Consider the following 57,671-nt stretch of genomic DNA (forward strand, 5'->3'; position numbering starts at 1 on the left):
ATTTTATGACTTTTTTTATAATATCTATTTAATAAGTTTATTACAGTTCTAAATGAATTATATTTGAATGTAATTATATCATCCGATTTAAAATATTTTTCTTGATCTATATATTTTATAATATTAGTTGTTGCATGAACGTAGTCATTTATTAATTTTATATTTATACTATTTGATATAGAACTTTCTCTTTGCCTATAGTTGTATAATATTTGATTTACAAAGGTCACTTTTTCACAATTATATATGTGTTTAAATACTGGATAAAAGTCTTCTATATATCTATCTTTTTCAAATTGTAATGGGTTATATTCTAGATTTTCTCTTTTGATAAGTTTGTCACATACATATCCTCCTATTTTTAAATTTATCATAAGATTTGCAATTTCTTTTCCTTTATATATTTTATCTTTATATTGTTCATATTTTTTCTCTTCATTTAGTTTTGCTGAGTCTTTGTCATATACTTTTTTATGTCCCATTATGACTACGTCTGAATTAGTTTTTATTGCTTGGTTGTAAAGTATTTCTGTGCAATTTTTTTCTATGTAATCATCACTATCTAAAAACATTATATATTGTCCTTTAGCTTTTTTTATTCCTATGTTTCTTGAGGCTGATAAACCTTGGTTTTCTTGATTTATATATACTATATTTTTATATTTATTCTTATATTCATTTATTATATTTTCTGAATTATCACTAGATCCATCATTTATTATTATTGCTTCTATGTTTTTATGTGTTTGATTAAATACACTGTCTAGACATTGATTTATGTAGTTTTCCATATTATACACAGGTATTATTATACTTATATCTATATTCATGACTACCCCCAATCTTAATATGTTTTATTTATATTAATATTTTAAGTGCCTCTATGTAATTTATAATTACTCTTTCTTCATTTGGATTTAATTTTAAATTTATTGCATATTCATATATAATTTCATATAAGTATATGATTAGCATATCTTTTCTTATGTTTTTATCAATTTTATTTCTTATTTCAAATTCATCTATATAGTTATTATTTATAAGTACATTTTTTAGTAACCTTTCTTTATTTTTTCTTTTGTTTATTAAATTTTCATTTAATATATAATGAAATAAATCATGATAAATTGGATACTGCTTTGAGCTTTCAAAGTCATAAATAAATAGTGTATCTTTATGATTTTTTATATTTGGATCATAAAAATCTCCATGGGCATAGCTATATTGAATTGTTTTTAGGTTTATTACTTTTAATAATTGTTTTGCTAGCGATATTATTTCTTCATTATTGATTTTTTCCTCTATGTTAACTATGTGCTCATAAATTTCACTTTCTTCTAGATTATGGCTTTTATTAGTTTTTTTATATAATTCACTTAAAAACTCAATATGCTTCATACTTATATTACCATTGTCCTCTTTCAAGTCTTTTTCAGTGCTTTGTATAAACATTTTATTATTTTCATCAAATAAGATTAACTTAGGTATTTTTGCAGACTCTAACTGCAAGCTATTTAAATAGTTTAAGTTGTCAACTTCTTTACATATTTGCTTAGCGTATATATTTGACTTCGCAACTTTTGCATAGCCAATGGTGTTGCCAACTTTATCAAATAGCTGTAGTGTAAATCTTTTACTTATATTTTCCATTCCAATATAAATACTACTATAAGCATAATTCTCTAGCTTCTTTAACTGATTCAATATTTTTTTATCTAAAGTTACTTTTATAATTTCTTTGTAAAAAATTTTAGTGTTGATAGATTTTACTAAAGTAATTACCATCTTTTTATATAAATTCATCATTAAGTTTTTATCATTATCTAGATATAGTGAATTACATATTATATTTTTATTTATTAATGGTATGTAAGTGTTTCTAAATCTAGCATAAGTTATTTTATCTATACCATCTTTATCAAAAATATTTATATTTTCCATAAGCATTCCTCCTTAAAACTAAGTCAAACATAGAATAGAGCTTAAATATAAGTTTGCACTCTATCCTACATTTTACTTTTTTATTTAAATTATATTCGCGAAACTTCTCCATATACTGTCACTACAGAATATCCATCCTACAGGTTTGTTTGAGCCTAGATTATCACTTAAGCATATTTCTCCGATCATTACGTTATTTTTTATGGTTGGTCTAACTTTACTTGCATGGCTATTACAGCTGTATATAGGTCTTACGTATCCTAAATTTAGGTATGGTTTTCTTATTTTTATTGATCCATTTTGATTTAATATTATTGAATATTTTATTGATTTTATATAGCTTGGTACTTTAAAGACTATATGATTACTAATCCATTGATTATTCACTAAAGGTGTTATATATGTTGAGTATATATATTCCTTACTTCCATCTGATTTATATCCTGATATGTCTAATACTACATCGTTTCCTTTTAAAGTATCTTTGTTGTCTGTCATTATATCTATGCCACATTGCATAAATTCACTAGTTCCTGGGTTTATAATTTTTTGGCTTAACGTTGACCATACTTCTGTTGTTAGGTTTGCTTGATTGATTGACATATTTATTATATTCTCGCTTACATTTTCAACATTCCACATCCAAGTTTTAGCTACATCCCAAAATCCAGTTCCAAATCTAAAGTTTGAGTTTCTAATTAAATTTTCACAAGATGTACTTATGTCTATTGTGTTTGATAAATCATTCCCTGCTATTGTGTAGGCACCCTTTTTTATAAGTTCTATACCATCTGTCATATGAACTGATTTTGTAGTTATTGGGTATGTTGTTTCACTATATATGCCACATTTGAAGTTTCTTATAGCTGCCTTATAGTATGAAATATCTATATTAGATAAACTTACGGAAGCTTCTCCTCCTATATAAATATTGCATGATTGTTCTGTGACAAAATTTCCACCTTGTGCAATTGTTATGTTATCTATATTAACTTGTGATGCCCATTTATTATTTACTATTTTTATTTCTGTAGGTGTTTGCCATGTTAATGTATCTTTTGTATCAAGGTAGTTATTTTCAAAATAACAATCTCTTATCGATGTATTTCCCATGTGCTCTATAATTATTGCTGTTTTTTTTGTGTTTTCAAATGTTGATTTTGATATATATAGTCCTCTTCCAATTACTCCATCTGCTGAGTGGGCATATATTGCAGTATTACCTCCATCTTGTTGTATATTTGTAAGAGGTAGTGCATTTACTTGTTCACTCATTGATTTTTGATATATTTCTATTCCATATTCTTTTACATTCATTATTGATATGTCTTTTATTTGTGCATACCATGAATTGGTCATGTATATTCCTTTGTTTACATCTGCAATTCTTACATTTTCTACTGTACATAAATAATGATAGTTTTCTAAATATATTGCTGTTTGATTTATACTTGGATTACTAAAATCTCCTAGTATTTGTAAGTTTTTTATACTAATACCTTTAGTTACATCGCTATTTAGCTGACATTTTATACCCACATCTACACTATTTTTTAATTTTATTATACTTAAAAAAGGTCCATCTCCTATTATTTGGGTTTTATCTTTTAATGTTAGTGTTTTGGAAATTATATATATTCCACTTGGTATATATATTGGCTTTTTATCTGTGGATTCTTTATTTATTGCATTTTGTATTGCTGCATAGTCATCTGTAACTCCATCACCTTTTGCACCAAAATCTTTTACATTTATATATATCATTTTATGTCGGCTCCTTTTGATATCTATTTTTGACTGCTATATTTATCTTGCACCATGAATATATAGTAAATATTTATTGCTCACTTCTAAGGAATTTACTATATACTGTTTTTCTTAATTTATTAGGTATAATCCTTACGCCTATTCTTAAAAATAGATTGGTTATAAATTCATATAAGTTGATATATTTTAATTTTAAAAATCTATTTTGAAGGCTATATTCTGATTTTATATATTTAAATCCTCCTCTTCTTTGGTATGTGTTGTCGTCACATCTTACTTTTACAAGTACTTCTGGTATGTTGATTGCTTTATATCCTTTTATGAACATTCTCACCCACAAGTCGTAGTCTTCTGTGTATAGTGAATGTTGGTAGTTTCCAGCTTCTAATACTGCTTGTTTTTTATACATTATGCTTACATGATTTAATGGGTTTCTTCGTTTTGAGTATTTTCTTATTTCACTATATTCTGTAGGAGCTTTTCTTATCTTTTCTATTTGGTCTAATGATGCTGAGAATTCACCTATATATGAACCTACAATATCTATATTTTTATTCTTTTTTAATACTTTTAATTGTTTTTCAAATCTTTGTGGTGTTGAAATATCATCTGAATCCATTCTTGCTACTATATTATATTTGCAGTTTTTTATACCTATGTTTAGAGCTTTACCTAGGCCTACATTTTCATCAAGTTGTATTATGTTAAATAAATCTTTATTATTTGTATTGTGTTTTTCTATAATATCATCTAGTTCTTTAGTTAATGGTCCATCTTTTACTAGCACTACTTCTGATGGTTTATTTGTTTGATTTAATATACTATTTAATGCTTCATCTAAAAATGCTGGTGTTTCATTTTTGTATATAGATATTAGTACTGAAAATTTCATTAACTCTCACAACCTTCTTTTAATAGTTGATATTGTGATGAATAGTTTTTTGCCATGGTTTTTGCATCTAGTTTTTTATCTATCGTTAATATGGATTCTTGTCTTAACTCTTTATAGTCTTGTTTTGTTGTATATTCAATTATATTTAGTAGATCTTTTTTATCATTTGGATTAAATATTTGATTTGTATTGTTTAAAATTTCTTCATGAGGTGGTATTTTAGATAATATACAAGGTATGCCTGTTGCTAAGGCCTCAAGTACTGAGTTTGGTAAGCCTTCTGCTAATGATGCTGAAATGTAGTAATCACTACATGTTAGATAATCTTCTACATTTTTAACTCTACCTTTAAATATTATATTTAGATTTTCTTTTGCTATTGATTTTGATGTTTCTAAAAGTTTTCCATCTCCTAGAAATAATAATATCTCATTATTATTTTTTCTAAGATTAAAGGATTCAATTATTATAGAGGTATTTTTTCTAAAATTAAATTCTCCTGTTACTATAAATATGATTTTATCCTTTGGGAGGTTTAACTTTTCTCTTATTTTATTTTTTTCATTTTCATTAGTAGGTTTAAATATTTCATCGTCTACTCCGTTTTGTATATAATCAATATCTATTCTTTTATATTGGTATAGCATATCTTTTATGCATTTTGAACATCCACATACAATATCTATCTTTTTTAATACGTTTAAATGTATTTTAGTTATTACTAATCCTATTTGATTTCCATATGCCATGGTGTAATCATAATATGGATAATTATGAAGTGTTGATATAGTCTTATATTTTTTAAATTTACTGTTTATTATATCTGCTCTAAATCCATGTGAATGTATTATTTCTATATTGTTTTCTTTTATTATTTTTAGTATATATTTCTTGGCTAATATTGTTTTCACTCTATTTAATTGTAGGTTATATATTTTACAATTTAATGCTTCAAACTCTTTTATCCTAGTATTTTCTACTTCAGGTGATAAAGATACTATATATATTTTGTATTTCTCTTTATCTATATATTTTATTAAGTTATACAATATATTAATTGGACCACATCTTTTTAAATTCGATACAATATAAAGTATTCTTATTTTATTCATTGTTTTTGTCTCCATTCTAATAAAGTATGCCATATTGCGATAAGCTTTGTATAAAAAATATGTTATATGTGATTAAAAACCAGCAGGTTAAGGTGTGAAATGTTAAATTAAGATATTTATTTTTTGTTATATTTTTGAAGTAAGATATTGTAATTATTAAGGACGTTATATATAGTTCTGATAATCTTATTGATATGACTTCACTTCTATTGAATATACAGGCTACAAATATTCCAAATACAAAAATATACAAATTTAATTCATATCTTTCAGATTTTATACTTTCAAAATCTTTTATATATACACTTATAAGTGCTATCATTAGATATAATAAAAATTTTGCATCTATACCTCTTGCCCCATAGTAAGTTGTATATATAGTAAAGCTTCTCATATATTTATTACTATAAAAATTACTTATTAAACTTAAAAATGGTTCCATCCAGTTAATAGTTGTCATTAATAATGAAATAAATAGGATTATATATAAATATTTTCTTTTTAATTTTAACTTAGATAGTGGATATATAAATATTACAACTATTGAGCTAAAGTGTATGGTTGTTGCTATAATTGAGAAAAGCATAAATTTCATAATTTTCTTTTCTACTATATAAATAGTAGAATATATGACTATTGCATAGGCCATGGCTGCTCTCATTTGACTCAAATCTCGTATATAATAAAATATACATATATATGCTAATATTGCTATAAATTCATTTTCTGTGTAGTAGGTTATATATTTATAAAAAAAATACATTGTAAGTAATGACATTATTAAAAATAAGTATATAGGATTGTTAGTAAATGCGTGTATTATTAAGTTTAATGTCCTATATCCTAATTCAAAATCTTTATTGTTATTATAATAAGAACTATTGTAAAATTTTATATATTCATTGGTATCATTACCATAAAATGAATCTATTGATGTATTTCTAAATGTCGAAAATATTACTAAGCCTATTAGTACTATTGATAATATTAATTTTCTTACTTGCCTGTTTTGTATATAATCACAAAATGAGATGATTACTACTACTATTGGTAATATGTAAAATATCAATTTATTTTCCTCGAACTTTTTACTTTATTAAATATTATTCCTATGATATTTTTTTCTTGTATATTTAGTTTATTTTTTATTTTTAATAGTTGTGATATTTTCACTTTTTTGTCTGTACATATAACTATTACGCTGTCTATATATGAGGATATTATAGCAGCATCTTCATATTCATCTATAGCAGGACTATCTATTAATATATAATCATAGCTCTCTTTTAATTGATTGATTATGGTTTTTATTGCACATGAATTTAATATTTCTGAGGTTTTAGATGAAGTATCTCCTGCTAATAATACATCCATATTGTCTATATATGTTTTAACTATGCACTTTTCTATTGGTTCATGGTTTACTAAACAGTTTAATAGATTTTTGATATTTTCTATATTTAGTTGTTTATCTATATTAGGATTAATTAAATTTAAATCTATTAATAATATTTTTTTATTAAGTTTGGATAATGATATGGCTAGATTTGATACTATTAAGGTTTTTCCTTCTTTTTTGTTAAAACTTGTTAGTAATATGGTTTTTATTTTTTTATCTATATTTGAAAATTCTATATTTTTTATTATTTCTTTATATATTTCTTCAAAATTAGAGTTTATATTTGAGTTACTTGGATTGATTTTTTCTTTAGATTGGTTTTTATATTTTATCTTTGTAATTTTTCCTATTATATCTATTCCTTCTATTGATCTTATATCATTTTTGTATCTTATTTTTTTATCTAGGTATTCATAATAAAATATTGAAGTTAAACCTATAAATCCACCCATTACACAACTTACAAAAATTATAAGAGCCTTGTTTGGTGAAATAGGCTTTTTAGCTATATCTGGATTTTCAATTATTGATATACTTTGTATACTAAATATTTCATCTATTTCTTTATTAAGTGCTTTTGGTATTTCATTAGCTATTTTGTGAACTGTATTTGCTTCTTTTCCTTTTACTGATATTTTTATTATTCCTGTTTGATTAATATTTTCTATTTGAATATTATTATATAAATCATTATATGAAATATTTAATTTTAATTCTTTTATTATATTTTCTAATACATTTTTAGATTTCACTATTTCACTATAGGTTTCTCCTAGTTTACTGTTGAGTTCTATATCTGATATACTTATTAGTCTATCTTGTTGTTGTTTGTTACTATATACTATTAGTTTTACATCACTTTTATAGGTTGGAGGTATTATAAATGTAGATATTGTAACTCCTAATATGAAAAATAGCATAATACTGATTAATAATACCCATACTCTTTTTTTCAATAGGATTAAAATTTGTTTAAATTCTAAATCCATTATTAAAATTCTCCCCTCTATCCATTTGACATTTATTTTTATCTCCTTCCATAGTTTTGACTTTCGTTTATTTTTTAATAATTGCATATTAATTTAGCTATATCTAAGATATATTAAATATTATGGGTAGTTTATTCCTTTTATTTTACTTTTTTGAAGCACATATACGAAAATTATATTTATTGACAGTTTTAAAATGAATATAATTTCCTATGTACTATAAAAAAAGGCCCTTCGAAATCTAGATTTTTCAAAGTGACCCAGCGAAGAGATAAAATATAAGAATCATATTTTATCTTAATCTGTAGATCACTAAAAAATCTATCTCGAAAAAGCCTCTATTTTATAAAAAACATTATTGCATAATATACAAACGGTGCTACTAATATAACACTGTCAAATCTATCTAATATACCACCATGTCCTGGTATTAATTTTCCATAGTCTTTTATTCCAACATATCTTTTTATTGATGATGCAAATAGATCTCCAAATTGGGCTACTATACTTCCTAAACTACCTATAACTACTAGTGGTAACATTTGTAGTTTAAATATGTATGCAAATAGTATACAAGAAATTGTACTTCCTAATATACCTCCAATGCTTCCTTCTATTGTTTTTTTAGGACTTATTTTTGGGATTAGCTTATGCTTACCAAATAAATATCCACTAAAATATGCAAATGTATCTGTAGCAAAAGATATTACAAATATAAGCCATACATATGTACTTCCATAATTGAAATTATTTAATGTTAGTATTATATGGTCTAATAACGTTGCTACATAAAATATACCAAAAAAAGTTACAGCTATATCTATTATATCATTGCTAGATTTTAATAAGTATATTATTGATATTACAAATAATATAAATATTACTGCACAGGTATATCCTATATCTAGTCCATAAATATTTTTTATTAGTAAATAGCCTGTAAATATATATCCTATATTAAATATTGGACTTATACCTTTTACTTTAAACGCTTTATAAAATTCATATAAGGCAATCAAAACTACTACTGTTTGCGCTATGTATAATGGCAGTCCGCCTATTGCTATGACTATAAATAGCGGTACTAATGCTAAACCTGCAATACTTCTTGTAAGCATAAATTATTCTCCTTACTTAACTCCGCCAAACCGTCTATCTCTAGTTTGATATACATATATAGCCTTTTGAAGCTCAGCTTCATTAAAGTCTGGCCAATGTATATCTGTGAAGTAAAATTCAGAGTATGCCGCTTCCCATAGTAGGAAGTTACTTAATCTTTGTTCTCCACTTGTTCTTATTATTAAATCTGGGTCTGGAACGGACTTTGTGCTTAAATAGTTTTTTATAGTATCTTCGTTTATATGTTCTATATCTAGTTTACCACATTTTGTATCTTTTACTATATCTATTACAGCATTTTTTATATCATATCTTCCACCGTAGTTTAGTGCTAGGTTTAAATTAACACCACTATTGAATTTAGTAAGCTCATATGCTCTTTTTAATTCTTCTACACAAGCCTTTGGAAGTTTTTCGGTATCACCTATTGTTGTTATCTTTACGTTATTTTTGTGAAGTTCTCTTATTTCATTTTTAAGATATGTAGCTAATAAGTTCATTAGTGTGTCTACTTCAAGTTTAGGTCTTTTCCAGTTTTCTGTTGAAAATGCATATAAAGTTAATGTTCCTACACCTAATCTTTGACACTCTTTTAGAACTCTTCTTATATTTTCAGCTCCTGCTTTATGCCCTGCTGTTCTTGGTAGGAATTTAGATTTTGCCCATCTACCATTTCCATCCATTATTACGGCTATATGAGTAGGTACTTTATTTAAATCTATGTCATATGTATTGGTATTATTCATGCATACCCTCCAAAAACTACTCTGACCCCTATTTTAAGGAGTCAGAAAAGTATGTTATTAATAAATTTACACTATCTTCTATTTGTGATATTTTTATGACTTTAGGAACTGTTAGTTTTTCTTGGTCTTTTCTACCCTTTATAGGTGTTATAGTGTAATTTATATTTTCTTTTTTAAAAAAACTTTCTACATCATCTAAATGAAGGCCCAAAAGGTTATAATATTTTTCCAATATTATACCTCCATTATATCCTTTTCTTTAGCGATTGCTGCTGCATCTACATCTTTGATGAATTTATCAGTTATCTTTTGAACTTCGTCTTGAGCTTTCTTTAATTCATCTGCACTTATTTCGCCGTCTTTTTCCATTTTCTTTAATGCGTCGTTAGCGTCTCTTCTTTCATTTCTTAATCTTACTTTATATTCTTCAGCTACTTTATGAGCTTTTTTACCTAATTCTTTTCTTCTTTCTTCTGTTAAAGCTGGAACTGATAATCTTATAACATTTCCATCGTTAGTTGGGTTAAGTCCTAAGTCAGAGTTTCTTATAGCTTTTTCTATTTCACTCATAGCAGTTTTATCCCAAGGACTTATCATTATTGTTCTTGGTTCTGGAACTGATATTGCTCCTACTTGGCTTATTGGAGTTGGACTTCCATAGTAGTCTACTCTTATTTTGTCTAGCATTTGAGCATTTGCTCTACCAGCTCTTATAGTAGTGTATTCGTGCTTAAGTGCATCCATAGTTTTGTTCATTTTAACTTCTAATTGCTTGTGTATTTCTAATTTCATGATTTTATCCTCCTATGTTTTGTATCTTAAATTTTTAATTTTTTTGTATACTATCTAACTGTCGTTCCTATGTTTTCACCCATTACTGCTTTTATTATATTCTCTGTAGAAAGTTCAAATACCTTTATTGGGATTTGATTATCCATACATAAAGATGTAGCAGTTGAGTCCATTACTTTTAGCTCTTTTTGAAGAACTTCTATATATGTTAATTCATCAAATTTAACTGCATCTGCATGCACTTTTGGATCTTTGTCATATACTGCATCAACATTTTTAGCAAGTAATATAACTTCAGCTTCCATTTCAGCAGCACGTAGAGCTGCAGCTGTATCTGTTGAGAAGTATGGATTTCCTGTTCCTGCACCAAATATAACTACTCGTTCTTTTTCTAAATGTCTTACTGCTTTTCTTCTTATATATGGTTCTGCTATTTGTCTCATTTCTATAGCTGTTTGAACTCTAGTTTGTACATCTATGTTTTCTAGCGCATCTTGTAGAGCCAAAGAGTTCATTACTGTTGCAAGCATTCCTATGTAATCTGCTGTAGTTCTGTCCATTCCTTCTGATGTTCTTCCTCTCCAGAAGTTACCACCACCTACAACTACAGATACTTCAACGCCTACTGCTTGTATTTTTTGTATAGCTATAGCGATTTCGTTAACAACATCGTTATTTATACCGAAACCTTTATCACCAGATAATGCTTCACCACTAATTTTTAGCAGTACTCTTTTGTACATTGGGTTACTCATATTGGAAAATCCTCCTCTTTTTGAACTAAAATTTATTTGCATATATCTATATCTTTAACAATCTTTATAGATTTTAGCCTATATAGTTGTTATCTATTGTAATTAACATGCAAATTTGCATACTTTCTTCTTCGATTTAAGCTTTTTTTATAATAAAATATGGTTTTCTTAAAAAAAGAGAACACTTAAGTGTTCTCTTTTAATAATTACTTAAGTTGCTTAGCAACTTCTTCTGCAAAGTTTTCTTCTTTCTTTTCTATACCTTCTCCAACTTCGAATCTTACGACTCTAACAACTTCGATTTCTGCTCCTACTTTTTTAGCAGTTTCAGCAACTAATTGCTTTATAGTTAAATCTGGGTTCTTAACGAAAGGTTGTTCTAATAAACAAACTTCTTTTAATTGTTTTTCTAATCTTCCTTTGATCATCTTCTCAACTATGTTAGCAGGCTTTCCTTCGTTTAACGCTTGTTGAGTTAATATATCAGTTTCATGAGCTATGTAATCTTGGTCTACATCATTTCTTGAAACGTACTTAGGGTTCATAGCTGCAACTTGCATTGCTATATCTTTACCCATAGTTACAACTTGTGCATCTCTTGCAGTTGTTACCATTTCAACTAGTACACCTATTTTTCCGCCACCATGTATGTATCCAGCAACTTGTCCTTCAGTGCTTACTTTAACGAATCTTCTAACATCTAACTTTTCCCCGATTGTTGCTATTCTGTTGTTTAATACTTCAGATAAAGCTATTCCTTCAGAGTGAGTTTCTGCTAATAAGTCAGCTAAGTTTTCTTTATCAGTAGCTAAAGCCATCTTTGCAGCGTCTTTAACGAAAGTTTTGAAGTCTTCGTTTTTAGCAACGAAATCTGTTTCTGAGTTTACTTCTACTATAGAAGCAACCGTATTATCTTCATTAACTTCTATAGATACTAATCCTTCTGCAGCTATTCTGTCAGCTTTCTTAGCAGCTTTAGATAATCCCTTTTCTCTTAATACATCTATAGCTCTTTCCATGTTTCCTTCTGCTTCTACTAAAGCATTTTTACAGTCCATCATTCCAGCGCCAGTACTTTCTCTTAAATCCTTAACCATTTGTGCAGTTATAGCCATTTTGGTTACCTCCTACATATTATTAATGGTAAGGGCTTAGACCCTTACCATTCAGTTGTTATTTTTAGATTATGCTTGGTCTTCAGTTGCTTCTTCTTCATTCTTTTGTCTAGCTTCTATTACAGCAGTTGCCATAGCAGCAGTTATTAACTTAACAGCTCTTATAGCATCATCGTTACCAGGTATAGCATAGTCTAATTCTTCTGGATCACAGTTAGTATCTACTATTCCGAATACAGGGATTCCTAATCTGTGAGCTTCTTGTATAGCTATGTTTTCTTTTCTTGGGTCAACTACGAACATTGCTCCTGGTAATTCAGGCATATCTTTCATACCGTTTAAGTATTTTTCTAATTTTTCTTTTTCAGCTGTTAACTTTATAACTTCTTTTTTAGGAAGAACGTTGAATACACCTTCAGCTTCCATTTTTTCTAATTTTCTTAATTTATTTATTCTTGTTTGTATAGTTTTGTGGTTTGTTAACATTCCACCTAACCATCTTTCATTTACGTAGAACATTCCACATCTTTCAGCTTCTTCTTTTATAGCTTCTTGAGCTTGTTTCTTAGTTCCTACGAATAAAACTGGCTTTCCAGTTTCTGCTACTTCTTTCATAGCTCTGTAAGCTTCTTCAGCTTTCTTTACAGTCTTTTGTAAGTCTATTATATATATTCCGTTTCTTTCTGTGAATATATACTTAGCCATCTTAGGGTTCCATCTTCTTGTTTGGTGTCCGAAATGAACTCCAGCTTCTAATAATTGTTTCATTGATATTACTGCCATTGTATTTCCTCCTTGGTTTTATACCTCCGACATGATCATCTCCCAGAAAAACCTCCAGGGCACCTTCCTAGGATCCCAGTGTCGTGTGTGATTTATATTTTATTTTTTCACCTCTAGTAGTATATCATATTGATTTTAAAATTACAATATTTTTTATATGTTTTAGTTTTATGCTCTTTTATCTAATTTATATACAATATTCTATCTATCTAATCAGTGAATATCATTTTTATTTTTGTTTTAAAAGATGCACTATCTACATCATTAGCACTAACTATGTTTACTATTCCTAATATTTCTCCATTATTTGTGTAGTATTTTATTGCTCCAACTATATCACCTTTTTTAATTGGATAGCTTATTTCTCTAAAGGTAATTTGTGAATTTAAGTTTTCTTCTTTTCCAAGTATTGTGTAAAGTTCTTTATCTGCTATAAGCTTAACTTCTAATTCTTCTATACCTTTTATATACTTCTTACCTATTAATCTATCTTTGTCCATTACTTTACTTGTAGAGAAATTTTCTTTTCCATATCTAAGCATACCTAAAGCTGCTGATAATCTTTTTTCTTTGTGATTAGCACCTAGTGTTACTCCTATGAGTCTATGTTGCTTTTCATTTTTTTCATCTTTTTCAACTATCATAGAAAAAGATAAACAGTATCCAGCATTTCCTGTGTACCCTGTTTTTATACCATCTACATTAGGCAACATACTAAGTAGTCTAGCATTTGTGTTGTTTTTTTGAAAGTTTCTAGCAGGATTACAGTATATTTCCATATTAGTTATGCTTACTACTTCCTTTTCATAATTGTCAAACATATACTTTCCTAACTTTGCTATATCTCTTGCTGTTGATATATTTTCCTTTGGCGGTTTAGAAGGATTAGCTAAATCATATATAGGAAGTCCGTTTGGATTTACAAAATGAGTGTTTACCATTCCTATTTCTTGACATCTTTTATTCATTGCCTTCACAAATTTTTCTTCATCTCCACCTATATGTTTTGCTATTGCTAGGGCAGCATCATTTCCTGATACTATCATAAGTCCTTTCATAAGCTCTATTAATGGTACTTTTTCGCCTTCCTTTAAATGATAGCTTGATCCTCTTACCTTTGCGCTAGATTTGTCTATAGTTATTATATCGTCTTTTTTAACAACTCCACTTTCTATAGCTTCTATTGCAAGTAAAAAGGTCATCATTTTACTTAAGCTTGCTAATGGTCTTTTGGCATCTGGGTCTTTTTCATATAATACTCTGCCTGTGTCTTGATCTATAAGTATTGATGATTTTGAAAATTTATCTACATTCTTATTGTCCTTAGCATACGTAAGGTTTGGAGTTAAAAATGCAAGGATGATACTTAATATTATTAGTCTTTTTACTCCATTTCTCATTTGCTTCACCTTCCTAGATTAGTAAGTTAGTTTAAATTTTGGATTAATAAGTCTATATTAGTTTTTTCCCTTTTGACTTTATAATATATGTGTAATTATTTACTAACTAATATTGGTCGTTTTATTTTAAATTTAGATTTGATTTAAATTAAATCTAAAATAATTTAATTTAATAATGATAGCTAATTGGTTTGATGTTATATTATCTAATATTTTACCAATAATATTATTAAGTCTTATAATTTTAATAGAATGTATATAATGTAGGAAAAATTTAATTTAGCAAATTATTAGTATTAATTTTCCCACTATGATATTATATATAAAGTAAAAAAGTCTTTAATTGAAGTTTTATCAAGGAAGACTTTTATGAAGCACATTTTACATAGTTTTAATTAAATTTAGATTTGAAATGAAAGGTAAAATATTATGAATTTTAAAGATTTAGGAATTAATGCAGATATTATAAATGTTTTAAATAAAAATGGTATAAGTAATCCTACTCCTGTCCAAGTTGAAAGTATTCCTCTTGTAAAAAGCGGTAATGATGTTATAGCACAAGCTCAAACTGGTACTGGTAAGACTTTAGCTTTCTTACTTCCTATATTTGAAAATATAGATCCATCTAAGGATTGTGTACAAGCTTTAATAGTATCTCCTACTAGAGAGTTAGCTATCCAAATTACAGAGGAAGCTAATAAGCTTAAAGAAGGTAAAAATATTGGAGTACTTGCAGCTTATGGTGGTAAGGATATTGGCTCTCAACTTAAGAAGCTTAAAAAAGATATCCATTTAATAATAGCTACTCCTGGTAGACTTATAGACCATCTTATGAGAAAGACAATAGATCTTAGTAAATTAAGTACAATAGTTTTAGATGAAGCTGATGAGATGCTTTTTATGGGATTCAAAAATGATATAGAATCTATCATGACTTTTATGCCAAAGAAACGTCAAATGTTATGTTTCTCTGCTACTATGGATTCTGCTGTAAAAAAATTAGCTTATAGATATATGAATGATCCTTCTATTGTTAGTATACAAAAGAAAGAAATCACTTTAGAAAATATAGTTCAAGAGGTTGTTGAAACTACAGATAGAAATAAGCAAGACTCTTTATGTTCTATTTTAAATGAAGATAATCCATTTATGTCAATAATCTTCTGTAGAACTAAGGTAAGAGCTGATAAGCTTGAAGAGGACCTTTATAAGAGAGGATTTAACTGTGCAAAGCTTCATAGTGATATAACTCAGTCTAAGCGTGAGAGAATAATGAAGTCATTTAGAAATGCTGAGATTCAATATTTAATTGCTACTGATGTTGCTGCTCGTGGTTTAGATGTTAGTGGAGTTAGCCATATATATAACTATGATATACCTGAAAGCGTGGAGTCTTATGTTCATCGTATAGGTAGATGTGGTAGAGCTGGAGAAAAGGGTTATACTTGTTTATTTATAGATCCTAAGAATGAAAAAATGTTAGAAGAAATAGAAAAAACTATAAAGTTAAAGATAAAAAGAAGAAATTTAGATATATAATTTAAATATATCTTGATACACAAAAGGAGGGTATATACCCTCCTTATCATTTATCAAATTATTTACCAAGGATTTGAATTTCTATAGTTCTTCTTCCCCAGTTAGAACACTCTTTGTTTGTGTTCATAAATATATCTATTTTATTACCCTTTATAGCTCCACCACAGTTATTAGCTATAAATACTTTATTAAATTGTGGTATATATACCTTTGTTCCATATGGTATTACCCTAGGATCAACTGCTATGGTTCCCCATACTGGTTTTTGTCCTGTTGATGTTGTGCTGTATCCGGTATATGCAGTGGCTACTGCATTTATAGTTTTTTTGCCTTGACTTGAAGAGTTATTATTACTACTATTATTATTATCTGAGTTGTAATTTGAATTTTGACCTAATCTTATGTATTTACTACTTGCCCAACCTTCTTTATTATTAGATAACCTTACTTTGCTCCATCCTTGGCTACTACTTAATATTGTTACTGATTTATTTTTACTTAAAGACCCTACAACACTATATTTAGTTGATGGTCCGCTTCTCACGTTTAAATTAGTTGTTGGTACTCCTGTGTTATCGGCAAATGTTTCAGTAGCTCCTAGTGTAAATATAACTGCGCTAAGTAATATACCTAGAATTGTAGTTTTCTTTATCATAAAAGCATCCCCCCATTTTCTTATTTTTCATTATTTGTTACTTGTTTGTAACTTTCTATAGTTATATAGTATCAATTTGTTTCCAGTTTGTAAACATTTTTTTGTAATTTTATTACAAAAAAGTAACATTTTAAGAAAATTGATTGAAAAAATAGCATTTTATATTTTAGTTCAATCCTAGTCATAAGCAGGGGTTAAAGGGGATAATCTATTATTTTTAAGACATCCCCTTTATTTTTAATATTTTTTATTATAATTTTATATATTGTGCTGATATGTATCCATATCCTGTTTTATATTTTATTTTATACCATCCATTTTTACTTTCAACGACCTCTACTTTAGCTCCTTTTGTTAACATTCCTATCTTTGAATAAGATGTTGCATATCCACTTCTTATATTTAAGCTTGATACATTTACTACTCCTGTTTTTATAACACTAACTATTGGTGGTTTTGCTTGTGTATTATTTATAGTTATATAACTTGCTGATATGTATCCATATCCTGTTTTATATTTTATTTTATACCATCCATTTTTACTTTCAACTACCTCTACTTTAGTTCCTTTTGTTAACGTTCCTATCTTTGAATAAGATGTTGCATTTCCACTTCTTATATTTAAGCTTGTTGCATTTACTATACCTGTTTTTATTGTTTCGCTCACTGGTGGTTTTGATTCTGGTGTTGTTGGTGGCTTTGATTCTGTACTATCTAAATTTACATAACCTGCTGATATATATCCATATCCACTATTATATTTTATCTTATGCCATCCCTCTTTACTTTCTACTATTTCTACCTTCGTTCCTTTTGATACTGATCCTATAACTGAATTAGATGTTCCATATCCACTTCTTACATTTAAACTTAAAGATGTAACTACACCTGTGTTTATTACTTTATCTATTGGTGGTTTTTCTTGTGGATCAGTTGGCTTCCCACTTAATTCAATATTCTCTTTTAAATATGTTTCTACTCCATTTGCTATAGCAGATGCTAGTTTGTCTTGGTATACTGGATCTGCTAATTTTTTACTTTCTTCTTGATTAGTTATGAATCCACTTTCAAATAATGAAGAGGGCATATTAGTCTCCCTTATAACTGCAAAGTTAGCTGATCTTACATATCTGTCTTTTGCGCCGGTTTCTTGTATTGCATTAGTGTGTATTTCATTACTATATGGCTTATACCCTATTTTATCAGTATGATAATATGTTTCTATTCCACTTGCAGATTGGTTATCTGAAGAATTTTGATGTATAGATATAAATGCATCTGCTCCATATGAATTTGCCATTTGTGCTCTTTCTGCTAAAGATATGTATACATCAGATGTCCTACTCATCTTTACTTCTATTCCTTTTTGTTTTAACTTGCTTTCAACGATCTTAGCTACTTGTAAGTTCAATTCCTCTTCTAAATGTCCATACCCACTTGCTCCATTATCAATTCCTCCATGACCTGGATCCACAAATACTTTGTAGTAGTCTCTATCTGCTGCTGTTGCTGCCATCCTAGTACTAGCAATAAGTTTAGTTTCACTACTTGATACATGAACTTCTATTATATGTACTTTTTCATTTATTTCTTTACTTAAAAATACAGTTCCTTCATTTATTGGGTGCACTACTCCATTTTCATCGATCTTAACAGTGTTATAATTTGACATTTCCCACCCTGAATCTTTTGACAAATCTAGCGTTTCACCTTTTTTTATAGATATTCCATTTTCAACTACTATATTTTCTGAATCATATTGATTAGCTATAGATAAAAATTCCGATTCTAAGTTACCTTGTGCATTGGCTATACTTACATTTGATAGTATCGGTAATGTAGATAATATACTACCTACTACTATATTTTTCACAGCTTTATTAATTTTCATTTTCAATACTTTTCCCTTCCCTATTTTTAATAAATATACAAAATACTACTTTGTATGTATATATTATACATAATTGTAGTTGATTTTCAATTTCACTACTATATTATATCGTATTATATTGTTTTAAGTCAACTAAGGTAAGTTAATGTATTTTCCTAATTTATATATAAGCTTCCTGTATATTTTAAAATTTATTTTTAGTTACATGTTCAAATTAAAAATAGCATCACCTTAATTTGGCGATGCTATCTTTTTCTATGTTATATTTTAGAAATTATTTATTTTGTTATTAATTGTAATTCTACTGGTATAAACTTTTCAACTTTTTCTTTATTTATTACTTTTATAGCAGTTTCTATTCCTAAAGATCCTATTAAGTCTGGTTGTTGAGCTACAGTTGCAGCCATTTTTCCTTCTTTAACAGCTTTTACAGCGTCATCAGTAGCGTCAAACCCTACTATTAATACATCAGTCATTCCTGCATCTGCTAAAGCTTTTTGAGCTCCTAAAGCCATTTCATCATTTTGTGCAAATACAGCTTTTATATCTTTATTACCTTGTAATATATTTTCCATTACAGATAATCCTTTTGTTCTATCAAAATCAGCAGCTTGTTTAGATACTACTTTTAATCCACTTCCCTTTATACCTTCTTCAAATCCTTGCCCTCTATCTCTAGCTGCAGAAGATCCTGCTATTCCTTCAAGTTCTACTATATTACCTTTTCCACCTAATTGCTCAACTAAATATTGTCCTGCCATTTTTCCACCAGCTATGTTGTCTGATGCTATGTGTGTTTCAACTTTACCACCATTAGCAGCTCTATCTAAAGTAACTACAGGTATAGATGCACCATTTGCTATTTGAACTGATGCAGCTGCTGCATCTGAATCAACTGGGTTTAGTAATATTAAAGAAACACCTTTAGTAGTTATATCTTCCATATTAGATACTTCTTTTGCTGGGTCATTTTGAGAATCTAATACTATTAATTCATATCCTAATTCTTTTGCTTTTTTCTCTGCACCGTCTTTTAATGTAACAAAGAATGGATTGTTTAAAGTCGATACTATTAATCCAATTTTTTTACTTCCAGCACTATCTTTTCCTGCACCATCTTTTGATGCACATCCTGTCAGTATTCCTAATGATAAAGTTAATGCCATTAACATTGAAATTATTTTTTTCATTTTTTAATTTCTCCTTTTGATATTATAATTTTAATTAATCATTTTTTCTATCTAATAGTACAGCTATTAATATAACTACACCCTTAGCTATCATTTGGAAATAAGATGACACATTCAATAAGTTAAGAGCATTACTTAATATACCTATTATAAGTGCACCTATTATTGTACCGCTTATCTTACCTTTACCACCTGCAAGTCTAGTTCCTCCAAGAACAACTGCTGCTATAGCATCTAATTCATATCCACTACCTGCATTTGGTTGTGCCGAAAATAATCTCGCTGTTATTATAATTCCTGCTATTGCTGATAATATACCACTTATTGTGTATACAAATATTTTTATTTTATCAGTATTAAGTCCTGATAACTTAGTTGCTTCTTCATTTCCACCAAGAGCATAAGTATGTCTACCTATTTTAGTTTGATGTAATATATAGTAACATATTAAAAATACTACTATCATTATTATAACTGGAGTAGGTATACCAAGCATTGTTCCTCCACCTATCTTACCAAAAGCCATTGCTCCTTCACTAACCCCTACAGATATTGGCTTACCATCAGTAAATACTAATGTAGCACCTCTAAGGACTGTCATTGTTGCTAGTGTAGCTATGAATGGTTGTAACTTTCCTTTACTTATTATAATACCGTTTAATAAACCTACACCTGCACCAATTGTTAAAGTTAAAATTACCGTAACTATCATACTTTGACCAGATGCTAAACAACTTGCTGCTACAGCTCCACTAAATGCAAGTATTGATCCAACAGATAAATCTATTCCTCCAGTTAATATAACAAATGTCATACCTGCTGCTATAACTGCATTTATAGAAGTTTGTCTAAATACATTTAAAAGGTTTGTTACTGTGAAAAATGAAGGGCTAAGTATTGCTACTACAATTACTAATCCTAAAAGTCCTACAAGTGATTTATATTCTATAAGTAAATCCTTGATATTTATATTTTTATTTCCAGCTGATACCTTACTCATTTTATACCTCCTCAGTGTTAACTGCGCTTTTTAATATTTTTTCTTGGCTTGCTTCTTCTCTATCAAATTCTCCTGTTAATTTACCTTCACTAAGTACTAATATTCTATCACTCATACCTAGTATCTCAGGCATTTCAGAAGATATCATAATTATTGCTTTACCTTCTTTTTTCAATTCATTTATAAGGTCATATATTTCCTTTTTAGCACCTACATCTACTCCTCTAGTAGGTTCATCAAGTATTAACACATCAGGGTTTGTCATAAGCGCTTTTGCTATAGCAACTTTTTGCTGATTACCACCACTTAAATTCTTTATTATTTGATTCTCACTAGGAGTTTTTATATTCATCTTTTTTATATAATTTTTAACTTGATCTAATTCTTTTTGCTTATTAACTTTAAATGTAGATGAAACTTTATCAAGAGAAGATATACTCATATTTTCCTTTACAGATAAACCAAGTATTAACCCATCTCCTTTTCTATCTTCAGATACATATGCAATACCATTTTTAAGTCCATCTTTAGCAGATTTATTTTCAACTTTCTTTCCTTTTACATAAATCTCTCCACTTTGCTTCTTTAAGTATCCATATATAGTTTTACCAAGTTCTGTTCTACCCGCACCCATAAGTCCTGCTATACCTACTATTTCTCCACCAGCTACATTAAAAGATATATCATTTACATATTGATTTTTTAGGTTTTTAACTTCTAGAGCTATATCTTTTTTATTTGCTTCTATTTTTGGAAATTGATCAGTTAACTTTCTTCCAACCATCATTTCTATCATTTTATCTTCATTTATGTTTTCTATTTTTTCATAGCCAACATATTTACCATCTCTTATTACTGTTATAGCCTCACATATTTCAAATATTTCTTTTAATCTATGTGATATATAAACTATAGACTTTCCTTCATTTTTAAGTTCATTTATAACCTTAAATAAACTTTTAGTTTCTTTGTCTGTTAAAGCATCCGTCGGTTCATCCATTATTATTATTTGAGCATTTAAAGACAATGCTTTAGCTATTTCAACCATCTGTTGTTGGCCTATACTTAAACTTCCTAATAATTCTTTTGAACTACTTTTTACGTTTAATTTTTTTAAAAGCTTGTCTGAATCTTCATGTAATTTAGTCCAATTTATTTTACCAAAAGATCCTTTTGGTTCTCTTCCTAAGAATATATTTTCACCTATAGTAAGATCATGTATTAAGTTTAACTCTTGATGTATTATAGCTATTCCTTTTTCTTGAGCATCTTTTGGACCTTTTATATCTTCTAATTTACCTTTATAATAAATTTCTCCACCATCTTTTTTATAAACTCCACTTAGTACTTTCATAAGTGTAGATTTTCCAGCTCCATTTTCCCCCATTATAGCCATTACTGACCCTTCATATAAATCTAAATTTACTCCATCTAAAGCTTTAACCCCTGGAAATTCTTTTACTATATTTGTCATTTTTAGAATAGGTTTGTTCATCTAAAATACCACTCCTGACTTTAGGATTATATTTGCGTATGGGCTACATTCGCCACTTCTTACCACTGCTTTGCTCTCTTTTGTTAAGTTTTTAAATTCTTCGTGAGATACTTCGCTTATTTTTATGTTTTCAAATCTTTTTAATATTTCTTTATACATGATTTTGTTTTTTTCTTTTATTTCACTTGCTATTATGATTTCTTCTACACATAGTTCTTCTAGTATTGTGTCTAGTGTTTCTAAAAATGTTGGTACTCCATATTTTAATGCTAAATCTATTCTAGATACATTTTCTGGTATAGGTAGTCCGCAGTCTCCTATTGTTAAGCTATCTGTATGTCCCATTTTTGATATTGTATATGATATTTCACTATTTATTAATTTTGTCTTTTTCATGTATTTACCCCCTGAAGTTTTCTACATCTTTTAATGTTGGTAGCGAACTTTGTGCTCCTTCTTTCATAACAGAAAGTGCTCCTACTTTTGATGCAAAGTCCATTGCGAATTCTACATCTTTATCCTGTGCAAATGCTACGGCTAATGCTCCTGTGTAGCTATCTCCTGCTGCTGTTGTATCTACTGCTTGTACTTTGTATACACTTTGGAATATACTTTTTTCTTTATTTATATATAAGCTTCCTTTTGAACCTAATGTTACTATAAGTTCTTTTACACCTTTTTCTATCATCTTTTGTGCTGCTTTTTGTATATCTTCTTCACACTTTATTTCTACACCACTTATTATTTCAAGTTCTGTTTCATTTGGTGTTAATAAATCAACATTTTCTATTAACTCATCTTGTAGTGCTACTGCCGGTGCTGGGTTTAATATTGTGTATTTTCCTAATTCTTTTGCTTTTTTTAGTGCATACTTTATAGTATCAATTGGTGTTTCAAGTTGTACTACTACTATGTCACTATTTATTATTGCTTCTATATTATTATCTATATCATCAGATGTTAATTTGAAGTTCGCTCCCGGTGCTACCACTATACAGTTTTCCGCATTTTTATCTACTGTTATAAGTGCTACTCCACTTGGTCCTTCTTCTACTTTTATATAATCTGTATTTACATTGTCATTTTTAAGTGCATTTATTAAAGTTTGTCCAAATCCATCATTTCCAACTTTACCTATCATAGATACATTTCCATTTAGTCTTGCCATTGCAACTGCTTGATTAGCACCTTTTCCGCCTGGTACTTCTTTGAAGTTTTCTCCTATTAAAGTTTGTCCACCTTTAGGCATTGTGTGTACTTTTACTACTAAATCCATATTTAAACTACCTATAACACATATATTTTTCAAAGTAATACCTCCTATATAAGTATAATCTATATTAATTGTTTTATTTTATTATCAATTTTACTTTTTATAGAATATCACATTCATTTATTCAGTGCAACACATTTATTAATTAAAACTTATATTTTTACACAAAAACTTATATTTTTACACAAAATACCCATTATAAAAATTTAATTTTATAATGGGTATTTTTTTATATACTCTGAATTTATACTTTTCATCACTGTGTTTCGCCCTTCATCTTTTGCCATATATAAAGCTTCATCTGCTTCATTTATCAATACATCGTAATCATCACGGCTATTTATATCACCACAACTTACTCCTATACTTACTGTTATTTTATCACTTATTTGTGAATACTTATGTTCTATACTAAGCTTATTTATATTTTTTATTATATTATATGGTAAGTTTTCTATATAATCTTTATCTTTACTGTATGATATTATCAAAAACTCTTCGCCTCCATAACGTATCACTTTATCATTACACTCATTACAACTATTTTTTATGCATTTTGCTATACTTATTAAAATTGAGTCACCTTTTATATGTCCATAATTATCATTATAATTTTTAAAATAATCTATATCTATCATTAATATATTTATGTTTTTTAATCCCACATTATTTTTTATAATATCCTTTAAATAACCTCTATTAAACAATTTTGTTAAAGGATCCTTGTATGATTCTTCTTTTATCATTGCATTGTACATGTGTAAGTTTCTTATTTCTTCTTCTTTATAGATTTGCTCAAACTCTTTTTGTAAATTTTCATATTTAATAAAGCAGTGTTCTTTTACAACATCTCTAAAAATGCTTTCACATATTTTATAGTTTTTTAGAGCTTCTTCATAATCTCCTTTATACTCATATACTTTTGCTAAAGAATAGTATGCATTTTTTTCATAATTTTCTCCCCAATTTTTACTCATTTCTATACTTTTTTTATAATAATCTATACTTTTATCATATTCCCTTAGTTTGAAGTATAAATCTCCAATAACAGTATTTATATTACAATCAAAATGAGTGTATCTAAAGTTAGCTATATTTTTTTTATACCTTTCATTAGCATTTAAAGCATAATTAAGGCCTTTTCCTAAATTCTTATCACCTTTTGATATTAACTTAGCTTGTAAATAAATCAACATTGTTTTTGTATCTTTATCTAGAGTATTGTTTATTGATCTCATATATTCTTTCAAATAAGCTATACAATATCTTGCATCTTCTAATTTATTTTCATCTATGTATGCATCAATTAAAGCTACAGATGAAGATCCTTTTAGTTGTTTATCCATAAAGTCATACTTTGAATTATATACTAGAGGTTCTAGGTTTCTTATGGCCTCTGATGGATTCTTAATATAGTCTAAGTATATACTTCCTAAGTAATATAAAACTAATGCATTTATTTCAATTATCTTGTATTTTTTTCCTATCCTCATTGCCTCTACAAAGTACTGCATAGAGGAAACAGATTCCTGTAAAAAACATATATATGTTACACCAATAACTACATAATAATACCCATGTTCTTTATCTTCCCAAAGTTCCATTAAGCTTAATATTTTATTTATATATTCTTTGAGTATATTTTTATTTTTTTCCCTCACTCTTATAGATAACATTCTTTGAGTATATGCTAATGTTATTTGTGCTATATTATTTTCTTCTTGAAATAATTTTATTGCTTTTATAAAATACTTTCTTGAAACTGCATAATTATCTATCTTAAAATTTATGACACTTAATCTAGAATAGTTTTTTCCTTGCCATAATTTATTATTTAATTTATTAGCCATTTGTAAGCTTTTTTCACAATAATTTATACTTTCATTTATTTTACATTTAAGACTGCTCTGAAGTCCTAAAAGATAGTATACTTTTGTTAATTCTAAATAATTTTTATTTTTTTCTAGTTTATCAATATATTTATATGCTTGTATAATAATTGCTTCTAAATAATCTATATCCAATAATGATGTTGCTCTTATTTCGGTGTTTTTTATTATTTTTTCAATATCAAATTTCATCTAAAACCTCCCTTACGTAAAACAATGCTTATTTCATATGTATATACCTATTCCTACCACTTTTTTTAGCCACATATAAGGCCTTATCTGCATCTTCTATTAATTGATGGTAATCTTTATTTTTTGCTTTGCCAGTTGATATCCCTATACTTACTGTAATTTTAGGATTTAATTGTGACTCTTCATGTTCAATATTTAAAGCTCTGACTTTATTTAATACTTCATTAGCAAGGTTTATACTTTCTTCATATGTTGTATTTTGTATTAATAACAAAAACTCTTCCCCTCCATATCTTATAGACATATCTTTATCTTTATAACATATACTATTTAGAAGTTTTCCTATTTTGTTTAATACTTCATCACCTTTTAAGTGACCATATTTATCATTGTATTTTTTGAAATAATCTATATCTATCATTAACATAGATACAAGTCCATCATATTTATAGTTATTGCAATTTTCAACTATAAACTCATTTAAAAATCTTCTGTTTAATAATCCTGTTAATGCATCTTTATTCCTTTTATCTATTAAAATATCTTTTAAATATGTTAGTTGTGATATTTTATCTTCTTTTTCATATATGTCATACTCTTTTAATAATATTTTTGTATATTCATTATTTTGTTTTTTGAACCACTTTTCACTTAAAATCATATATTTTTTTATACTGTCAATAGATTTTTTTAAGTCTTTTAATTTTTCAAAATCCATAGATAATAACTTGTAAAATTCTATTGCAAATTTATTTTTATTTCTTTGAATGCTTTTTTGCAGACCATTATTATGCAATTCGCATGCTTTTTTATAATTACCTAACTTATAATAAATATTCCCTTCTATTCTATCTATTGATATATCTATATTTTGAAATATATTTTGAAATGTATTTTTTTCATATAAATCTCTACTTTTTTCTATGTATTTTATAGATTCTTTTATTTTATCTGATTGTACTTTACTATAATATTCTGCTTTACACATGCAAATTATCATTTTAAATTGTATATTATTTAACAAATTATTAGATATATAATTAGATTCCATAAACTCTAAGTATTTATGTGCTTTTTCAAATTCTTCTAATCTTAAATAATTACACATTAAGTTATTTGCAACAGTAATTTTATATACAGAATTGATATTTTCATATTTGTTGTCATTTAAAATCGGTTTAAGATAGCTTATTGATTCCAAATCATTTTCTAATGATGTATAACTTAATCCTAGAAATATTCTATTTCTTATTTCTAAGTCTAATTGAGAAGTTTTTATAGCTAAATCTAAGGATTGCGATAAATAAAATATAGCTACTACTGTATTATCAAATATATTTAAATAAACCTTCGCTATATCACAGTAATATTTAGCAATATATTTCAAATTATTTTCTTTAATAATTTTATGAACCTTATCTATATAAGGCTTTATATCTTCTTTTTTATAATTTTTATTCATTAATATTTTAACATGTCTTAAATAAAATTGTACTAACTCCTCTACATCAAAACATTCATTAAGTTTTTCTTTTGCAATGTCTTCAATTGGTACTGATATATGTTCTTCGCTATATTGAGTATGATAATTTGATACATATCCATATAATATCGCTTCATAGATTTTATCTTCTGAATTACTATTATTTAATAAATTTATTGATCTTAATAAATTATCTATAATCTGATTTTTATTTTGCATATGGTAATTTACTAACATAAGCAAAAAGTAGGATTTTGAACCTTCATAATAATTCTTATCACTCAAATTGTCTATATATTTTTCTAAATCTGATTTTATAGTTTTTATGTATTCTAATTTTATACTATATTCATCTTTTTTTCTTAAATCATCAATGTATTTTTCTATTAATTCATAATTCATCTAAATATCACCCTTTTTCAAATAGGATTGTTGACTTATATTTTATTTATACATATTATAATCTTATACCATGTGTATGTAAAAATAAATATAAATATAAATATTATTATAAAAGTTAAAGCCTTAGTGTTTATATTTTATTAACACTAAGGCTTTTATTAATTTTATTTTTTTCTACGGTTTTACTTATATCATACCTAATAACATACTTAATACTAAACTAATCATTGCAACTGCTAATATTTTTTTATTTTTTATTATTCCAACTTTTTTATTTTTTATTATTCCTATTTCATTTTCTATATTTATATTATTTTTTATATCTGCTTTTTCATACATAACTAAACTTAAATCTATTATTATATCTTGTGTGTTAGTATATTTTTCAGTTCTACTTAAAAGCTTTTTTATAATATTTATAAGTTTATCGTTTCCATTAATAGCTTTTAATTCATTCCAAATAACGCCTTTATCAATGTTTTTAAGCATCTGCTCTTCATTTTCACACTGGCTAAAAGGTAGTTTTTTAAATATAGCTTCAAATAATATAAGCCCTAATGTAAAGAAATCGCTTTCTAAATCTGTATAGTTTATGCATAATTGATGAGGAGATAAGTATTTTATTTGCATAGATGGCCTTATATTTATTCCATGATTCGCTTTTGTAGTTCCAACGTTGCAAATTTTTATGTTATGCCATTCATCTACTATTATATTACTTGGATTTAAGTCTCCATGATACATATTATATGAATCTAATGTTTCTAAAGCCTTTACTATTTGAGTAGCAATATTTACTATAGCTTCTAGATGTAGATAGTTTCCACGTATTACATTCTCTAATGCTATTCCTTCACAGTCTTCACTTACCATATAGTAAAGTGTAGTTAATTCTGTACAGTGAATCCCAACATCTATCATTTTTAATATATATGGTGAATTTACTTGATGTAGCATTGTACTTTCATCTATTAAATTAGATATAAAATTTGTACATATATTATGATTCTCTTCGATTATTTTTATTAATACTTTTTTATTGTCATAAGCATCTCTTGCTTTGTATATTTTATTTAGTTCTATATGCTCTTCACAGTTTAATAATTCATATCTATTACCTATAAAGTTCAACTAAAAGTTCCCCCTTTTTCGTCTTTATTAAAATGCACTATATCTGTAATTATATCAAGTTTTGTATTCTTTTTCTATATTTTGAAGATTCATATTTTCTAATATATTAAATTTCACTTATCTCTTATCATAAATATCCTTAAAAATCATATGGGTTGCTTAAAAAACCGTACATATTCTATATGTACGGTTTTTTATAAACTTTCTTTAATTTTATTTTGATTCATCATTTGACATTTGATTTTTATTTTTTATCATTTTCTTTGACATAGTTTTATATATTACATTTCCAAATACTGCTTTAAATTTTCCTATTTTTATATCTGGATGATAAGTATGTTTATACAGTTCACTTTCCATCCAATAATCATAATCTGGGCTTCCTTTTTCACATAAAGTTGTTGACATCGTTCTCCAAGCATTATAATAAGCTATATTTTTAAAGGTAGGAGTTTTATGTGTTGAATTTCTTAAACCTTTTACAAATCTATTTATTTCAGTATCTATTTTTTTATTGTCTTTTTCTAATATACCGTCTCTATATTTAAGAGATACTTTATATACACTCGTTATCCCCCAAAAGTTTAATACTTCTTCTAAGTAGTTTGCTATTTTCTTTTCACTTACTCCAGCTGTTGTTGTTACTATAAATGCTTTTTTAGTAAAGTATTTCGGTCTATGGAAATTATAAGACATGTGATCTATGAAATTTTTTAATATTCCCGATATTTGTAGCGAGTATACCGGTGATGTTATTATCATTGCATCACAATCTTCTATTCTTTGTGTAATATTTTGCATCACATCAAAATGAGGACATTTTTCTTCTGTTTTTAAAATACAGTTAAAACACCCTATGCACGTTCCTAGCTTCACTTTGCTTAGTTCTAATATGTCATATTCAACCTCTACTTGGTTATCTATTTTTTCTTTGACTAAATTTAATACCTTCCAAGTATTACCCCTTCTAGGACTTCCATGTATCACTAATATTTTCATATAATTCTCTCCCTATTTTTATTTATATATTAATTATACTCTTATGTTGTAGATACTAGAAAGATACAATCTATGCAATTAATATTAAATAATAGAAAATTATAAAAGGGCTTGAATTCAAGCCCTTTTGTAATGTTCTATTAATAAACATATAAATTTATTTGTTCTGCCATTGAATTGACATTATACAAGTAGCTTTAGTTTACAACTTCTATATAATCTGTATAAAATTCTTTTCCTTTTACAGATTTAGTTATAATTTCTATTAGATAATAATTATCTTCTAATTCTTCATAGTCTTTCACAAAGTAATTTCCTATAAGATCATTAAATTCACTATAAGTTAATCTTTTCTTATTTAAGTATTCATTAAGAGTGTAAAAGTCTTCTTTGGTATCGATTATTTTCACATCCTCGGTATTCACTATTTTAATCTTAATTTCTAAATTTATTACTGCTTTAATTTACTGAGTTATTGAAGGTAAATTATTTAAGTTATTATTTTCAGTTTCATCAGGTAAACTTCTTAAATATTCATTTCCCTTGTTTGTAGCCACAGCTACTCCTGCTATTTGTCCACCCTTAGCCATTTGTATACCTTCTTCTTTGCTAATTACTTGTCCATTTGATAATTCATATCCTACAACATCACCTGAGTTCTTTACGAGCTTACAGATTCTAGTTGCATCGGCATTTGGTTTTGGTACTTCTTTATTTATATTTTTAGGTAAATTTCCTATCCTGCCATCATTGTTAAATTCCATTTTTAATACCTCCTAGTTTATATTTTCATATTATTTTTTCCTTATTTTATAAATTTATTAATAAAATAAAATGTTATGTAATAAAATACAAAATCAAAAATCTATAATATTAAATTTATTTTATTATCTTTAATTATGTACTGCATTCTCCAAATTATAAACTTTTTATACCTATATTTTAACCGTTTATAATATCGTACCTATATAAACTTCTTTTATAGACATTTTTCATGTATTTTTGCCAAAATTTATAAGGATTTACTGTTGAATGATTTTAAAAGGAATTTTAATCTTAAAGGTCAATTTATTATATATAGTCTTATTAAGGAGAGTGGTGATTTGAGATTTAAAAAGCTTTTGCTTATATTAAATATATTTTTACTAGTTATTTCCACCGGATGTTGCGATATTAATACTAACTCTCAAACATATAACTCAGATATCCAAATAAAAGGTCTTTCTTTAAAAATGTCGTTAGTTCAAACAGCCTATGAAATATATAATGTGAATATCAGTAATCCTAATTATTTTAATGAGGATTTATATAAAGAAAAATCAAAAGAAGCTCATAGACACTATAAATGGCTTAAAAATACCTATTCTAATATGGATAATTCAATGAAAACTTCACTTAAAAATATATTTACATCTAAGGATGGTTGGGAATATGTAAATGCTATTGTAAATTTAAATGACGATGCTTCTATTGATGAGATAATAAGCACCTTAAATTCTGATAAATCGCTAAATTTATCTAACTTCTTAAAGAAAGATGTAGAGCTATTTTTCACTTATTTTTATGATAATTACTTTATCTCATATTTTAAAAAAAATGAAAATGAATATGATAAAAAAGCTACAGAGCTAAATCAAAAGCTATCTGAAAATGATGTTGATGTAATCAATTTTGTACAAAATTCCTCAGGTATTGATTTAGATAAAGATTATAAATCTGTTATGTATTACGATTTAAATCCAGTGGGATACCAATCCTTTGAATGTGACAATGTAATGATATCTACAATAAATTCAAATACAAGTGCACTAGACGTTATAAATATACCTTTTTATAAGTATTCTCGCCCTTTGTTTGATACTTTTACTAATAGTGAAGATTTCTTAGATATTTGTGAAAGTTTAAGATATGATAAAAAGCTTATATCTATGTATAATGATTCTTACCATGATTCTTATACTTTTAATGAGTGGTGTGGTGAAAATTTAATTTCTGGATTTTCCAAATACTTGGACTATAGGTATTGCGGCAGTACTTATGAAGCTTCTACTTATGTATATGATTTAGATTTTTATAATTATCTAAAAAAAGTAGGATTTAATCCTAATAAAACGTCTCTAAAGAATGTTAGTATCGACTTTTATAAAAGTATGATAAATTCTTGATATATATCTAAAATATATAATAATATTATTATCAAAAGTTAATGTATTATATACCCCTAATACATGAATTTATTTAATATAATAACCCCCTAGTATTTTTACTAGGGGGTTATACTTTCGAATAGGGGACCTATTTCTATTTAAATCCAATTACTGCAGCACCTAATGCTCCTATTATTTGAGTATCCTCAGCAATAAATATATCTTTTCCTAAGATTTCTTCAATCATTTTTACAAGTACTTCACTTTTGGCAAGTCCTCCTGTAAATGCAATTTTATCTACAATTGCTCCACGATTTAACATAGCTGTTGATTTATTTGCAATAGATTTTAAAATCCCTGCTGCTACACTTTCTTTGCTTACATTTCTTGCAAGTAAGCTAACTATTTCACTTTCAGCGAAAACTGTACACATAGAAGATATATCAACCGGTTCGCTTTTATCTGCTAACGTATCAATATCTGCTATATCGCTTCCTAAAATATTTGAAGTTATTTCTAAAAATCTTCCCGTTCCAGCAGCACATTTGTCATTCATCATAAAGTTAGATATATTTCCGTCTCTATCTACGTTTATAACCTTGCTATCTTGTCCACCTACATCAAGTATAGTCCTGATGTCCTTATTTAAAAAATGTATTCCCTTAGTATGGCATGTAATTTCCGTTACCTTTTTATTTACAAAATCCATACTAATTCTGCCATATCCTGTTCCTACTATCTTTTTTATTTCACTTTTATCTATACCTTCACTTAAAATTTCATAAACTTGTTTTGATGTAGTCTTTGGACTCCAACCTGTTGGTATTATTATTTTTTTTACTATTCTTTCTCCATCAAATAATACACCCTTAGTTGCTACAGAGCCTGAATCAATGCCTATACTATACATATTGCCTCCTATTTTACAGATACTCCATCTTCAATCATTTCTATAAATGCTTCAAATCTAGTTCTTAATTGCTCTGTATCAGATTTAGAGTAATCAGTTTCTATTGCCATGTATGGTATATTCTTTTTATTGTGCATAAATTCCTTTATTCTATAGCTTTCAACATTAAATGTATGACAAGCTTGAAGTACAACGTCTATAACTCCATCCACTTGATATTCATCTACTAATCTATCTAACATTTCTACCCTATTATCATTGTGCATCATACAAGAACATCCTATGTTTATGTATTTTTGTGTTAATGCATCATATACATCTTCATTTTCTTCATCAACTAGTAAATCAATATTTCTTATAGCTCCACAAAGTTCATAAGCTACTATTGATGCTCCACTATCTTCTATTGTTTTTATTATTTTTTCACTTATCCCACCTATTGGAGATCCCGTTATAAGTATTCTTGGTTTATCTTTTTCTACTGGACAGTTACCTTCTTCGTATCTTTGTTTAGTAGAATCTATAAGTTTTCTTAATTCTGATTTAAGTTCATCTCTATCAAATTTAAATCCTGATTGATATAACACTTGGTGAAGTTCCATGCCTGTTAAAGCTGATGGCTTTAATTTAGCTAACTCATAATATTCTTTTAATAATCTTCTTTCTTCATTTTTATCTTTAATAGCTGCTCTTATATCGTCTTCAGTAATAGTTACACCTAATGCTTTTTCTGTTTCTTCTTTTAGTACTTTTATTTCTTCTTTCCAAAGTTTATATGTATATTCTCCCCTTTGCATATTAGGTAAGTGCATTACATGAGTTGGTTTAACCTTTGCTAACTCCTCATACATCTTTTTCTTACCATCGCAAGTAGTTTCTCCTATTAACATATCTGAAAAATAGAAATATGGGCAAGTATCTGTTATAGCATGTCCATAGCTTGATTTTATAAGTGGGCAAAGATTTCTTGGAAGTACTTTTTCAGCTTCTGGAATTGGTTCTTCACTTACTCCACAAACTCCAACTGTAACAGCTCCTGCTGCCATTGGTATTTCTACTGGTGTATATGTACAAAATACTCCAACCATCTTTTTTCCACTTTCTTTAATTTCTTTAGCTTTTATAAACCCTGTTCTTCTTGCTTCATTAAAACTTTCAAATTTATCTGGTAAAGTTATCATATTATATCCCCCTTTTAATAATTTTCTTCATTATAAAATTTTAGCATTATTTATATAATTATGTGAATGTTTATATCTATAGTAGTTATAACTACTATAGATATAATTTATAATTGAAAATTTAACTTTTATATTTTTTAATGCAAAAGGAGTTCTCATGTTAAACTAACATGAGAACTCCTCTTTATTATGTAAAATATAGCCCCTATAATTGTTTTACTTTTCTTTCAAAGATTTTAATACATTACACATTGTATTTATTTCTTCTATTGATAATTCATCAAATTTTTCTATTCTTTTTATTATGTCCTCTATTATATTATTCTTATACTTATCTTTACTAAATTTCATTTTTTTATTTTCTTTTAACTTTATTATTTCTAAATCCGATGCTATTTCTTCTTCATTTACAGATTCTTCTGTTGTGCCTTCTATTTTTTCTTTAATTTCTTTCTCTTTGGCTTTATATTTTGCTCCTTCTTTTTTTATAAAATAGGTAGACAATGTTGATGTTAATGAACCTATAAATCCAATACCCATTATCATTAAAACTGATGCCACGATTCTTCCTAGAGGTGTTTGTGGAGATATGTCTCCATATCCAACAGTTGTTACTGTTACTATACTCCACCAAAGTGCATCTCCTATACTTATTTTCTCTACATATGACATTATTATAGAACCTGCAAATATTATAATCATACCTATACCTATAGTGTTATTAAAGTTGTTCGTTTTCATGAATTCAGAAAGGTTATTATTGGTTCTTTTTGTAATGGCTAATATCCTTACCATCTGACCTAGTTCTAACAATCTTGCCAATCTACTTATCTTTAAAATTTTTAGGGTCTTAAATACTCTAAAAATTGAATATATAGGTATAATAGATATTAAATCTATTATATTTCTTTTTATAAATTTTTTTTTATTTTTACTTTTATATAATCTTACTACATAATCTACTACAAATATCACCCATATTATGAACTCAATAGTCTTTAGTAACATTTCTATTTCATAACTTAAATTCATCGTTAATTGTATAATCAAGATTATAGCAATTACTATCGAGAGTGAAGCCATAATCATATTATAAACAATATATTTTTTTCTCATTTTATTTAATAATTGATATCCTTTCTATATGCCATATTTTATATAGTTTGGGTATTTTCTTCAATTATATTTACATTTGTTAATATTTTTTCCTCGATTTTATTTTCTTCATAATATTTTCAAGAAAAAACCTTATATGAACAAAAAAATACCATATTATCGATTACTTGTAATTTTTTTTATTTCTATCTAGATAAACCACTATATTAGTGATAATATGGGTATAACAAATTTTATTTAGGGGGTATTTTAATGATAAAAATGGGTATAAAGGAATTATTCGAGGCTGGATGTAGTTTTGAAAGTTGCGTTGGAGAAGGTACAAAATCTGAAAGAGCTAGAATTCCTAAAAATGATTCTAGAATAAATTTAACAGCAGACGTTATTAAACAAATATCAAGTATCGATAAAGAAATAAATTTTTTAGTTTCAGGTGAAATTTGGTGTCCTGATTTCCAAATTAACGTAACTATATTAAAGAAATTTTGTGATATAAATCCTAAACTTAATATATCTATTATAACTATGGCTCGTGGAAAGAAATTCTTAGCTCCTATTTTAGGAATTGACGATTTTAAAGGCCCTACTATTGCAGTACTTGACGAAAATTTCAATATTATAGGTTCATTCGAAGAAAGACCTAGTGTCGTTAAAGCTTTTGATAATTTCGATGATATAAAACTTGATTATTTAAAAGGAAAATACATATTAGATAGTGTTAATGACTTCCTTAATATAATGAAAAAAATATAATTTACAGATATAATAGAAAAAATATATTTTACAATTTTTATAAGGAGTGTCTCAAAATGATTGAAATCATTAAGAGATACTCCTTTTTCTATGTAAATTATAGGAATTTTAATAAATTTAATATAAAGTTCAATTTCTAAATTTAAGAAACAGGCCTTCTTTATATATATTTAATAGATATAATTAAATCATATTTTTTTATTATTTTTTGCCAAGGTTTAATATGTTTTATTAGTTATGTTTTTTATTTAGGGGGGTGTTTTTAATTTTAATGCATTTAAATATTATATCAACTTTAATACTGGCAATACTACTTTTTTTAATTGGGACTATTATTAAAAATAAGATAGATTTTTTTAATAAATTTTGTATTCCAGCTCCAGTAATTGGAGGTCTCTTATTTTGTATTTTGAGTTTATGTTTAAGGCTTTTTAACATATGTACTATAACTATGAACACAAGCTTGATGACTTATTTTATATGCTTTTTCTTTACTATAGTAGGTCTTGGTATAAGTATGTCTATAGTAAAAAGAGGAGGAAAACAACTATTTATATATTGGGTACTCTGCGGAGTTTTAGCATTTGGTCAAAATATATTAGCCGTTGTACTTGCTAAAGTTACTAATATACACCCACTACTTGGTCTTATGTGTGGAACTATATCAATGGAAGGTGGTCATGGTAACGCTGCTGCTTTTGGAGCGACTATAGAAAACCTCGGTGTTAGTAATGCTAGTAGCGTTGGTATTGCAGCGGCTACTTTTGGTTTAATGTTTGCTGGTTTATTAGGTGGTCCTGTTGCTAAGTTTTTGATTGAAAAAAACAACTTGAAATATCATAAATGCATGTCTAAATCATTTAAAAATACTTTTACTAAAAGCTTGTCTATTACTTCTAGTTCTTCTTTAAAAATAGATGCATTTTCATTTTTAGAACAAGTTTTAATAGTACTGCTTTGTATAAACTGCGGGGAATTTATAGCAAATATAGTTTATAAAAGTACTGATATAATAATTCCTACTATAACTGGTTGCATGTTAGTTTCAGTGATTTTTAGAAATATAAATGATAAAGCTAAATTATTAGAATTGGACTTTAACTTGCTGGATTTATTAAGCGAGATTTCCTTAGGAATGTTTTTAACTATGGCTCTTATGAGTATTGATTTATTTAAACTTTCAAGTTTATTTGGCCCCATAGTTATAATTGTAATATCTCAAGCTATATTCATTGTTTTATTTGCTGTATTTGTAGTTTTTAGAGCCTTAGGCAAAGATTTAGATGCTGCAATTATTGTAAGTGGTCTTATTGGTCACGGTTTAGGTGCTACTCCAAATGCTTTAGCTAATATGAATTCTGTTAGTCAAATTTATGGCTATTCTGAAAAGGCATTTTTAATAGTTCCTTTAGTCGCAGCTTTTTTACTAGATGTATTTACAATGCCTTGTATAATCTTTTTTATAAATATATTATCATAACGTGAACTACATATTGGAATTTATTTAGTATTAATGATTAATTTCTTTTCAAATTTGAAATACTATTAATATAATTGATTTTTTGGAGGTAATTTATGGAAACTAATTTAAACTGTTTAGATCATAACTGTGCATTTAATGAATCTGGTCACTGTTATGCTTCACATATAAAAATAGAAGGATTTGATGCAGCTATAACACCTGAAACTTATTGTGATACATTTAGAGATGCATCTTCTTTTAACCTTTCTAACTACAGTGGTGAAAAATCTTTAACTAATTCTCAAAATATATCTTGTTCTGCTAATAGTTGTACATACAATATAAGTGGCGGGTGTGGTGCGAGTTATGTAGAAGTTAACCTTGAAAACGCTAGTTGTGAAACTTTTATAAAAAAATAAAAAATAGAGGGATAATCCCTCTATTTTTTATTTAGTTGCTTATTTATCTATTTAAACTAAGATTGATTCTCTTAATTCTTCTTCTTCACTTTCTTCTAATACTCCAAGTTTTTTAGCTACTAACTTTGTTGTACTTGCTTGTACTATAAGTGTTACTAGTATTGTCATAAATACCACTGAAGATATTATTTCATATCCTGGTAACTTCATAGATACTATTATACCAGATAATGCAGCTGGTATAACTCCCGTTTCTCTAACCCACATCATAAATAACTTATCTTTAAATGTCCATTTTGCTTCTTTATCAAATGCTGTAGATATTAAAACTACAAGTGGTCTTGCAATAAACATTAATACTAAAACCACTAAAAGAGCTGGTATCCAGTATTTTGAAAGAGATACTAAATCTACATGTGTTCCTAATACAACGAATATTGCCATACGACATAATGATGCAATACTTTCTCTAAAATAGTGCTCTGAATGGAAAGCATCTTCCGGAATCCAAAGCCCAAATAATTTTTTGTTTCCTGCTATAAGACCTGCTACAAATACTGCCATATATCCGCTACCATGTAAAAGTACTGCTATTTCATAAGCTAAAGCTACTTTTAATATAGACATTATTGGTGCATATGAGTGAAATACTCCCCACTTTTTATCGGATATTAAAACTGAGAATATATATCCCATAGCTATACCAATACTTATTCCAACAACAGTTGATATGATAAGTTCTTCCATACTTTTAGCTATTGATAATTCTCCACTTGTTATAACTCCAAGTAATGCAGAAACAAGTATTGCTCCAACTGCATCATTGAAAGCTGATTCACTAACTACAGTTTGTTTTATTTTATCTTTTATAATTACTTGTTTAAATACTGGTATAAGTGCCGCTGGGTCTGTAGAAGCTATAACTGCTCCTATAAGTAGAGCTGTCATCATTGGTATCCCAAATATTTTACTTGCAAATAATCCCACTACTACTGATGATACTATAACACCTATTGTTGACAACATCCCAACACTTAACTTTACTTTGTTTAGAACTTTTAAATTTATTTCTCGTCCACCTTCATATAATATAAATGCTGAACCAAATGTAAGTATTAGATTATTCTCTATAGGGAAAGACTCTATACTAATTAAGTTAAGCATCGCTGGTCCGATTATAATTCCTGCTATTAGATATAAAATAACATCTGGTATTTTTATAATTTCACTTACTTTTCCTAGAACTATACCCGTTATGGCAATAGCTGCAAATATTAATAACAAGTTATTAGTTGCAATTGCTTCTACTGTATTTTCCACTATCTTCACCTCTTCATTGATCTTAAATTTTTGTCTTTTGTTCTTTCGACAAAATATATTATACCCCTAATAATTGACCACGTCAACTATCAGGGGTATACATATTGCAAATAACATTTTCCTTGTTTTTAACTTTTATACTATTTTTGTTTTTTTGTTTTTAATTAATACTTAGTAGATAAAAAATACCTTTATTGTATGTAATACTTGCATACAATAAAGATATTTTTTTAATGAATTATCCTTTGTATATTCTATTTTGATGCACTCTTTTCATTAATGTTATATATAAATCTTTTTCTTCTTCCGTAAAATTATGAGTAACCTTCTCAAACCAATCTTTAAATATACATCTAAGTGAACTTAACGTTTCTTCTCCCTCTTTACTTAAAGATAGTTTATAAGATCTCGTATCCTTTTTATCTTGAACCTTATTTACATATCCTAATTCAACAAGTTTCTTAATTCCTCTTGTCACCATAGCTTTATCTACATTAAGCTTCATAGCTATTTCATTTAAATTTATATCCATATTTCTTTCTATTACAAGCAAATATCTTAGATTGGCTATAGTAAAATCATAATCTTTTAATGCAAATTCTGCATATTTGCGAAAGTCTTTATTTATCTCCATCTTATATTCATTTATTAACTCAAACTCCATAGACTTCACCTCTATTAACTTATTTTCTTACTTTATTATATTCCATGACCAAATTGTCATTTTAAAATTATCTATATTTGCACATTTAATTTAATTAATTCAACCAATTCAATCAATTATATCATTTTTTATAAAATAATCAAGTTCTTTTATTTTATCATTATATATCTTTTCTTATACTTTTCTTTTCCTTTCATATTATCCAATAAAAAATTCGCTTCGCTCATGTCGCCAACGATATATCTTCACTCCCGCTTCAGATACATCCGTTACTCAAAATGTCCACTTCACTTATGCCCCCAAGTGGTTCACCCACACATAACTCAAATTTAGTAACTAGATTTATAAAATAAAAGCTATAGAATCTAGGCTCATATTAAAATGCCCTTATTCTATAGCTTTTTATTGCTTTATTTTTATAATTTTTTTAAATTTAGTTCCTTGCAATTAGTAACATTACGCCATTCACAATCTTTGCATATGTCTATAAATTTTTCTTCGTTAATATTTGAATAAACCTTGTTTTTTAAATCCTTGTAGACATAAATATCTTCTTGTATATTAAAATACTTTATTACCTTTGAATCTATTTTTTTGACTTTTTCTTCACTTTTACATAATTCATCTTCCATATTATACGGACATTTACTACATATATCATCTAATCCAAATACTATTTGTATTTGTTTTGAATCATCTTTTAGTTGTTTTATTATACTTTCCATATTTTCACTGAATTCTTTGCTATATCCTTTTCCTACATAAGCTTTCATACACAAAATATGGTGTGGCCTTATCTTTAACATGTTTTAATCCCTATATTCACTCTTTTATAAATACTACTACCTATAACGTATGCTAATCCTATTTTTATTAAATCTATAAATACAAATGGTAATACACATGCCATAAGTCCATTTATAAAGCTCATTTTTGTTATTAAACAGAATTGTAATGTTCCTATTATATACATTATAACAAGCCCTAAAATCATTCCTATCATCACTGACATTTTAGATTTATGTTGCTTTGAAAAATGCCCTACTATAAAAGCAACTATTGGGAATGATACTAAAAATCCACCTGTAGGTCCAAATATAGCTCCTAATCCTCCACTCATTTGTGCAAATACAGGTATACCTATTGCACCTATCAACAAGTATATTACTTGAGATATAAATCCAAGTTTGCTCCCTAGCAACATCCCACACAGCACAACTGCTAAAACTTGCATTGTAAGTGGTACTGTTGTAAATGGAATAGGTACTGCTATTTGAGAAAGTATTGCAGTTATGCTCGCAAATAATGAACATATTATTAAATCTCTAATAGATAACTTCATATATAATTCCTCCTTATTTTTACGTTTACCTTTATTTAATTATAGGTTTACCTTTATTATATATTATATTAATTTACAAAGCAAACATTATTTATATAAAAAAAAGTACCTCTTAATGATTCAATTCATTAAGAAATACTCCTTCTTTATTATTTTATAACATTCTTTTTGCTCCCACATAAGCATTTTGCCAATAAGAAGCATTTATACTAGTTTTTTGTACTACATCTCCTGGTTTTGGAGAGTGTATCATTTCTCCATTTCCTATATATATACTGACATGAGTTATACTTCCAGTTCCATTTGTACTTGAGAATATTAAATCACCTGGCTGTAAGTTAGATAAACTAACACTTGTTCCAACACTGTATTGATCTCTTGAAACTCTAGGTAATTTTACTCCATTTTGACCATATGCATAGTAAGTCAATCCTGAACAATCAAAACTATCTGGTCCTTCAGCTCCCCATACATATGGTTTTCCTATTTGAGCTTTCGCAAGATCTACTATCGCTTGTGTTTTATTTTGTGTATTATTATCTGATCCATTGTCATTTCCTGATTCATTATTTGAAGATTCTCCACCTGTGTTAGATGAAGTACTTATGTAACTTGCGCTTCCCCATCCTATTTTTCCATTTGATAATTTTACTTTATGCCATCCATTTGAACTTTCTAATATTTCTACACTTTCACCTTTATAAGCTTTTGTTACAATACTATAACTTGTACTTGCTCCGCTTCTTATATTTAGTGCACTTGCTGTTACTGTTGCTTTCGTACCTGTTGATGGTGTTGATGTACTATTATCTGATGATTCTCCACCTGAATTAGATGAAGTACTTATGTAACTTGTACTTCCCCACCCTATTGTTCCATTTGATAATTTTACTTTATACCATCCATTTGAGCTTTCTAGTATCTCTAAACTTTCACCTTTATAAGCTTTTGTTACAATACCATAACTTGTACTTGCTCCGCTTCTTATATTTAGTGTACTTGCTGTTACTGTTGCTTTTGTACCTGTTGATGTATTATTATTTGATGATCCTTCAGATGAATTAGGTGAAGTGCTTATATAATCTGAACTTCCCCATCCTATTGTTCCATTTGATAATTTTACTTTATACCATCCATTTGAACTTTCTAGTATCTCTAAACTTTCACCTTTATAAGCTTTTGTTACCACTGAATAACTTGTACTTGGTCCACTTCTTATATTTAGTACACTTGTTGTTACTTGTCCTTGATTGTCATTTGCAAATGAAGCTGTTGATGTAATAGCAACACCTATCGTAGTTGCACATACAGCTATTGCCATTTTTTTATTTAACATAAGTAATCTCCTCATTTTTATGTATTCTTTTACAATATATATTTAAACGCCTAAATTTCCAAAATAGTTCTTATTTATATTATATACTTTAAATATAAATTTGTTATATTTTTTTCAATTTTTATTCATTTTTTTTTATTATTTCTTTTTAAATAGTTATATTTCAAGCTTCAGTTGCTAATTTCTTTATTTTTTTACTTTTTAAATTATACTAATTTGTCTAATTTGTTATATCTAAATTAATTTTTTGTTAAAATCTATAATCATAGCACTTTTGTTTTTACTTTAAGATAAGTTTAATTTTTAAATTCATGGGCAAAATAAACATCAAAATCAACTAAAACCTACTTAGGAATAAGATTGCAAGGAGGACGCAAAATTGGATATAGCAATAAGCCTTATTGGGGGTTTGGGTCTTTTCCTATATGGTATGAGCTTAATGGGTGAAGGTCTTCAAAAATCTGCTGGAAATAAACTCAAAAAAATCATAGAGTTTTTAACAAGTAGTGTACTTATGGGAGTTTTAGTAGGTGTTGTAGTGACTGGTATTATCCAAAGTTCTAGTGCAACTACAGTTATGATTGTAGGATTTGTAAATGCTGGAATAATGACTCTTTCTCAAGCAATCGGAGTTATAATGGGTGCTAACATTGGTACTACTGTTACAGCTCAACTTGTATCTTTTAATTTAGAAGGATTAGCTCCTATTGCTTTAGGCATTGGTATAGTTATATACTTATTTTCTTCAAAACAAAAAAATAAGCATATAGCACAAATACTTATCGGATTTGGTATATTATTTACTGGTATGGAATTTATGAAAGATGCCGTTAAGCCATTAGCTGATATGCCTCAGTTTAGAAATGCTTTATTGTATTTTGGTACTCATCCAATACTAGGTATACTTGCAGGATTTTTAATAACAGGAATTGTACAAAGCTCTAGTGCTTCTATGGGTATGTTAATAGCTTTGGCATCAGAGGGCCTGTTGCCATTATCATCAGCACTGCCTATACTTTACGGAGATAACATAGGTACTTGTGTTACTTCATTACTTTCTAGTATAGGTGCAAGCAGAAATGCAAAGAGAGCTGCTATAATGCACTTAAGCTTTAATGTTATAGGAACTATAATATTTATGATTATTTTAAATAAACCTATTTCAGCACTTGTTACTAGGATAGATCCAACTGACACTGCTAGACAAATAGCAAATGCTCATACTTTATTTAATTTAGTAAATGTTATAATACTTTTACCATTCTCTAGATATATAGTAAAACTTGCTATGCTTTTAGTTCCTGAAAAAGCAGACGAAAATGAAAATGCAAGTAATACTAAATTCCTAGACGAAAGAATGTTAGAAACACCATCTATAGCTCTTGGAAATACAATAAAAGATGTTTTAAGAATGGGTGACAAAGCTTCCATTGCACTTGATTCATCCTTAAAGGGAATTATTAATAAAAGTTCTGATGATATTAAAACCACATTTGAAAGTGAAAAAGTTGTTAATAAACTCCAAAAAGATATATTAAATTATCTATTGAAATTGTCTAAATATTCTTTAAATGAAGATGAACGATTTAAAACCGATTTACTCTTCCATACCGTAAATGACATAGAAAGAGTTTCAGACCATGCAGAAAATATAGCAGAACTTGCTCAAAATGCAATAGAATTAGATTTAGTCTTTTCTAAAAATGCATTAGATGAAATTAGTGAAGTTTATGAAAAAGCCATGGCAAATTTTAAAAACTCATTAATTGCATTGGATAAACATGATTTAGATTTAGCACGTAAAATACTAAAAGTTGAAAAGGAAGTAAATTTACTAGAAAAATCATTTAGAAAAGCTCACATACATAGATTAAATGAAAATTCATGTACTATTGATTCTGGAATTTTGTATCTTGATTTACTTTCTAATCTAGAAAGAGTTTCAGATCATGCTTCAAATATAGCTCAGCAGGTTTTAAGAATAGAATAATTTAAAAAAAGTACTAGAAATCTCTAGTACTTTTTAGCTACTACATTAAGTTGTTCTACTACTTTTAATCAATTATTATCCTTATTATATCTCCGTTTTTTCTTTCTAAATAAGCTATTTCTCCAGATAAATTGTAATCAAATGAATGTATTATTAAATTTAATAATTTTTCACTATCTATAATATCATCTTTAGTATTAAAAAAATCTATTGTATTATTTTTCACCATTTTTTTTACAAAACTTATTGGTAATTTTATATGTACTTTATCTCCCGTATGAGATAGTATTCTAATTCTAAAAAGTCTTTCTTCAAATTCTCTTGTGAGCTGTTTTGGCATATTAACCTCCTATGTTTTTTATATAACAAAAAATTCTTTTTCCAAAAACTATGTGCATAGCCTAAGTTATAAAATGCAAAAATGATATATCTTTATATGTAATTTATATTCTTTTTATAAGTTTGTTTATTCCTAAATACTTTTATTTAAATATATTCACCTATATACAGCTTAAAAAATCATGTCGGTTACTTAATAAATCTTTTGACAATTACTTTAAATTTATCTGTTAAATAAAAAAGCCTTCAATTGAAGAATTATAATGAAGCCTTTTTTGAAGCATATATACGAAAATTATATTTATGCATAATTTTAAAAGGAATATAATTTCCTATGTGCTATAAAAAAAGCATGGATTTTTATCCATACTTTTTATTATAATATTTCTATATTGTCATTTACTTGTATTATTCCTTCTTTTATAACCTTTACAAATATTCCTTCTCGTGGCATAATACAGTCTCCTGTTAGTTTTTTTATTTCACATCCGCCATGACATTTTTTACCTATTTGAGTAACTTCAACTTCACAATCCCCTATTTTTAATACCGTTCCTACTGGTAATGTATGAACTTCTATGCCTTGTGTAGTTATATTTTCTGCAAAATCTCCAAATTTCAAATAATCAAAGCCTTTATTTTTCATTTTATCTATACTTTCCTCAGCTAGCATAGATATTTGACGATGCCAATTTCCTGCATGTGCATCTCCAACTATTCCATGATCTATTTTAATCTCAGCTTTATTAACAGGAACTTTTATTACACCTTTTTTTTCGCTTATATTTATAGATACTACCCTTGCCATTTATATCTACCCCTTTATTAAAATTTAAAATCTCCAGACTTCCCACCTGTTTTTTCTATTAAATGAATGTTATTTATAACCATTCTCTTATCTACAGCTTTACACATATCATATATAGTAAGTGCTGCCATTGAACAAGCATTTAGTGCTTCCATTTCAACACCTGTTTTTCCAAGTGACTTGCATGTAGCATATATATTTATACTACTATCTTTATCGTTGATTTCAAACTCTAAATCACATCCTACCAAATTAATTTGGTGGCACATGGGAATATTCATAGATGTATTTTTAGCTCCCATTATCCCTGCAACTTGAGCTACTGAAAGAACATCACCTTTTTTTATTTGCCCATTTTTTATTTTATTCATTATCTCTTTGCTAATAGTAATCGTTGCTACTGCTACTGCTATTCTTACTGTATCCTCTTTTTCACTTATATCAACCATTTTTGCATAACCTTTTTCATTTATATGAGTTAGCATATTATCCCCCTATTTGATACATTTTTCTTGTAGTATCGCTACACTGATTTTCATTTAAATAATGCTTCTCCGGTTTTTTTAATATCATTTCTTTCATTGTTTCTCTAAATATCAAAGGTTTATTAAGATAATATTTTATATCAATTTCTTCATTTGAATGAAGACATAATTTAATACTTCCATTTGCTGTTACTCTTATACGGTTGCATTCATTGCAAAATGAGCAGCTCATAGGTGTAATTACTCCAACTCGACCCTTTGACCCATCAAACTTATAATACTGAGCTGTACTTTTTTCATTTGAATTTATTTTATAAAGTTCATCTATGCCATCTATCATTTCCCCTATGTTAAAATACCCTTTTTTATAAATTCTTCTAGCTTCTCCTAAAGGCATAAGCTCTATAAATCTAACATCTATAGGATAAAATTTTGTCATTAAAATAAAGTCTAATAACTCATCATCATTAAATCCATTTATAACAACACAATTTATTTTTACTTTAAGTCCTAAATCCAAACATTTATGAATAGATTTTAAAACATCTTTTAATTCTCCACATTTAGTTATACTTTTATATTTATATTCTTTTAATGAATCTAAACTTATATTTACACTTTTTAGTCCACTTTGATATAAGTCATATGCTACTTTATGAAGCCCTATTCCATTAGTAGTTATACCTATATCTTGTATTTTGCAATCTTCATGAGTATATCTTATTAAATCCATCAGATTTGGATATAAAAGTGGTTCTCCTCCAGTAAATCTTACCTTTGTTATTTCAAGTTCAGACATTCCTTTGATAATGAATTTGTAATCATCTAAACTAAGTACATCATTTATATAGTTTTTTTCAAAATCTACGTCTGATGGCATGCAATAAACACATCTTAAATTACATTTATCTGTAAGCGAAATACGAACATAATTTATATTTCTTCCATATTTATCTATCATAACTAGCTACCCTCTTTATTTGCCTATTTTATATGACTAATTATATACTATTTTTAATGTTAGTGGCACATTCTGTGGCTTCTCCTTTTAAAATTTCTATTCCATGATCTAAACTATCTATTACAAAACTTAGATTTTCAATAGCTCCCTTTGGACTTCCTGGTAAATTTATTATTATAGAGTTATTTCTTATTCCACTTACTCCTCTACTTAAAATAGCCTTTTTAGTTATTTCACTAGATTTCATCCTCATATATTCACTAATTCCTGGTATTTCTTTTTCTAAAATAGCCTTTGTAGCTTCTGGTGTTATATCTCTTTTAGAAAATCCAGTTCCTCCATTTGTTAAAACTAAATCAGCTATATTATTATCACAAATTCTTATAAGTTCCTTTTGTAACATTTCACTATCGTCTTTTATTAGTGTATAACTCACTACTTTATATGATTCATTATTTTGAACATATTCTTTTAATTTAGGTCCTGTTAAGTCTTCTCTTTTTCCTTCATATCCCTTATCGCTAAGTGTTATTATTGCTACTTTAAACATAATTAACCTCCATAGTGCATTGTCTAATAATCATTTATATTTTATATAGTTTGTGTTCTAATAGTTCTATATTTTAAATTACTTATTAATTGTTAAATTCTTATCTTTTCTGTGCGACAAATGACCCTTATTTTTAACTAATAATAATTCTGCCATTATACCAAATGCAATTTCATTTACTTCGTTAGAGGAAATATTAAGTCCTACAGGAGCATAAACTTTATCCAATTTATCTTCTTTTATACCTTCTGTCATTAACTCCTTTTTTAAAGTCGCCCACTTTTTGCTACTTCCTATCATGCCTATGTATGATGGATTTTCTTTTATTATTTCTCTTAAAGCTTCTAAATCTTTTTCATATTCTCTTGTAGCTATTACTACATATGTATTTTCATCAATTCTTAATTTATTTAATATCTTGGCTATATTTCCAAAATAAACTTCATCTGCTAATTTAAATCTTTCTTTATTTCCAAATTCTTCTCTATCATCTACTAATATGGTATGAAAATCTAAACTTCTTGACACATTGTATATATTAAATCCTACATGACCCCCACCTACTATCAAAAGTCTTGGTCTTGGCTTAAATACTTTTATATATCCCGATACACTTCCCCCGCATTGCATAGGTGTATCTTTTGAACTTTCATTTAAAGAGTGAATAAATAAACTATCTTGTCCCGATTCTAGACAAGCTTCACATTTAGTTATGACTTCATGTTCTAAAATTCCTCCACCAACAGTTCCCATTATACTTTTATCATTGAAATAAGCAAGTGTAGCACCAGCTTTCCCTGGACTAGAACCTTTTACTTGTGTTAACATTGCAAATGCTACTTTATTTCCGCTTTTAAGTTCATTGTTTATTTTATCTAAAATTTTATTATGCATATGCATTCCTCCATGGTTATAAAATTTTGATGTTTATATTTTATAATTTATTTATCTTATTAAAATATGCCACTACAACTTCTAAAACACTTCCCGCTATACATCTTGCTTTATCTGATATGGTATAACAATTTTCAACTTCATCTATTCTTGGATCTATATCTAATATTTTAAGCTTACTTATTATATTCGACTTTTCCCTTATAATTCCTCTTAAAACGCCATGTATACTTGCTCTTACTTCATGTTTTACGTCATTATTGTCTTTTACATAAGCAATTATTTGATTTTTCTTAACTATGTCTCCTATATTAGCTAAATTTGTAATTATTCCGCCGTATTTTGAATAAACTACTCTTTCTTTACTTACTCCATTTATACTTCCTGGTACCCCTGTATTTTTTAAAGCATAACCTTCATTTATTATTTTACCTAAATTATGACCTCTCATAGTTTCAATAACTACATCAACATCATCTCCAGCACAAAATCCTGGACCTAATGCTATTGTCAAATCAGCCATGTTTTTATTTGTTCCAATATTTTTCTTTGCAATAATGGCATCAATTACTATTTTAGGTTTTAGCTTTTTTATATAATTTCCTAACGGATCTACTACTAAAGCAACCTTATTATCTTTTAAAACTTCATATATTTCATTAATATCTTCACACAATCTACAATGTACACCTTGTACTGTGACTTCCTTTTCATATACAGCTTCGCAAAACGATACATACCTTCTTATAGCTAACGGTTTTTCTACTTCTAGTGTTACTACTTTAAAGCCACATATATTAAGTTTATGTATTACAGCACTTGCTAAATCTCCAGCTCCCCTTACTATTATTATGTCTTGCATATATTCCTCCAAGCTTTAAATTTATAAATCAAATTCGTTATAATATAAAAATAGTATAAGAAGTTTAAATATAAACTACTTATACTACCTTTATTAATTAATATTTATCATATTTATCTATGTCTTCATTTTTCTTTTCTTTTTGTCTCTCAATTATTTTAATTATAAGAAATATTATGCTTCCAATAACTAAAATTCCTGGTACTAATAGCCCAAGCATAACTGAAATTAATACACATGCATTACTACTCAACATCTTCTACTACAACTCCAGTTCCATAGGCAAGCATTTCTGCTGCTCCCTGCATAACTGATGCTGAAGTTAATCTAAATCCTATTATAGCATTAGCCCCTTGTGATTTAGCATCTTCTACCATTCTTCCTATTGCTATTTTTCTAGCTTCTGTCAGCATTTCATCATATCCTGTAAGTTCTCCACCTACAATTTGCTTAAAACTAGCACCAATATCTTTTCCTATATGCTTAGCTCTTATAGTACTTCCTTTTACTAATCCTACAACATTAGTGATTTTTTTTCCTGGAACATCCTCGATAGTTAATATTAACAAATTTACCCCCTCCTCTCACACTCTACTTAATAAAATTATAGCATATATAATATATTAATTTCACATGCTACATGTACTTCATTTATATAATATGATTAATTTACAACTTTGATCTACATGATTACACTCTTTTCAAATTAAATAATTTATACTACTCAAACAAATACTCATATTCACTATAACCATTTTCTATCATTTTATCTCTTGGTATAAATTTCAATGCTGCAGAATTTATACAAAACCTTATACCACCTAATTCCTTTGGTCCATCATCAAATACATGACCTAAATGATTGTCACCTTCTTTGCTCCTAGTCTCAACTCTTTTCATCCCCTGTGAATAATCATATCTCCCTACTACACATTCACTATTTATAGATTTAGAAAAACTAGGCCATCCACATCCTGAGTCAAATTTATCTTTTGATGAAAATAATACTTCTCCAGTTACAATATCAACATATATACCATCTTCTTTATTATCATAGTACTCATTATTAAATGGCTTTTCTGTCATATTGTTTTGAGTTACTTGAAATTGTAAATCAGTTAAATTTTTCTTTGCCCAATTTCTTTTTACAAAATCAAATCTTTTGCTTCCTTTATAATATCTATCATAGTGTTCTTTATTTTTTTTATAATATTCTTGATGATATTCTCCCGCTTCATAAAAAGTACTAGCCGGTATTATCATTGTAACTATAGGTTTTATATAAATTTCTCTTTTTTCTAATTCTTCTTTTGACTCTATAGCACTATTTTTTTGTTCTTCATCATGATAAAATATAGCTGTTTTATATTTATGACCTCTATCATTAAATTGTCCACCTTCATCAGTTGGATCAATTTGATTCCAAAATACATCTAAAAGTTCTCTGTAATTTATTACTTTATCATCATAAGTTATTTGTATAGCTTCTATATGTCCTGTTGTATCCGTACATACTTCTTCATAAGTCGGATTTTTGGTATGACCACCAGTATATCCTGATACAACTTTTTGTACCCCTTCATATTGATCAAAAGGCTTTACCATACACCAAAAACACCCTCCTGCAAATGTAGCAAGTTTTTTCATATTATCAACTCCTCAAGGAAATATTTATATTCTTATATATTCCCTAAGAAAACATTTATTAATCAATATATTATAAAGGCGCCTATTTGGCGCCTCTGTTATTTACTACATTTTCGAATATATCTTTTAACTAATTCATTAACATTTTGTGACTTCATAATTTGAGACATTACAGCAATATCACCACAATATTTATATGTTTCATATGCATTATCTGGTGTTATTCCTCCAAGAGCTACTATTTTTGTATTAGTTATTTCATTTGCATCTTTTAATATCTTTATACCTTTAGGCTCTACATTTTTCTTGCAGTCTGTTTCATATATATGAGATAAGGTTATATAATCTATTTTTATTTTTTTATCCTTCATTATTTTTTCAATATATATTATTTCATCTATGCTATGTGTTGAGATTCCTAGTATTTTTTTATTATCAAATTCATACTTATCATTTAGCTTTTGCTTAAATAATTCAAATGGAAGATGTATTCCGTCGGCCTTTACTTCTTCAAACACACTAATATTACTATTTATTATTAAATTTGCTTTAAGACCTTTATCTACTAAATTATAATTTATTGTTCTATATAAATTAGCAAGTTCATCATTCTTTAAATCTTTTTCTCTTATTATAATATTTTCTACTCCACTTTTAACAGCTTCACATATAATATCAAAGTACCTATACTCATTACAAAGATGCCTATTAGTTATAAGATACATTAAAATCTCTCCCAGTCTTTAAATATATGTTGATATCCAATACTTTTTAACATTTCTTTTACATCTAAAACAGTACTTTCATCACTTATTTTAAATTGAGAGGTATCTTCATCACCTTGCGAATGACCTCCAACATCTGTTGAAACTCCTGCACTTAGTTTTGTTACTCCAAGAGGTATTAAATTTTTTCTTAAATCTAGACTTTCTCTAGTCGATAAATTTATCCCTCCATGGTTATCAAACAGTCTCATACAAAGCATGGCTTGAACTAAATCAATATCACTAACTTCTTTTATCCCTTCATAGCACCCTTTAAAAGGTCTTATTCTAGGAACCGAATATGAAAGTTCTACCTGAGGGTAATTTTTTCTTAAATATTTCCCATGCAATAACGTAAAGAAAGTTTCTTTTCTAAAATCATTAAGTCCTAAAAGTGCACCTATTGATAAACTTTTCATACCAGCCTTTGCTCCTCTTTCTGGTGCATCTAATCTAAATTTATAGTTAGATTTAGGCCCTTTTATATGAACTTCTTTGTAAATTTTTTCATCATATACTTCTTGATAAACTGTAAGAGAATCTACTCCTTTATCTACAATATAGTGGTATTCATCTACTTCCATTGGATAAACTTCAATGGCTATTGATGAAAATTTAGATTTTAATATTTCTACTGCTTGACCTATATATTCAACATTTGAATGTATATTACTTTCTCCAGTTAATAATAGCAAGTGTTTAAAACCTTCTTTGGAGATAGCTTGCCCTTCTACTTTTATTTCATCAATATTTAGTTTCTTTCTTTTTATGCCACTTTCTACATTATAGCCACAGTACACACATTTATTTATACAATAATTTGCTATATACATAGGTGTATATAATGATATTATTTTCCCAAAATACTGATTAGTTATAGCATTAGATTTTTGAGCCATTCTTTCTAAATATTTTACTGCTTTTTTAGAAAGTAAGTTTAATAAATCATGTTCATCTAAGTTGTCTTTTTCTAAACTTCTCTCTACATCATATTCTGTAACGCTGTTCATATACTCATCTATATCAAAATTTTCATAGCTTTTTATCACTTCATAAAAACTCATATTTGTTGCCCCCTATACAGCCTTCTATAAATTAAAATCTATATTTATTTTTTATTACTGCGCTGTTACCACACTATCTAAAAATCCTGTTAATGGAGACGATGCATTAGCGTAATTTGATACGCTTCCACATTTTGCAATATAGGCTTCTCTTCCACCTTCTACTGCTAATTTAAAAGCTTTTGCCATTTTTATAGGATCATTTGCTGATGCTATTGCAGTGTTTACTAATACTGCTGCTGCCCCCATTTCCATTGCTTCCATTGCTTGTGATGGCTTTCCAATACCTGCATCCACTATTATAGGTATATCTAATTCTTCTATCATGATTTTTATCATTTCTTTCATTTTAATTCCTCTGTTAGAGCCAATAGGTGATCCCAGTGGCATAACTGCTGCTGCCCCAGCTTCTATAAGCCTTCTACCTGCATAAAGGTCTGGTGTCATATATGGAAGTACTACAAATCCTTCTTGTGCTAATATTTTTGTAGCTTTTATTGTTTCTTCATTATCTGGTAATAAATATTTATTGTCTGAAATAACCTCTATTTTTATGAAATTCCCGCATCCCATTTTACGTGCTATTCTTGCTATTCTTACTGCTTCTTGATGATTTGTTGCTCCTGATGTGTTTGGTAATATTGTCATATGATTTGGTATGTGTGTTAATATATTTTCTTCCCTATTATCTAAATCAACTCTTCTTAGTGCCATAGTGATTATTTGACTGTCACTTTCTTTAATTACCTTTGGTAATATATCATTAGAACCGTATTTGCCAGTTCCTATTAAAAGTCTACTATTAAACTCGTGTCCACCTAAAATTAATTTATCCATATTTCCCTCCTGATTTTTTAATTAAATTTAATTATTTATTAGAATCTGCATAGCTAAATTAGCCATATGATTAGCACAAATAGCAACTCTTGGCGCCATAAGCCCTTCTCCTATTTTGGCTTCATTTACTAAATCTCCACATATATAAAACTTTTCTCTAATCTTTTTAGTTTTTATTATATTTGAATCATAATATCCTGCCATTCCTGATGATGCAATCAAATATTTATCTTTCATATTTATTAAAACATAATTGCTAATTTGAGCTTTATACTTTGGATTGTCAAAGGCTTCAATTATTATATCTACGTCATTAAATACATTCATATTTTCTTTACTTACAAGCATATTGTAAGTTTTTATATTTATAAACGGATTTATTTTAGATATATTCTCATACATTGCTTGTGTTTTATATTTACCTATATCATCTATAAAGTATTGTTGCCTATTGAGGTTTGATGGTTCTACAACATCAAAATCTACAAGAACTAATTGTCCCACTCCAATTCTTGCTAGAGATATAGCTATATTTGATCCTAATCCTCCAAGACCTAAGATTGCTATTTTTCCTTTTTTAAGTTTGTTGTGTACATTAGGAGTATGCCTTGCTATTAACAAGTTTTCTAACTCATCTAAACTTAAACTTTCCCCTTTTTTAATTAATGTAATCTTATCTTTCTCTCTAAGCATTTCATCTTTTTCTATTGGATGTCCATTTAAAATGACTACATCACTATCTTTTTTATATTCATCTTTTACTTGATAAGCAGTTATATTTTCTTTTACCTCTAGAAGCTTTTCATTTATAAAAATTTGCATTTTAGCCTCCCCCAACAAAGTTAATAAGTTCTATAACATCTTCTTCCTTTAATATATATTTTTCGAAATCTTCTTCTTCTAATATATCAAAGTTTACTTCTACTACTACTCTATCTTTGCTTATATCAAAATCATTTAATAAACTAAGTATATTTTTATCTTCTTTAAATTTTATCTCTTTCCCATTTACCTTCATCTTCTCACCCCTATCTATAATATAAAAAAAAGTGCTTATCCTTAATCAAAAGGAAAGCACTTTCATAATTTACGTACGCTAAATAATCTCTATTTATTAGTAAAATTATATTAAAAAGCTTCCCTTCGCAAGCATTACCTTGATCAGGTGGTTAGGGTCTTTAAGTTGAGGCTTTATTCTCAGCTAGCCAATTCTAGCTCCCCTAGCTCTAATTCTATTATTTATTTTTACAAGTTGAGTATAGCATAGTGATTTTATTACTTCAATATTATAATACATTTTTTTACATATATTTTTTTAATATTTTATTTACATTTTTTATGATTGACTTTATATTTTTTAAATTATATAATTATAAGGATTTTGTATCTAATTACTGCAAAATTTAACTACCCAGTTTGAATTTTAATTACATATATTTAATATACTCATATTTTTTATTTGAGTATATAAGTGTTGAACCCCCCACTTGAAAAAAACCTACAAGTGCGGGGTTTTTAATTTATTTAAGATTATTTTTATAATAGTTATTACCAAGGAGGAACTTAATGATAAAAAATACAATAACAAACTATCAAAAAGACAAAGAATTTTATAAGCACTTATTTTTAATTACATTGCCAATAGTGTTACAAAACCTGATAACATCATCTCTTAATATGTTAGATACTATGATGATAGGTAAGGTTGGTGAAATACAATTAGCTTCTGTTGGAATTGCTAATCAGTATTATTTTTTATTTTCACTACTTGCAAATGCTATTGCAATAAGTTCGGGTGTACTTATTGCTCAATTATATGGAAAGGGAGATACTAATAATATAAAAAGGGTCTTATCTAGATCATTATTTTATAGTATATCGTTAACTATTATATTTATGACTTTAGGGCTTTTAATACCAGAAAAAATAATAGCAGTTTTTAATAATGATCCTACTGTTATAAAAATTGGTGTTGAATACTTACAAATAGCCATAATAAGTTATTTTTTCACTACTATAACATTCACATTTGCCAGTGGGCTTAGAAGTATAGGTAATACTAAATTGCCTATGTGGGCAAGTTTAATCGCACTTATAGTTAATGGTGTATTAAACTCAATATTAATATTTGGACTCTTTAAAATGCCTGTTCTTGGTATAAAAGGTGCTGCTATAGCTACTCTTATAGCTAGAATAGTTGAATGTTTAATAGTTCTTATAACAGTTTATACTAAAGTAGATATTTTAAAGCTAAGATTTAAATATATCTTTGAATTACCTAAGTCACTGTCTTCTGCTTTAACATCTGTTACTATTCCAATACTTGCAAATGAAGCTTGTTGGGCATTCGGTAATATAACTTATGCAGCGATTTATGCAAGAATAGGCACTGGAGCTGCTGCTTCTATACAAATTTGTTCAACTGTAATGAATTTATTTATGATAATTTCATTTAGTCTTGCTAATGCATCTGTTGTTATAATTGGAAATGAAATAGGAGCTGATAAAAAAGAATCTGCAATAGAAGCATCTAAAAATATTTCTAGTTTAGCACTTAAAATATCAGCTCTTTTAGCAATAATCATGGCTTTAAGTGCGAAATCTATAGTATCATTCTTTAATGTTTCACCTGATGTTAAATTAGCGTCTCAATATATTTTATATATGTATTCATTAGTTATGGTAGTTAGAGTTTATAATAATGTTATGATAGTTGGTATCTTAAGAGGTGGTGGGGATGCTGCTTACGGTTCTATACTTCAAGCCTTAACTTTATGGCTAATAGGTATACCTCTAGCTTACTTTGCTGCATTCGTTCTTTACCTACCAATTTATTTTGTCGTTGCATTTGCTATGGTCGAAGAAATCATTAAAGTTATTTTAATGATGAGAAGATTTAAATCCTTTAAATGGATTAAAAATATAGTTAGTGATGATACTCAAATCGATTTACCTTTAACTGTATAAATATAAATTAAAATAGAAGCCTAACTAAGTTATCAAGAGTAAATTTTGATAAATATTAAAAAAGCTTAATTTCAATATACTATATATGTATAGTATGTTAATACTAAAAATAGGATATCTCTATTTTAGATATCCTATTTTTAGTTCGTATTATATTAAATTAGCGATTATTTTTTGTTTCTAAAAGTATAGGTACTATGTTAAGTATAATAGACATAATAGTCAAAATCCATAATGCAGTTTCCATATAAGGAACTACATCTAATAAAGCCGTCCAGTCATTCAATTTTACCCATTCAGATACCATAGTGTATTCTGAACAAAGTGTCAATGCCGTAAATGATAACCCTATAGCCATAGCAAGTTTATAATTTTTTCCAGATTTATACATATAAAGATTTATAAAAGTAGATATTATAGCAATCCCTCCGAATACTATCCACATATTTTTACCCCCATTAGAATTTTATTTATTTCGCATTAAATAACAATTGCGTATTAAGTTATCTATAATTATATCATATTTTACCAAAAGTTATAACTGCTTGTATATTTCAGCATAATCAACCTTAAGTTGTTCTTTAAGTTCTTGATTTTCTTCTTCAAGTCTTTTGATTTTTCTTTTTAAACTTGCAATAATTGCATCTTTGTTATTATCATTCATTTCTCTTTTAACTTGTGATGGAGTAGGAACTTGTGATTGCTGATGTCTAAGTGTTTCAATACGTTCTCTAATATCTTCATTATCATATAAAGTTTTTTTAGTGACCCCACTTTCATTTGCAACACTATTAAAATTAATAGCCTTTTGAGCCTTTATAAGTCTTTGAATTGCTTTATCAACCTTTTCTTGTGTAATAGCCTTACGTTTACTATGTAACTCTTTTAAATGTTTTGTACGGTT

The 57,671-nt window shown here is 27.4% G+C and carries 60 protein-coding genes and 1 riboswitch (1 of these 61 running past the window's edge); of the genes, 7 read left to right on the top strand and 53 right to left on the bottom strand.

What is annotated here, in order from left to right; genetic code table 11:
- The 15 genes from AC11VW_RS05480 to AC11VW_RS05550 form a co-directional block, all read right to left on the bottom strand.
- A partial coding sequence (locus AC11VW_RS05480) for a glycosyltransferase family 2 protein (protein ID WP_484300388.1) occupies positions 1 to 830 on the bottom strand: 830 nt, incomplete at its 3' end.
- A 28-nt stretch (positions 831 to 858) separates the two neighbouring features.
- The gene (locus AC11VW_RS05485) at positions 859 to 1,941 is read right to left on the bottom strand and encodes a hypothetical protein (protein WP_484300389.1); all 1,083 of its coding nucleotides are present in this window, start codon (positions 1,939 to 1,941) and stop codon (positions 859 to 861) included.
- Positions 1,942 to 2,025: 84 nt separating this feature from the next.
- Entirely contained in the window at positions 2,026 to 3,705 is a 1,680-nt protein-coding gene (locus AC11VW_RS05490; protein WP_484300390.1) for a glycoside hydrolase family 55 protein, read from the bottom strand.
- 73 nt (positions 3,706 to 3,778) lie between these two features.
- Positions 3,779 to 4,600 carry a glycosyltransferase gene (locus AC11VW_RS05495; RefSeq protein ID WP_484300391.1) on the bottom strand — a complete coding sequence of 274 codons (822 nt, stop codon included), beginning with the start codon at positions 4,598 to 4,600 and terminating at the stop codon, positions 3,779 to 3,781.
- Positions 4,600 to 5,712 carry a glycosyltransferase gene (locus tag AC11VW_RS05500; protein ID WP_484300392.1) on the bottom strand — a complete coding sequence of 371 codons (1,113 nt, stop codon included), beginning with the start codon at positions 5,710 to 5,712 and terminating at the stop codon, positions 4,600 to 4,602. Before AC11VW_RS05500 ends, AC11VW_RS05495 begins: the two co-directional genes overlap by 1 nt.
- Before the next feature lie 16 nt (positions 5,713 to 5,728).
- Complete coding sequence (locus tag AC11VW_RS05505; RefSeq protein ID WP_484300393.1) at positions 5,729 to 6,781, bottom strand: EpsG family protein; 1,053 nt, start codon at positions 6,779 to 6,781, stop codon at positions 5,729 to 5,731.
- Positions 6,778 to 8,100 carry a polysaccharide biosynthesis tyrosine autokinase gene (locus AC11VW_RS05510; RefSeq protein WP_484300394.1) on the bottom strand — a complete coding sequence of 441 codons (1,323 nt, stop codon included), beginning with the start codon at positions 8,098 to 8,100 and terminating at the stop codon, positions 6,778 to 6,780. Before AC11VW_RS05510 ends, AC11VW_RS05505 begins: the two co-directional genes overlap by 4 nt.
- 338 nt (positions 8,101 to 8,438) lie before the next feature.
- Positions 8,439 to 9,218: a phosphatidate cytidylyltransferase gene (locus tag AC11VW_RS05515; protein WP_484300395.1), complete on the bottom strand. Its 780-nt coding sequence runs from the start codon at positions 9,216 to 9,218 to the stop codon at positions 8,439 to 8,441.
- A gap of 12 nt (positions 9,219 to 9,230) precedes the next feature.
- Positions 9,231 to 9,965, bottom strand: a complete 735-nt coding sequence (locus AC11VW_RS05520; protein WP_484300396.1) for an isoprenyl transferase — start codon at positions 9,963 to 9,965, stop codon at positions 9,231 to 9,233.
- A 28-nt stretch (positions 9,966 to 9,993) separates the two neighbouring features.
- Positions 9,994 to 10,197 (bottom strand): hypothetical protein, encoded by a 204-nt coding sequence (locus AC11VW_RS05525; RefSeq protein WP_484300397.1) that lies wholly within the window; start codon positions 10,195 to 10,197, stop codon positions 9,994 to 9,996.
- Between the two features lie 2 nt (positions 10,198 to 10,199).
- Positions 10,200 to 10,757, bottom strand: a complete 558-nt coding sequence (gene frr, locus AC11VW_RS05530; protein ID WP_484300398.1) for a ribosome recycling factor — start codon at positions 10,755 to 10,757, stop codon at positions 10,200 to 10,202.
- A gap of 50 nt (positions 10,758 to 10,807) precedes the next feature.
- The gene (gene pyrH, locus AC11VW_RS05535) at positions 10,808 to 11,512 is read right to left on the bottom strand and encodes a UMP kinase (RefSeq protein ID WP_484300399.1); all 705 of its coding nucleotides are present in this window, start codon (positions 11,510 to 11,512) and stop codon (positions 10,808 to 10,810) included.
- A 206-nt stretch (positions 11,513 to 11,718) separates the two neighbouring features.
- Positions 11,719 to 12,627 (bottom strand): translation elongation factor Ts, encoded by a 909-nt coding sequence (gene tsf, locus AC11VW_RS05540; RefSeq protein ID WP_484300400.1) that lies wholly within the window; start codon positions 12,625 to 12,627, stop codon positions 11,719 to 11,721.
- 69 nt (positions 12,628 to 12,696) lie between these two features.
- On the bottom strand, positions 12,697 to 13,410 hold the full coding sequence (gene rpsB, locus AC11VW_RS05545) for a 30S ribosomal protein S2 (protein ID WP_484300401.1): 714 nt from the start codon (positions 13,408 to 13,410) through the stop codon (positions 12,697 to 12,699).
- 209 nt (positions 13,411 to 13,619) lie between these two features.
- Complete coding sequence (locus AC11VW_RS05550) at positions 13,620 to 14,810, bottom strand: D-alanyl-D-alanine carboxypeptidase family protein (protein ID WP_484300402.1); 1,191 nt, start codon at positions 14,808 to 14,810, stop codon at positions 13,620 to 13,622.
- Positions 14,811 to 15,239: 429 nt separating this feature from the next.
- Here AC11VW_RS05550 and AC11VW_RS05555 point away from each other — a divergent pair, with 429 nt between their 5' ends.
- Complete coding sequence (locus AC11VW_RS05555; RefSeq protein WP_484300403.1) at positions 15,240 to 16,349, top strand: DEAD/DEAH box helicase; 1,110 nt, start codon at positions 15,240 to 15,242, stop codon at positions 16,347 to 16,349.
- Positions 16,350 to 16,407: 58 nt separating this feature from the next.
- Here the strand turns inward: AC11VW_RS05555 and AC11VW_RS05560 are convergent, their stop codons facing one another.
- From AC11VW_RS05560 to AC11VW_RS05620, 13 genes are all read right to left on the bottom strand, one after another.
- Entirely contained in the window at positions 16,408 to 17,004 is a 597-nt protein-coding gene (locus AC11VW_RS05560; RefSeq protein ID WP_484300404.1) for a 3D domain-containing protein, read from the bottom strand.
- Positions 17,005 to 17,254: 250 nt separating this feature from the next.
- The gene (locus AC11VW_RS05565; protein WP_484300451.1) at positions 17,255 to 18,895 is read right to left on the bottom strand and encodes an N-acetylmuramoyl-L-alanine amidase; all 1,641 of its coding nucleotides are present in this window, start codon (positions 18,893 to 18,895) and stop codon (positions 17,255 to 17,257) included.
- A gap of 278 nt (positions 18,896 to 19,173) precedes the next feature.
- Positions 19,174 to 20,085, bottom strand: coding sequence for a ribose ABC transporter substrate-binding protein RbsB (gene rbsB, locus AC11VW_RS05570; protein ID WP_484300405.1), 912 nt, complete (start codon positions 20,083 to 20,085; stop codon positions 19,174 to 19,176).
- Positions 20,086 to 20,119: 34 nt separating this feature from the next.
- Positions 20,120 to 21,085: a ribose ABC transporter permease gene (rbsC, locus tag AC11VW_RS05575; protein ID WP_484300406.1), complete on the bottom strand. Its 966-nt coding sequence runs from the start codon at positions 21,083 to 21,085 to the stop codon at positions 20,120 to 20,122.
- Between the two features lies 1 nt (position 21,086).
- Positions 21,087 to 22,580, bottom strand: coding sequence for a ribose ABC transporter ATP-binding protein RbsA (rbsA, locus tag AC11VW_RS05580; RefSeq protein ID WP_484300407.1), 1,494 nt, complete (start codon positions 22,578 to 22,580; stop codon positions 21,087 to 21,089).
- Complete coding sequence (rbsD, locus tag AC11VW_RS05585) at positions 22,581 to 22,976, bottom strand: D-ribose pyranase (RefSeq protein ID WP_484300408.1); 396 nt, start codon at positions 22,974 to 22,976, stop codon at positions 22,581 to 22,583. It lies immediately after the preceding gene.
- Positions 22,977 to 22,980: 4 nt separating this feature from the next.
- Complete coding sequence (gene rbsK, locus AC11VW_RS05590) at positions 22,981 to 23,889, bottom strand: ribokinase (RefSeq protein WP_484300409.1); 909 nt, start codon at positions 23,887 to 23,889, stop codon at positions 22,981 to 22,983.
- 176 nt (positions 23,890 to 24,065) lie between these two features.
- Complete coding sequence (locus tag AC11VW_RS05595) at positions 24,066 to 25,934, bottom strand: tetratricopeptide repeat-containing diguanylate cyclase (RefSeq protein WP_484300410.1); 1,869 nt, start codon at positions 25,932 to 25,934, stop codon at positions 24,066 to 24,068.
- A gap of 28 nt (positions 25,935 to 25,962) precedes the next feature.
- Complete coding sequence (locus tag AC11VW_RS05600; protein ID WP_484300411.1) at positions 25,963 to 27,819, bottom strand: GGDEF domain-containing protein; 1,857 nt, start codon at positions 27,817 to 27,819, stop codon at positions 25,963 to 25,965.
- Between the two features lie 186 nt (positions 27,820 to 28,005).
- Positions 28,006 to 28,950 (bottom strand): protein kinase domain-containing protein, encoded by a 945-nt coding sequence (locus tag AC11VW_RS05605; RefSeq protein ID WP_484300412.1) that lies wholly within the window; start codon positions 28,948 to 28,950, stop codon positions 28,006 to 28,008.
- Between the two features lie 213 nt (positions 28,951 to 29,163).
- On the bottom strand, positions 29,164 to 29,949 hold the full coding sequence (locus tag AC11VW_RS05610) for a flavodoxin family protein (protein WP_484300413.1): 786 nt from the start codon (positions 29,947 to 29,949) through the stop codon (positions 29,164 to 29,166).
- A gap of 197 nt (positions 29,950 to 30,146) precedes the next feature.
- Positions 30,147 to 30,359 carry a hypothetical protein gene (locus AC11VW_RS05615; RefSeq protein ID WP_484300414.1) on the bottom strand — a complete coding sequence of 71 codons (213 nt, stop codon included), beginning with the start codon at positions 30,357 to 30,359 and terminating at the stop codon, positions 30,147 to 30,149.
- Between the two features lie 54 nt (positions 30,360 to 30,413).
- Positions 30,414 to 30,713: a DUF3892 domain-containing protein gene (locus tag AC11VW_RS05620; RefSeq protein ID WP_484300415.1), complete on the bottom strand. Its 300-nt coding sequence runs from the start codon at positions 30,711 to 30,713 to the stop codon at positions 30,414 to 30,416.
- 339 nt (positions 30,714 to 31,052) lie between these two features.
- Between AC11VW_RS05620 and AC11VW_RS05625 the strand changes: the two genes are divergently transcribed.
- Positions 31,053 to 32,114 carry a hypothetical protein gene (locus tag AC11VW_RS05625; RefSeq protein ID WP_484300416.1) on the top strand — a complete coding sequence of 354 codons (1,062 nt, stop codon included), beginning with the start codon at positions 31,053 to 31,055 and terminating at the stop codon, positions 32,112 to 32,114.
- Positions 32,115 to 32,250: 136 nt separating this feature from the next.
- Here the strand turns inward: AC11VW_RS05625 and AC11VW_RS05630 are convergent, their stop codons facing one another.
- From AC11VW_RS05630 to AC11VW_RS05640, 3 genes are all read right to left on the bottom strand, one after another.
- The gene (locus AC11VW_RS05630; RefSeq protein ID WP_484300417.1) at positions 32,251 to 33,006 is read right to left on the bottom strand and encodes an acyl-CoA dehydratase activase; all 756 of its coding nucleotides are present in this window, start codon (positions 33,004 to 33,006) and stop codon (positions 32,251 to 32,253) included.
- 8 nt (positions 33,007 to 33,014) lie between these two features.
- On the bottom strand, positions 33,015 to 34,187 hold the full coding sequence (locus AC11VW_RS05635; protein WP_484300418.1) for a double-cubane-cluster-containing anaerobic reductase: 1,173 nt from the start codon (positions 34,185 to 34,187) through the stop codon (positions 33,015 to 33,017).
- A gap of 216 nt (positions 34,188 to 34,403) precedes the next feature.
- Positions 34,404 to 35,303, bottom strand: coding sequence for a potassium channel family protein (locus tag AC11VW_RS05640; RefSeq protein WP_484300419.1), 900 nt, complete (start codon positions 35,301 to 35,303; stop codon positions 34,404 to 34,406).
- Positions 35,304 to 35,555: 252 nt separating this feature from the next.
- Here AC11VW_RS05640 and AC11VW_RS05645 point away from each other — a divergent pair, with 252 nt between their 5' ends.
- The 3 genes from AC11VW_RS05645 to AC11VW_RS05655 all read left to right on the top strand — a co-directional run bounded on the left by AC11VW_RS05645 (position 35,556) and on the right by AC11VW_RS05655 (position 37,937).
- Entirely contained in the window at positions 35,556 to 36,056 is a 501-nt protein-coding gene (locus AC11VW_RS05645) for a thioredoxin family protein (protein WP_484300420.1), read from the top strand.
- Between the two features lie 271 nt (positions 36,057 to 36,327).
- Positions 36,328 to 37,536: a sodium/glutamate symporter gene (locus AC11VW_RS05650; protein WP_484300421.1), complete on the top strand. Its 1,209-nt coding sequence runs from the start codon at positions 36,328 to 36,330 to the stop codon at positions 37,534 to 37,536.
- A 95-nt stretch (positions 37,537 to 37,631) separates the two neighbouring features.
- Positions 37,632 to 37,937 carry a DUF1540 domain-containing protein gene (locus tag AC11VW_RS05655; RefSeq protein WP_484300422.1) on the top strand — a complete coding sequence of 102 codons (306 nt, stop codon included), beginning with the start codon at positions 37,632 to 37,634 and terminating at the stop codon, positions 37,935 to 37,937.
- 51 nt (positions 37,938 to 37,988) lie between these two features.
- Here AC11VW_RS05655 and AC11VW_RS05660 read toward each other — a convergent pair whose 3' ends face one another.
- The 5 genes from AC11VW_RS05660 to AC11VW_RS05680 all read right to left on the bottom strand — a co-directional run bounded on the left by AC11VW_RS05660 (position 37,989) and on the right by AC11VW_RS05680 (position 42,599).
- A complete protein-coding gene (locus AC11VW_RS05660; protein ID WP_484300423.1) occupies positions 37,989 to 39,257 on the bottom strand; it encodes a cation:proton antiporter in 1,269 nt (422 codons plus the stop codon).
- Positions 39,258 to 39,495: 238 nt separating this feature from the next.
- The gene (locus tag AC11VW_RS05665; RefSeq protein ID WP_484300424.1) at positions 39,496 to 39,921 is read right to left on the bottom strand and encodes a MarR family winged helix-turn-helix transcriptional regulator; all 426 of its coding nucleotides are present in this window, start codon (positions 39,919 to 39,921) and stop codon (positions 39,496 to 39,498) included.
- Between the two features lie 416 nt (positions 39,922 to 40,337).
- Positions 40,338 to 40,727 (bottom strand): DUF1284 domain-containing protein, encoded by a 390-nt coding sequence (locus AC11VW_RS05670; protein WP_484300425.1) that lies wholly within the window; start codon positions 40,725 to 40,727, stop codon positions 40,338 to 40,340.
- On the bottom strand, positions 40,721 to 41,263 hold the full coding sequence (locus AC11VW_RS05675) for a biotin transporter BioY (RefSeq protein WP_484300426.1): 543 nt from the start codon (positions 41,261 to 41,263) through the stop codon (positions 40,721 to 40,723). Before AC11VW_RS05675 ends, AC11VW_RS05670 begins: the two co-directional genes overlap by 7 nt.
- A 154-nt stretch (positions 41,264 to 41,417) precedes the next feature.
- A complete protein-coding gene (locus tag AC11VW_RS05680) occupies positions 41,418 to 42,599 on the bottom strand; it encodes a C40 family peptidase (RefSeq protein ID WP_484300427.1) in 1,182 nt (393 codons plus the stop codon).
- Between the two features lie 379 nt (positions 42,600 to 42,978).
- Here AC11VW_RS05680 and AC11VW_RS05685 point away from each other — a divergent pair, with 379 nt between their 5' ends.
- Positions 42,979 to 44,589: a Na/Pi cotransporter family protein gene (locus tag AC11VW_RS05685; RefSeq protein ID WP_484300428.1), complete on the top strand. Its 1,611-nt coding sequence runs from the start codon at positions 42,979 to 42,981 to the stop codon at positions 44,587 to 44,589.
- Between the two features lie 64 nt (positions 44,590 to 44,653).
- Here the strand turns inward: AC11VW_RS05685 and AC11VW_RS05690 are convergent, their stop codons facing one another.
- From AC11VW_RS05690 to thiS, 15 genes are all read right to left on the bottom strand, one after another.
- Positions 44,654 to 44,929: a hypothetical protein gene (locus tag AC11VW_RS05690; RefSeq protein ID WP_484300429.1), complete on the bottom strand. Its 276-nt coding sequence runs from the start codon at positions 44,927 to 44,929 to the stop codon at positions 44,654 to 44,656.
- 375 nt (positions 44,930 to 45,304) lie between these two features.
- Positions 45,305 to 45,736: an MOSC domain-containing protein gene (locus AC11VW_RS05695; protein WP_484300430.1), complete on the bottom strand. Its 432-nt coding sequence runs from the start codon at positions 45,734 to 45,736 to the stop codon at positions 45,305 to 45,307.
- A 17-nt stretch (positions 45,737 to 45,753) separates the two neighbouring features.
- On the bottom strand, positions 45,754 to 46,221 hold the full coding sequence (gene moaC / locus AC11VW_RS05700; RefSeq protein ID WP_484300431.1) for a cyclic pyranopterin monophosphate synthase MoaC: 468 nt from the start codon (positions 46,219 to 46,221) through the stop codon (positions 45,754 to 45,756).
- 1 nt (position 46,222) lies between these two features.
- Positions 46,223 to 47,182, bottom strand: coding sequence for a GTP 3',8-cyclase MoaA (gene moaA / locus AC11VW_RS05705; RefSeq protein ID WP_484300432.1), 960 nt, complete (start codon positions 47,180 to 47,182; stop codon positions 46,223 to 46,225).
- A gap of 40 nt (positions 47,183 to 47,222) precedes the next feature.
- Positions 47,223 to 47,732, bottom strand: a complete 510-nt coding sequence (locus tag AC11VW_RS05710) for a MogA/MoaB family molybdenum cofactor biosynthesis protein (RefSeq protein ID WP_484300433.1) — start codon at positions 47,730 to 47,732, stop codon at positions 47,223 to 47,225.
- A 78-nt stretch (positions 47,733 to 47,810) separates the two neighbouring features.
- The gene (locus AC11VW_RS05715; protein ID WP_484300434.1) at positions 47,811 to 48,626 is read right to left on the bottom strand and encodes an XdhC family protein; all 816 of its coding nucleotides are present in this window, start codon (positions 48,624 to 48,626) and stop codon (positions 47,811 to 47,813) included.
- A 40-nt stretch (positions 48,627 to 48,666) separates the two neighbouring features.
- Positions 48,667 to 49,488 carry a selenium-dependent molybdenum cofactor biosynthesis protein YqeB gene (yqeB, locus tag AC11VW_RS05720; protein ID WP_484300435.1) on the bottom strand — a complete coding sequence of 274 codons (822 nt, stop codon included), beginning with the start codon at positions 49,486 to 49,488 and terminating at the stop codon, positions 48,667 to 48,669.
- 97 nt (positions 49,489 to 49,585) lie between these two features.
- Positions 49,586 to 49,744 carry a hypothetical protein gene (locus tag AC11VW_RS05725; protein WP_484300436.1) on the bottom strand — a complete coding sequence of 53 codons (159 nt, stop codon included), beginning with the start codon at positions 49,742 to 49,744 and terminating at the stop codon, positions 49,586 to 49,588.
- Positions 49,734 to 50,057, bottom strand: coding sequence for a heavy metal-binding domain-containing protein (locus AC11VW_RS05730; RefSeq protein ID WP_484300437.1), 324 nt, complete (start codon positions 50,055 to 50,057; stop codon positions 49,734 to 49,736). The genes AC11VW_RS05725 and AC11VW_RS05730 overlap by 11 nt, the downstream gene beginning before the upstream one ends.
- 151 nt (positions 50,058 to 50,208) lie before the next feature.
- Entirely contained in the window at positions 50,209 to 51,135 is a 927-nt protein-coding gene (gene msrA / locus AC11VW_RS05735) for a peptide-methionine (S)-S-oxide reductase MsrA (RefSeq protein ID WP_484300438.1), read from the bottom strand.
- Positions 51,136 to 51,233: 98 nt separating this feature from the next.
- A complete protein-coding gene (locus tag AC11VW_RS05740) occupies positions 51,234 to 51,860 on the bottom strand; it encodes a thiamine phosphate synthase (protein ID WP_484300439.1) in 627 nt (208 codons plus the stop codon).
- Positions 51,860 to 52,963 carry a 2-iminoacetate synthase ThiH gene (gene thiH / locus AC11VW_RS05745; RefSeq protein WP_484300440.1) on the bottom strand — a complete coding sequence of 368 codons (1,104 nt, stop codon included), beginning with the start codon at positions 52,961 to 52,963 and terminating at the stop codon, positions 51,860 to 51,862. Before thiH ends, AC11VW_RS05740 begins: the two co-directional genes overlap by 1 nt.
- Positions 52,964 to 53,017: 54 nt before the next feature.
- Positions 53,018 to 53,800 carry a HisA/HisF-related TIM barrel protein gene (locus AC11VW_RS05750; protein WP_484300441.1) on the bottom strand — a complete coding sequence of 261 codons (783 nt, stop codon included), beginning with the start codon at positions 53,798 to 53,800 and terminating at the stop codon, positions 53,018 to 53,020.
- Positions 53,801 to 53,827: 27 nt separating this feature from the next.
- Complete coding sequence (gene thiF, locus AC11VW_RS05755) at positions 53,828 to 54,622, bottom strand: thiamine biosynthesis protein ThiF (RefSeq protein ID WP_484300442.1); 795 nt, start codon at positions 54,620 to 54,622, stop codon at positions 53,828 to 53,830.
- A 1-nt stretch (position 54,623) separates the two neighbouring features.
- Entirely contained in the window at positions 54,624 to 54,818 is a 195-nt protein-coding gene (gene thiS / locus AC11VW_RS05760) for a sulfur carrier protein ThiS (protein ID WP_484300443.1), read from the bottom strand.
- Between the two features lie 103 nt (positions 54,819 to 54,921).
- A riboswitch (TPP riboswitch) is annotated at positions 54,922 to 55,032 on the bottom strand.
- Positions 55,033 to 55,366: 334 nt separating this feature from the next.
- Here thiS and AC11VW_RS05765 point away from each other — a divergent pair.
- Entirely contained in the window at positions 55,367 to 56,767 is a 1,401-nt protein-coding gene (locus tag AC11VW_RS05765) for an MATE family efflux transporter (protein ID WP_484300444.1), read from the top strand.
- A gap of 160 nt (positions 56,768 to 56,927) precedes the next feature.
- Here AC11VW_RS05765 and AC11VW_RS05770 read toward each other — a convergent pair whose 3' ends face one another.
- Both AC11VW_RS05770 and AC11VW_RS05775 read right to left on the bottom strand, forming a co-directional pair.
- Positions 56,928 to 57,212 carry a hypothetical protein gene (locus tag AC11VW_RS05770; RefSeq protein WP_484300445.1) on the bottom strand — a complete coding sequence of 95 codons (285 nt, stop codon included), beginning with the start codon at positions 57,210 to 57,212 and terminating at the stop codon, positions 56,928 to 56,930.
- A 90-nt stretch (positions 57,213 to 57,302) separates the two neighbouring features.
- Positions 57,303 to 57,671 carry the 3' portion of a DUF6262 family protein gene (locus tag AC11VW_RS05775; RefSeq protein ID WP_484300446.1) on the bottom strand. The gene runs 12 nt beyond the window's last position, so 369 of the gene's 381 nt are visible here — the last part of the coding sequence; its start codon lies off the right edge, out of view; the stop codon is at positions 57,303 to 57,305.

This window comes from Romboutsia sp., assembly GCF_056995035.1.

Coding starts and splice junctions, on each gene's coding strand:
- AC11VW_RS05485 (WP_484300389.1), bottom strand. CDS start 1,941: ATGGAAAATATAAATATTTTTGATAAAGATGGTATAGATAAAATAACT.
- AC11VW_RS05490 (WP_484300390.1), bottom strand. CDS start 3,705: ATGATATATATAAATGTAAAAGATTTTGGTGCAAAAGGTGATGGAGTT.
- AC11VW_RS05495 (WP_484300391.1), bottom strand. CDS start 4,600: ATGAAATTTTCAGTACTAATATCTATATACAAAAATGAAACACCAGCA.
- AC11VW_RS05500 (WP_484300392.1), bottom strand. CDS start 5,712: ATGAATAAAATAAGAATACTTTATATTGTATCGAATTTAAAAAGATGT.
- AC11VW_RS05510 (WP_484300394.1), bottom strand. CDS start 8,100: ATGGATTTAGAATTTAAACAAATTTTAATCCTATTGAAAAAAAGAGTA.
- AC11VW_RS05515 (WP_484300395.1), bottom strand. CDS start 9,218: ATGCTTACAAGAAGTATTGCAGGTTTAGCATTAGTACCGCTATTTATA.
- AC11VW_RS05520 (WP_484300396.1), bottom strand. CDS start 9,965: ATGAATAATACCAATACATATGACATAGATTTAAATAAAGTACCTACT.
- frr (WP_484300398.1), bottom strand. CDS start 10,757: ATGAAATTAGAAATACACAAGCAATTAGAAGTTAAAATGAACAAAACT.
- pyrH (WP_484300399.1), bottom strand. CDS start 11,512: ATGAGTAACCCAATGTACAAAAGAGTACTGCTAAAAATTAGTGGTGAA.
- tsf (WP_484300400.1), bottom strand. CDS start 12,627: ATGGCTATAACTGCACAAATGGTTAAGGATTTAAGAGAAAGTACTGGC.
- rpsB (WP_484300401.1), bottom strand. CDS start 13,410: ATGGCAGTAATATCAATGAAACAATTATTAGAAGCTGGAGTTCATTTC.
- AC11VW_RS05550 (WP_484300402.1), bottom strand. CDS start 14,810: ATGAGAAATGGAGTAAAAAGACTAATAATATTAAGTATCATCCTTGCA.
- AC11VW_RS05555 (WP_484300403.1), top strand. CDS start 15,240: ATGAATTTTAAAGATTTAGGAATTAATGCAGATATTATAAATGTTTTA.
- AC11VW_RS05560 (WP_484300404.1), bottom strand. CDS start 17,004: ATGATAAAGAAAACTACAATTCTAGGTATATTACTTAGCGCAGTTATA.
- AC11VW_RS05565 (WP_484300451.1), bottom strand. CDS start 18,895: ATGAAAATTAATAAAGCTGTGAAAAATATAGTAGTAGGTAGTATATTA.
- rbsB (WP_484300405.1), bottom strand. CDS start 20,085: ATGAAAAAAATAATTTCAATGTTAATGGCATTAACTTTATCATTAGGA.
- rbsC (WP_484300406.1), bottom strand. CDS start 21,085: ATGAGTAAGGTATCAGCTGGAAATAAAAATATAAATATCAAGGATTTA.
- rbsA (WP_484300407.1), bottom strand. CDS start 22,580: ATGAACAAACCTATTCTAAAAATGACAAATATAGTAAAAGAATTTCCA.
- rbsD (WP_484300408.1), bottom strand. CDS start 22,976: ATGAAAAAGACAAAATTAATAAATAGTGAAATATCATATACAATATCA.
- AC11VW_RS05595 (WP_484300410.1), bottom strand. CDS start 25,934: ATGAAATTTGATATTGAAAAAATAATAAAAAACACCGAAATAAGAGCA.
- AC11VW_RS05600 (WP_484300411.1), bottom strand. CDS start 27,819: ATGAATTATGAATTAATAGAAAAATACATTGATGATTTAAGAAAAAAA.
- AC11VW_RS05610 (WP_484300413.1), bottom strand. CDS start 29,949: ATGAAAATATTAGTGATACATGGAAGTCCTAGAAGGGGTAATACTTGG.
- AC11VW_RS05620 (WP_484300415.1), bottom strand. CDS start 30,713: ATGGAATTTAACAATGATGGCAGGATAGGAAATTTACCTAAAAATATA.
- AC11VW_RS05630 (WP_484300417.1), bottom strand. CDS start 33,006: ATGTATAGTATAGGCATTGATTCAGGCTCTGTAGCAACTAAGGGTGTA.
- AC11VW_RS05635 (WP_484300418.1), bottom strand. CDS start 34,187: ATGATAACTTTACCAGATAAATTTGAAAGTTTTAATGAAGCAAGAAGA.
- AC11VW_RS05640 (WP_484300419.1), bottom strand. CDS start 35,303: ATGAGAAAAAAATATATTGTTTATAATATGATTATGGCTTCACTCTCG.
- AC11VW_RS05645 (WP_484300420.1), top strand. CDS start 35,556: ATGATAAAAATGGGTATAAAGGAATTATTCGAGGCTGGATGTAGTTTT.
- AC11VW_RS05650 (WP_484300421.1), top strand. CDS start 36,328: ATGCATTTAAATATTATATCAACTTTAATACTGGCAATACTACTTTTT.
- AC11VW_RS05655 (WP_484300422.1), top strand. CDS start 37,632: ATGGAAACTAATTTAAACTGTTTAGATCATAACTGTGCATTTAATGAA.
- AC11VW_RS05665 (WP_484300424.1), bottom strand. CDS start 39,921: ATGGAGTTTGAGTTAATAAATGAATATAAGATGGAGATAAATAAAGAC.
- AC11VW_RS05670 (WP_484300425.1), bottom strand. CDS start 40,727: ATGTTAAAGATAAGGCCACACCATATTTTGTGTATGAAAGCTTATGTA.
- AC11VW_RS05675 (WP_484300426.1), bottom strand. CDS start 41,263: ATGAAGTTATCTATTAGAGATTTAATAATATGTTCATTATTTGCGAGC.
- AC11VW_RS05680 (WP_484300427.1), bottom strand. CDS start 42,599: ATGTTAAATAAAAAAATGGCAATAGCTGTATGTGCAACTACGATAGGT.
- AC11VW_RS05690 (WP_484300429.1), bottom strand. CDS start 44,929: ATGCCAAAACAGCTCACAAGAGAATTTGAAGAAAGACTTTTTAGAATT.
- AC11VW_RS05695 (WP_484300430.1), bottom strand. CDS start 45,736: ATGGCAAGGGTAGTATCTATAAATATAAGCGAAAAAAAAGGTGTAATA.
- moaC (WP_484300431.1), bottom strand. CDS start 46,221: ATGCTAACTCATATAAATGAAAAAGGTTATGCAAAAATGGTTGATATA.
- moaA (WP_484300432.1), bottom strand. CDS start 47,182: ATGATAGATAAATATGGAAGAAATATAAATTATGTTCGTATTTCGCTT.
- AC11VW_RS05710 (WP_484300433.1), bottom strand. CDS start 47,732: ATGTTTAAAGTAGCAATAATAACACTTAGCGATAAGGGATATGAAGGA.
- AC11VW_RS05715 (WP_484300434.1), bottom strand. CDS start 48,626: ATGCATAATAAAATTTTAGATAAAATAAACAATGAACTTAAAAGCGGA.
- yqeB (WP_484300435.1), bottom strand. CDS start 49,488: ATGCAAGACATAATAATAGTAAGGGGAGCTGGAGATTTAGCAAGTGCT.
- AC11VW_RS05725 (WP_484300436.1), bottom strand. CDS start 49,744: ATGTTGAGTAGTAATGCATGTGTATTAATTTCAGTTATGCTTGGGCTA.
- msrA (WP_484300438.1), bottom strand. CDS start 51,135: ATGAAAAAACTTGCTACATTTGCAGGAGGGTGTTTTTGGTGTATGGTA.
- AC11VW_RS05740 (WP_484300439.1), bottom strand. CDS start 51,860: ATGTATCTTATAACTAATAGGCATCTTTGTAATGAGTATAGGTACTTT.
- thiH (WP_484300440.1), bottom strand. CDS start 52,963: ATGAGTTTTTATGAAGTGATAAAAAGCTATGAAAATTTTGATATAGAT.
- AC11VW_RS05750 (WP_484300441.1), bottom strand. CDS start 53,800: ATGGATAAATTAATTTTAGGTGGACACGAGTTTAATAGTAGACTTTTA.
- thiF (WP_484300442.1), bottom strand. CDS start 54,622: ATGCAAATTTTTATAAATGAAAAGCTTCTAGAGGTAAAAGAAAATATA.
- thiS (WP_484300443.1), bottom strand. CDS start 54,818: ATGAAGGTAAATGGGAAAGAGATAAAATTTAAAGAAGATAAAAATATA.
- AC11VW_RS05765 (WP_484300444.1), top strand. CDS start 55,367: ATGATAAAAAATACAATAACAAACTATCAAAAAGACAAAGAATTTTAT.
- AC11VW_RS05770 (WP_484300445.1), bottom strand. CDS start 57,212: ATGTGGATAGTATTCGGAGGGATTGCTATAATATCTACTTTTATAAAT.